Raw genomic sequence first — 56,555 nt, 5'->3', positions numbered from 1 at the left:
CCTCGCCGAGGAAAACTGGTCCAGCCTCGCCGTCTCCCCCACCGGCGCCAGCGGCTTCCTCCCCGTCGGCTCCGTCGCCGCCCGCCAGCTCGGCGCCCGCCCCCTCAAACCCGAACGCTCGACAAACTTCAGCGCCGGCTTCGTCCTCAACCCCGTGCGCGACCTGCACATCACCTTCGACGCCTACCAGATCGACCTGCGCGACCGCATCATGGTCGGCGGCGTCTATAACGGTCAGCAGGCCATCGACGCCCTGAACGCCGGCGGCTTCGGCCTCCCCTCCGACCTCGTCGCCTCCGCCGTCAAAGCCCAGTATTTCGCCAACGTCGCCAGCACCCGCACCCGCGGCATGGACATCACCGCCTCATACCGGACCGCACTCGGCAATTACGGCAGCATCGACTGGGACCTCGCCGCCAACTTCAACCAGACCAACATCCGGAAAGTCGATAAGGACTCCACCGGCAAGGACCTGATCAACGCCCAGACCCAGGGCTACATCACCTCATACACACCCCGGAACAAACTGATCTTCGGCGGCACATGGCATATGGGAAAATGGGATTTCACCGCTCACGAAATCCGTTACGGCCGCGCCACCTCGCAGCTCGAATACTACACCGGCCCCCTCGCCTACTCGAACACCCAGTTCATGCGCTTCGTCAACAGCCCGCGCTTCCAGACCAACCTGATGCTGGCCTACCAGATCAACCCGCAATGGCGCGTCGCCCTCGGCGCCAACAACATCGGAAACGAAAAACAGAAAAAGATACCAGCGGAATTCCGCTATCTCGGAACCGCGCTCTATGATTACGATATCCAGCAGATGGGCTTCAACGGCGGCTTCTATTACTTCCAGGTCAACCTGAAACTCTGATCACCGAAACCCGGAAAGCGGAACCCGGCGAACCAGGCACAAAGGATACACGATGACAGACGCCTTCGTCTCCCGCCTCGCCAGAATGGCCGTCACCCTGGCGATCGTGTCCGTCACCGGTTTCCTCCTGCTCCATCTCGCCCCCGGCGACCCGCTCGCCCAGTTCGCCCTCTCCCCCGGCATGACCGCCACCCAGCTCGGCGCCATGCGCCACCAGATGGGCCTCGACGCCGCCCTGCCACTGCAATACCTGCGCTGGCTCGGCGCGCTGCTGACCGGAGACTGGGGCCGCTCCTTCCGCGACCACCAGCCCGTGCTCACCATCATCCTCGGCCATCTCGGCGCCACCCTCGAACTCGCCGGCACCGCCGCCCTCCTCGCCATCTGGACCGGCGCCGCCGCCGGGCTGTACGGCGCCTTCCGCCAGGGATCGCGCGCAGACCACCTCATCACCGTCGCCTCGATCATCCTCCTCTCCATCCCGACATTCTGGTTCGGACTCGTCTTCATCTCCCTCTTCTCCGTCCGCCTCGGCTGGCTCCCCTCCGGAAACATCCACACCGTCGGCGCCCCCTTCTCCCCCGCCGACTACCTGAAACACCTCATCCTGCCCGCCACCGTCCTCGCCCTCGCCTCCGCCGCCACCTGGTCACGCTACACACGCAACGCCGTCGCCGACGTGCTCGGACAGGACTTCATCCGCACCGCCCGCGCCAAAGGCCTCTCCCCCCGCAAAATCCGCTCCCGCCACGTGCTGCGAAACGCCCTCCTGCCCATGATCACCCTCGCCGGCCTCCAGTTCCCCACCCTGCTCAGCGGCGCCCTCGTCACCGAAACCGTCTTCACATGGCCCGGAATCGGCAGACTCTTCCTCGATTCACTCGAATACCGGGATTACCCCGTCGCCATGGGCATCCTCATGTTCTCCGCCGTCCTCGCCACCGCCGGCAGCATCGTCACCGACGCCCTCTACACCGTCGCCGACCCCCGCCTCCGCCAAGCCCGCCCCTGACCCCTGAACCCCTGAACCCCGCGCCCCTGCCCCCCGAAGAAAAACACGCTCCGGCGACAAACACACCCGAAACGGCACGAAGAAAAAAGAACCCCGATTTGAATACAGTCCGACGCCTCCTGAAAATACGCACCGCATCGGCCGGCCTCGTCCTCGTCGCCCTGCTCGCCCTCGCCTGCGTCCTCGTCCCCCCGCTCCTGCCCCGCGGCCCCCTGCAGATCGACCTCCACCACCGCTTTCTCCCCCCGCTCTCCGGCATCCACCCCCTCGGCACCGACGAAATCGGCCGCGATATCCTCGCCCGCCTCCTCGCCGGCGCCCGGACCTCCCTGCTCATCGGCCTCTCCGCCATGGCCCTGAGCACCGTCACAGGATGCATCACCGGCGGCCTGACAGGATTCTACGGCGGCTGGACACGCATTATCCTCATGCGCCTCGTCGACGCCGTGCTCTGCTTCCCCACCATCTTCCTCCTGCTCACCCTCGCCTCCTTCGGACAGCCAGGCGCCGCAACCATCATCGGCATCGTCTCCCTCGTCGCCTGGATGGAAGTCTCCCGCGTCGTCGACGGACAGATCCGAGCCCTGCGCGACCGCGAATTCATCGTCGCCGTCGAAGCCATGGGCGCCTCCGCGACCCACATGCTCCTGCGCGAATTCCTGCCGAACATCGCCGGCGCCATCGTCGTCGTCTCAACCCTGAACGTCGCCCGCGCCATCCTGATGGAAGCCTATGTCAGCTATCTCGGAAACGGCATCCAGCCCCCGCAGCCCAGCCTCGGAAACATGCTGAACGACGCACAGGAATATCTCAGACCCGACCCCTGGCTCGCCATCCTCCCCGGCATCGTCATCGCCATCGCCGTCATCGGACTGAACTTCATCGGCGACGGCCTCCGCACCGCCCTCGACCCCCGCCAGAGCAACGCGTCAGGCAGCCGCCGATGACAAAATCCCCCACCGGACATACCGCCTTCCCTGGGGCCGTCCCCGGAGCCGCCCCTGAAGCTGTCCCCGGTCCGGCCTCCGCCCCCCTCCTCTCGGTCCGCAAACTCGCCGTCACCTTCACGCAGTCCTCCGGACCGGACATCCCCGCCGTGGAAGGCGCCTCCTTCGACGTCCGCCCGGGCGAAACCATCGCCCTCGTCGGCGAAAGCAGCTCCGGCAAAAGCGTCACCGCCATGGCCCTCATGGGCCTGCTCTCCTCCGGATCAGGATCGGGCGCCGGCCCCGTCATCACCGGCCAGGCCCTGTTCCGGACCAGCGACGAAAACACCGTCGACCTGCTCTCCCTGCCCGAACCCGCCCTGCGCGCCATCCGCGGCCGCGACATCAGCATGGTCTTCCAGGACCCGATGACCAGCCTGAATCCCGTCCTGACAATCGGTGAACAGATCAGCGAAGTTCTCATGACGCATGACGGCCTCTCCCGCCGGCAGACCCGCGCCCCCGTCATCAGCCTGCTGACCCGCGTCGGACTCCGCAACCCCGAAGACCTGATCTCGCGCTACCCCTTCCAGCTCTCCGGCGGCATGCGCCAGCGCGTCATGATCGCCATCGCCCTCGCCTGCCGCCCGCACCTCCTCATCGCCGACGAACCCACCACCGCGCTCGACGTCACCGTGCAGGCCCGCATTCTCACCCTGCTCAGACAGCTTCAGGCCGAAACCGGAATGGCCATCATCTTCATCACCCATAATATCGGCGTGGTCGCGCAGATCGCCGACCGCGTGGTCGTCATGTATTCCGGCCAGATCGTCGAAAGCGCCCCCGTCCGCGACGCCCTCGACACCCCCCTGATGCCCTACAGCCGCGTCCTGTTCCGCACCGTCCCCACATACGAGGCCGTCCTCGCCCGCCGCCGGCACCTGCCCACCATCCCCGGACACGTCCCCGACCCCCGCCACCGGCCACAGGGCTGCACCTTCCACCCGCGCTGCACCCATTTCGTCCACGGCCCCTGCGACACCTTCCGCCTCTCCCCGGAACACGCCACACCGGACCACGAAGTCCGCTGCGCCCGCTGGCGGGAGATCGCCCGTGACTGAATCCCCGCTCACTGAGTCTCCGCTTCTCGACGTCCGCAACCTGACAAAAACCTACACGCGCAGAAAAGGACTTTTCGGAAAAAAGGAAACCTTCATCGCCCTGGACGACGTCTCCTTCAGCGTCCGCGCCGGCGAGGTGCTCGGCATCGTCGGAGAATCCGGCTCCGGAAAAAGCACCGCCGGACGCGCCATCGTCAACATCCTGAAACGCACATCCGGCGATATCCGTTTCGAAGGCGCCGACCCCGCCACCATGGACAAACCCGCCCTGCGCGCCTTCCGCCGTCGCGTGCAGATGATTTTCCAGGACCCCTACGCCTCACTGAACCCGCGCATGACCGTGGAACAGCTTCTCCGCACCCCGCTCACCATCCACAACCTGACCGCCACACCAGAGGAAGACCGCAAAAAACTGGTCACCGCGCTCGATCTCGTCGGCCTCCCCGAAACCCTGCTCGGCCGCTACCCGCACGAATTCTCAGGCGGCCAGCGCCAGAGACTCAACATCGCCCGCGCCCTGATGCTGAACCCCGCCCTCGTCGTCGCCGACGAAGCCGTCTCGGCCCTCGACGTCTCCGTGCAGGCCCAGGTCGTCAACCTGTTCATGGACCTGCGCGAACGGCTCGGAATCGCCATCGTGTTCATCGCCCACGACCTCCCCGTCGTCGGCGTCATCTCCGACCGCATCGCCGTGATGTATCGCGGCCGCATCGTCGAACTCGGCGAAACCCTCGCCCTCTTCACCCGTCCCCGCCACCCCTACACCGCCATGCTCCTGAACGCCGCCCCGGCCCCCGACAGCACCGCCATCAGCGCCTCCGGCGGCATCTCCGGCAGCCGTTGCACCAGCCATCCCGGCATCAGCATCTCCGGAGACAGCACCTTCACGGGCGGCACCCCCATCGGTAGCACCCCCATGGGCAGCCACGCCCCGGGCAACCACGCCCCGCACACCGGCGCTCCCGCCACGGAACAGCCCCCGGAAGACGAACCCGCCGACGTCACCACCGGCTGCGCCTTCCGCCCCCGCTGCCCCCACGCCATCGCCGCCTGCGCCGTGGAAAAACCGCCCGTCCGCACCCTGCCCGACGGCCACATGACCGCCTGCCTGCGCGACGATCTCGTCATCGACGGCCCCCTCGCGGGGAAATCCCCCGCCCCGGAACCCTGTTATCGCGAACGGAACACATCCCATGGGACCTGAAGTCGTCACCATCGACAGCGACACCACCCTCCCCGCCTCCACCGACATCGTCGTCATCGGCGGCGGCATCGTCGGCGTCAGCGCCGCCCTCGCCCTCAGCCGCAAAGGCATCGCCGTCACCCTGTGCGAGAAAGGCCGGATCGGCGCCGAACAGTCCAGCCGCAACTGGGGCTGGGTCCGGAAAAACGGCCGCGACGCCCGCGAACTTCCCCTCATGCTCGAAAGCATGCGCCTCTGGCACGGCCTCGCCCCGCTCGAACACGCCGATACCGGCTTCAAAGTCACCGGCGTGCTCTCCGTCGCCCTCACCGACGCCGATCAGGCGCGCCACGAGCGCTGGGCCGAAAACGCCCGTATCTGGCAGACCGGATCGCGCGTGATCGGCACGGCGGAAATCGCAAAACTCCTCCCCGGCGCCACGCGCGAATTCCGCTCCGCCCTCTACAACCCCACCGACGCCCGCGCCGAGCCGCAGAAAGCCGCCCCCGCCATCGCCGCCGCCGCCCGCGCCCGCGGCGCGCACATCCTCCAGTCCACCGCCGTGCGCGGCCTCGATATCACCGGCGGCCGCGTCACCGGCGTCTTCACCGAAAAAGGCCGGATCGCCTGCAACGGCGTCATCGTCGCCGGCGGCGCCTGGTCGCGTCTGCTGCTCGGCAATCACAATCTCACCCTGCCGCAGCTCAGGGTTCTCGCTTCCGTCGCCCGCACCTCACCGATCGAAGGCCTCCCCGAGACCAGCGCCTACACAGGCTCCGTGGCATTCAGAAAACGGGATGACGGCGGCTACAATTTCGCCCAGTCCGGCACCGTCGTCGCCCCCGTCGTCCCGGACACGTTCCGCTTCCTGCCGAAATTCCTCCCCGCCCTCAAAGCCGAACGACGCTCCCTCAAACCACGTCTCGATCACCGCTTCATCGAAGCCCTCCGCCAGCCCCGTCACTGGGCCATGGACCGCCCCACCGTCTTCGAGCGCGTCCGCACCCTCGACCCCGCCCCGGTCGACTCTCTCCTGAAACAGGCCGAAGACGCCTTCCGCGCCCTCTTCCCCAGGGCCGCCGGGATGACAGTCGTGCAGAAATGGGGCGGCATGATCGACGTTCTTCCGGACGCCATCCCCACCATCAGCCCCGTCCCCGACCTCCCCGGCCTCACCGTCGCCACCGGCTTCTCCGGCCACGGCTTCGGCATCGGACCCGGCGCCGGACAACTCGCCGCCGACCTCGCAACAGGCGCCACACCCGCCGTCGACCCCACCCCCTTCCGCTGGAACCGCTTCACAGACGGATCACCCCTCCAGATCGATGTCGGATTCTGAAAGAGCGTGATGAGATGGAGGAGTGTGTGGCCGGGGGTTCTTCTTTTTCTGAAGAAAAAGAAGCAAAAAGACTTTTGTTTGTTGCGATGCCCGCTCTGCCTGGAAAGTTTATTTCAACAATGTGTTTCTGTTTCCGGACTTCGCCCGCACTCTCCGGAGCAACGCAATTCTCAAATCACCTCACAACAAGGTTTTGATAAAAACAAAAGTTTTTGGGTGCCGCCTTTTTTCAAAAAGGCGGCGTCTTCAGAAGCTTTTTGAAAAAAGCTTCACCAAAAACTTCTTTGAAATTTATCAGGATGTTTCACGAACAGGATTCTGAAACAGTCTCACGGAGAGTATGATGCCCTATATGAGCGCCGGCCATATCAGTCAGACAACCCATCCTCATCAGTCCAGCCTGCCGGGAAAGTAAAACAAATCCGGAAATTTCCATTTTATGCTCCCGCCTCACCAGCAGATGAACGACCGCAGACGGCGAAGATCCCGGTGCAGCGTGCATAACACTCTCCAGCCCTCCACCGGCCTCAGACAGAGCCCATCCCACCGTCCCCGGTCCGCTCCGACACCCTGCTGATCCGGACCGTCCCCGGATCTCCCGGCCAGAACACCAGGAAACGCCCATGCAGACTTTCCGAAACCATCCGCTCAGTCGCAGAAGCTTTACCAGCCGTCTCGCCGCCTCCCTCCTGCTCCCCGCCGGTGCGGCGGGACTGACACCCCGTCCGCTGCGCGCCGCTCCCCCGCACGAACGACGCGGCCGTGTCGTTGTCGGACTGTCGCAGGAACCCACCGTCTTCAACCCGCTCTTTCCCCATATCGAAGTCGATGACGGCGTTCACATGAACCTGTTCAGCCCGCTCTGGTCCATCGACAATACCGGCGCCTTCGTCCCCGAACTCGCCGCCGCCATCCCCACAACGGAAAACGGCGGCATCTCCGCCGACGGCACCTTCTGGCGGATCACACTCCGCCCCGACGTGTTCTGGCACGACGGCGCCCCCTTCACCGCCGAGGACGTCCGGTTCACTCTCGCCCTGCTCCACGACCCGGATTTCCCGGCCTATTCCCGCTCCGGCCACGAGCTGACAGAAGAGATAACCGTCACCAGCCCGACAGAAATCACATGGCGCATGAAGGAAAATTCCGCATCCTACATCTCCGCGCTCGCCAATATGTTCATCGTTCCGTCCCATCTGCTCGCCCATGAGCACAACTGGAACACCTCCTCCTTCTCACAGTCCCCGGTCGGAACCGGCCCCTTCCGCTGGGAAAGCCGCATCCCAGGCGATCAGATCACCCTCTCCGCCAACCCGCGTTATTACCGCCCGGACGAGCCGCATATCGAAACCCTGATCTTCAAATACATCCCCGACCAGACAGCTCTTTTCACACAGTTCGAAGTCGGCGCCATCGATTATCTCGGCATGCAGGGCATCGCCCCCGACCGGTACAGGGAAGCCCTCGCCCTGCCGCCAGGCCACCGGATCGAACTCGCCCCCGCCGCCGCCACGGGCGTCATCGCCCTCAACCTCGGACGCCCCTGTTTCCAGGACCCCGCCGTTCGCCAGGCCCTCTATCTCGCCCTGAACAAGGAAGAAATCATCGCAATCCTTCTCGAAGGGATCCCGCATGTGACGGAATCATACGTCCCCCGCGAGTCCTTCTGGTTCAGCCCGGATCTCCCCGCCCACCGCCACGACCCCGCCCAGGCCCGCGCCCTGCTCGACGCCGCCGGCTGGCGCCCCGGCCCGGACGGCGTACGCAGCCGGAACGGCGTCCGTCTCGAGTTCAGCAACTCCTCCACCTCCGGAGACCCGCTCCGCCAGCAGATCCAGCAGGTCATGCAGGCGCAATGGCAGGAAATCGGCGCCGCCATGTCCCTCCACGACGCGCCCCCCGCCATCACCTGGGGCACATCCTGGACACACTCGCAGTTCGACTCCGCCCTCGTGGAAATCGATTTCATGGTCGGCGCCGATCCGGAATGTTCCCTGCATTTCGACAGCCACCAGTCCGTCGCCAGAGGGGGCACCGGCGGCAACGTCTTCCAGTACGCCTCCCCCGAAGCCGACCGGCTCATGGCCGCAGGCATGCACGAACAGGACAGAATGAAACGCCGCGACATCTACCGGAAGATCCAGGCCCTCATCCGCCAGGACCTCCCCATCCTCCCCCTTTACCAGCGCAGCGCCATCGAAGGCATAAAATCCGCCCTCACCGGCTACGCAAACAACATCAACGTCCGCTCAAACTGCTGGAACATCCGCTCCTGGTACTGGACCTGAAACGCCACGGGGCTCTACAAAAAGCCGCAGACTCTCTGTTTCCCTTCCTGAAGAAATAACACGGCAACAAACCAGACCGCGCCCGCCAGCCGCCTTCACAGACTCTCCGGCGCAACCGCGCCGATAAGAGACTGTTTCAAAAGCCTGCTTGCGAAACTTTCCTTGAATCACAAAGAAGTTTCTATTGAAGATTTTTCCGGAAAGCTTCAGGGAACGCCGCCTTTTTGAAAAAAGACGGCACCCAAAAACTTTTATTATTTTTTTTCAAAGGCTTGTCGTGGTGCGCTTTTTTGAGGCTGACTCAAACGAGCGGATAAGTAGGACAAAAAGCATAATATTATTCATATATTATGAAAGGTTTTACCCCGGTGAGGCTTTTGAAACAGCCTCTTACGGTTTCAACAGCACGGGGAACCACCCCGGAGCCGGATAAGCGCCGCTCCCGGTCCATGAAAACACCCTGCACACTTCAGGATTTATCAAAACAGCTCTCAGAGATGCAGCATCACACCACTCACCACCGGACGGAAACACAACCCGAATTCCGGCAGCAGTTGGCCTCCCGATGAGCTGGCATCCTTTTAAACCTGAAAGCCCGATCACCCCGCCTCTCCCCTGCTTACAGGTGAAAGCCGGCACCACCATCATATACAGAAAGAAAAACGTTAAAGCCCTGCTCCGGCACAGAACTTCAACAGGCATTCCGATTCACCGCCTCACGTCCCCGCCTGCGGCACCAGTTCAGCCTGCCCCCTGGCCGACCCGACCTCATCCGGCATGGCCTCCCTGCGCCGCCCCCGGCCTTCACTCCTGTGAAAACGTTTCTTTCTTCTGCAGCTTCTCCAGTTCCGCTTCGGCCCCGGCTTTGTCCGTGAATGAACGGATCAGTTCGTCCTCATGATAGATTTCCCAGCGAACTGTCCTGCCGGACTCATCCCTGATTTCCTCAATGCGATATTCAGACATTCATCATTCCTTCCGATGACGTCCGGGCAGCAGAACAGACGGGCTGCCCGTCATCCATTTCCCGGCATCAGAGCAAGCAGAACCACAGGGGTCAACCGGGGAACAGCCAGACCAGCCCCTCACAGATCACACCACTCCCGCATCAGATTATGATACACATTCACCAGCCCCAGCACCGCCGGATCATCATCCGGCAACCGCGTGCGCAGATCCATGATCCGCTGATCCAGATCGAACAGCAGCCGCCGCCGGCTGTCCTCCCGCACCATCGACTGCGTCCAGAAAAATGAGGCCCACCGGCTCCCCCGCGTCACCGGCAGCACGGAATGCAGAACCGTCGTGTCATAAACGATCATGTCCCCCGCAGGCAGTTTCACCTCCCGCGTGCCGGACTCATCGTAAATCACCAGCTCCCCGCCGTCATACTCCTCCGGCTCCGTCAGAAACAGCGTCGAGGACACATCCGTCCTGATCCGCATCCCGCCGGACTCAGGGATGGGGCGCACCGCATTATCCACATGCGCCCGAAACTCCATGCCCACATCGTAACGATTGAACAGCGGCGGCACGACCCGCAGCGGCACCACCGCGCTGTTGAACAGCTTATTCCGCCCCAGCGCCCGCAGCACCAGCTCCGCCAGTTCCCGATGCTCCGGATGATTCAGCGGCAGCTGCAGATTGTTCTTCGCCCGCGCCGACTGCTGCCCGGCCGTCACCTTCCCGTCCCCCCAGCGCGCCGCCTCCAGAACCGCCCGGCACCGCGCCAGCTCCTCCGCCGTCAGAACATCCGGAATATGCAGCAACATCGCTTTCCCCTGGTGTTTGTCCGCTTTGCAGATGCAGACGTGGCGGCTTTTCAGGGCTTTGCCCCGAACCCCACAAAGGGGCGCAGCCCCTTTGATCCCGACCTGTTAAAATAAATGGGCTAAAGACCGTGCCCTGCTTCTGTCTGCAAAATACATAAACCCCTCTCCTCCGCGTCCTTTCATCGGAAACGATGCTCCCGGGCCGCATGAGACTCATCATCAACCACACCGGCCGCCCCTGTCCCGGTGACCGGACCGGCAGCTCTGGCGCCATCACCGTCCGCCTTACAGTCGCCCCAAGACGCATCACCAGTACCCCGTCCGGCGTCCCCCTCCCGCTCACGGCACTTTCCACAACGAAACCGAAACGAAAAAATCCATAACGTTACGGACTTTCCGTCCCCGGACCGACACGTCCCCGTATCAGTGCAAACAGTCTGACCAGACACCCGGAAAATAAAAATCCCCGCCAGACGGCAGGGACACCTTTATTCAGCCGCTTGAACCGCTCCGACACCCCGACACCGAAAAGCCGCCCCGCCATGCCGCCAGCCCAAAACCCCGCCCTCCCGCCAGAACCGCCGGAAACCAGACCGGAAAAACCGTCACCGGAATGTCACACACGCCGGAACCGCATCACCTCGCAGACCCCCCGACCCTTCTGGAAAACCAGCGAGGAGAAAAACCGGAAATCAGTCCCCCTCACCCGGCGCCAGATGCTGCACACGCTCCGGATGCCCCGACGAATCGTAATAGATCACACTGTCTCCGCGACGCTGCGCATACCCGTCGGGCTTCCCGTCTTTCGTCCAGAAGAGCAGACGGTCCATATCAGGCTGCTCCTGAACCCGGTCGCCGGCAGGCCGGCTGATATAACTGTAATCCTTCCGGACACGGGTCGAGTTGAACTTCGACGCCATCGCATGCATGTCGGGTCCGGTCTTCTCATCCCCGTCACCGCCATCACCGCCGCCGCCATCTCCCCCGCCAGGCTGCGCCAGCGCCGGAAGGCTCAGCAGGCAGGCCAGAAACGCCGCACCACACCCACGCCACAGCAATTTACGTCTCACCGTTCCATCCTTCTCAGCCGGTCGCCAGAAACCACAGATCATTCTCACCCGGTTTTCGCAGGACAGGCAACAGACCGCCACACCCCGAAGCACAGATCAGAACCGCACTCTCACAACCGGCGCAGCCCCGCCAGCAGAAACGCCGCCACGCTCAGCACCGCGATCCAGAACGAGACCGGCCAGTCTGTCCACCAGGACAACGCCAGCCCGCCCCAGGCCTCGCCCAGCGCCAGAACCGTGGCGCAGCCAATCCCCGCCAGCGGCGCCAGCCCCAGCCGCTGCGCCGCCGCGCCCGGCCCAACCATCAGTGTAAAGACCAGCAACACACCGGTAATCTGGGCGCACTCCGCCGTCGCCGCCCCCACCAGCATCAGAAACAGCGTCGAGACCAGCCGCAGACTCACGCCCCGCGCCTCCGCCAGCTCCGGCTGCAGACTCGCAAACAGCAACGGCCGCGACAGCACCCCGAGCGCCACCAGCCCGGCCACCGCCGCCCCGGCCAGCGAGACCAGCATTCCTCCGCTCACTCCCAGCACATTGCCAAACAGCAGCGCCGTAGCCGTCACCGCCGGGCGCGGCATCAGGTGCAGGAACAGCACCCCGAAACCCATGGCCAGCGACAACACCATCCCGATCGCCACATCACGCTCACCCGTGTCGCGCCCGGTGAGCCCCATCGCTCCGCCCGCCAGAACCGCCGCTCCCAGCAGCCCCGCCAGCGGCGAAATCCCGAGCAGCGCCGCCCCGGCCGCCCCGGCAAACGCAATATGAGACAGCGCATGTCCCGCGAAACTCTGCCCCCGCAGCACCAGAAACCAGCCCACCGGTCCTGCCAGAACCGCCACGCAGGCCGAAGCCGCGAAGGCCATCCGCATGAAGTCGTAAGCCAGCATCAGAGCCCGTCCGCACTCACCAGAACCCGGCCCGAAGGCGCATGACACACCTCCACCGGCACCCCGTACAGCTCCGACAGCACCGGCTCCGTCACAATCTCATCCACCGGCCCGATGCGGGCGCGTCCCCGCGCCAGACACAGCACCGTATCCATCACGCCGATCAGAGGATTGATGTCATGCGCCGAGCAGATCACCGTCATTCCCAGCCGCCGCGCCACGTCCCGCAGCAGCAGCGCCACCTCCCGCATCCGCGCCGGGTCGAGACTGGCCAGCGGCTCATCCAGAAGCAGCAAACGCGGCGAGCCAAGCAGCGCCTGCGCGATCAGCAGCCTCTGCCGCTCGCCGCCGGACAGCGCCCCGAGCCGCCGCCTGCCCAGCGCCACCGCGTCCACACCCTCCAGCGCCGCATCAATCTCCGCCATCCCGGCCCGCGACACCCATGGCAGCCCCCATTTCGCGCCGGACAGACCGGAAGCAAGCAGATCCCGGCCTGTCAGCATCGCACCACTGGGCGTCCGGCTCTGCGGCATATAGCCGATAGCAGGATTTCCGCGCGCCACCGGCTGTCCGAACAGAGTAATATCGCCGCTGACCGGCTTCACCAGCCTCAGCAACGCCCGCAGAAATGTCGTCTTTCCGGCTCCGTTCGGTCCAAAGAGCCCGACAAAGCTCCCTTCTGCAACCGAGAGACTGATATCCGACAGGACCGTCCGGTCACCCAGACGAAGCGTCACATCATGACAGGCAACAGCGCTCTCCCGCTCCATCACTTCGCCCCGGCAACCCGTTCCGGCTGCCCCAGCGTATGCTCGATGGAATCCAGAATCCGCGCCATCCAGCCCTGCCAGTGCAGTCCTGGCGGCAACGTCTCCGTCATTGCGAGACAGGGCACGCCAGCCTGGCGCGCGATTCCCAGCAGCCGCGACGCCGCCGGCGTAACCGTCTGCTCGTTATATATGAGAAGCCGCACCTGTCCGCCGCGCAGATCCGTCTCGAACCTGGCCACTTCGGCCGGCCCTGGCTCGACATCGTTCATCACCGCAAGCTGGAATGCGTCATTCTCCATTACCAGCCCAAGTTCGGCGGTCAGCTGCCCCAGCAGCGGCTCCGTCGCCGAAACCCGCATCCCGCCAAACCGACGACGCATATCCGCAATCCGACTCTTCAGCGCCGCCACATCGCGATCCAGCCCGGCAAGCCGCGCTACAGCACCATCATCCGCCCCGGCACGATGCAGCGCCGTCCCCAAGGCCACCCCAAGTTTCGCCACGTTATCAGGATCGAACCAGAGATGCTGATTCTCCCCATCATGCCAGCCGACGACATCAGCCACGCGGAGAAAGGTCACACCCAGGTCTGCACCCCGCGATGCGGCCAGACGATCCATCCAGGGATCGAACCCCGCGCCGTTAGCGATGATGACAGAAGCCCCGGCAACCATCCGCGCCGTCGCGGGGGTCGGTTCGAACAGGTGCGGATCAATCTGCGGTGCGCTGAGGATGCTGCTGACCGCCACGTCGCTGCCACCAATCTGCGCGGCAATATCGCCCCAGACGTTTTCCGCCGCGACAACAGGCACGACCTGTCCCGCCATGGCGGGAGACGCTGCCAGCAGGAGGGCGCAGACAAACAAAAACGGGAACAGGAACCGGGACAGCCGCATGGGCATGAGCCTGTAGAGAGAATGTTATATTATATCAACTCAAAACAAGGCTGCGTTGTGCGGGGATGGGCAGCGGTTCCAACATGTCTTACCATATGAGCAGCATGACAAAGACGCCCGCCCTCGCCCCGGATCGCTTTTCCGACCGCATGGAGACACTGCTCAACCGCGCCGATCGTCTGTGCGCCGCGAAAGGCGTGCGGCTGACCGCGCTTCGCCGTCAGATTCTCGGCCTGATGCTGGCCTCCGACCAGCCGCTTGGCGCGTATGAACTGCTTGAGCGGCTGCAGACCAGTCATCCGGGCGCAGCGCCGCCGACCGTCTACCGGACGCTCGATTTTCTGCTGGAAACCGGACTGATCCACAAAATCGAGCGTCTGTCGTCCTTCGTGCCCTGCACGCATACACTCGACCACGATCACAGCCATGAAGGCGAAGGGATTCACGCGACGCAGTTTCTGATCTGCAGCCAGTGCTCGCATGTCACGGAACTGGAAGAGCCGGCCATCCTGTCGGCCATTCTCGAAGCCTCACGCAATGCCGGCTTCCGGCTCCGTCAGTCCACCATCGAGATCGAAGGACTTTGCGCCGCATGTGCCGGGTCGCAGGCCGGAGCAGACAAGGATCATGGTCACAGTCATCAGGAAAGCCGGCGGACGCCCCGCTGATGGCCCGGCGTTCCAGTTCCGCCCAGGGCCGGTTCGATCTCGCTGAAACAGAATCAGGCCCCGATAAACCGTCTCCCCCTGCCCGTGTCCGCAACACCCCACCGCCGCTGCCTGAGCAGCCGGACCTGTTTTCCTTACCGGTCACGCAGGCCGGCCCGGCCCCTGACAAGCCAGCCCAGCCCGCACCGGAACGGATACCGGAACCTGTGCGTTTCATCCTCTCTCCGGTGCGGCTCAGACAGTTCATCGCCACAGCCGGCAGCAATGCCATTGATCACTGGCTGTATTACTGCACTGACGACAATGACGACGCCCGTATGGTGCAGGAACAGGGTCTTACCCCGGATCGCGAGACCCCGCCTGTCCTGCGCGAGGCCGGGGCTGTTACAGCCTGGCTGGCGCATTTCGACGAGGACGGGCAGGACGAGACGGGCACAGGGGAGCCGGTGATTTTCCGCGTGCGACGCAGTCTGGTCCGCACAGCCATAGAAACCGACCCGGATGCGTCGCAGCAGCCGGGTAAACGCCATTATCTGCTCGCAGGAGACAAACAGGATGACTGAAACCGCGGCAACCGGAGCGGATGTGCCTCTGGCTGAAGTCCTGCGTGGCGAACGGGTGGAATCGCTGCATTGCGGGTCCGTTGCCGTCGTTGACGATACGGGCGGGGTTGTTCTGGCACTCGGCGATATTGAGACGCCGGTCTATCCGCGTTCGACGACCAAGGCGTTGCAGGCGCTGCCGCTTATTGAGACCGGAGCCGCCGACCATTATGGCCTGACAGAGCCGGAACTGGCTCTGGCCTGCGCCTCTCATGGTGGCGAACCGGAGCATGTCGCGATCGCCAGACAGATGCTCGGACGCACCGGACGTGACGAAGGTTCGCTGGAATGCGGGGTTCACTGGCCGACAAACGTCGCTGCGAGCCGGGCGCTGGCGGCTTCCGGCATCGAGCCTTGCGCGCTGCACAACAACTGCTCCGGCAAACATGCCGGCTTCATCTGCACCGCCTGCGCCGAAAACATCGATCCGACCGGCTACATTGCTCCGGATCATCCCGTCATGCGGCGCGTGACGCAGACACTCGCGGAGATGACCGGGGTTCCGCACACCGATGCCAATCGCGGCCCCGACGGATGTTCCATCCCGACCTATGCGATTCCCCTACGTGCTCTGGCACTGGCTTTCGCCCGTTTCGGCACCGGCCGGACGCTCTCTGCTGACCGGGCGACAGCGGCCGGTCGCCTGCGTCAGGCTGTCGCTGCCGCACCGTTCATGGTCAGCGGGACAGGCGGTTTCGATACGCTGGTTATGCAGGAACTCGGGACAAAAGCGTTCACCAAAATCGGAGCGGAAGGAGTGCTGATCGCCAGCCTGCCCCAGGCAGGTCTGGGCATCGCCATCAAATGCCGGGATGGCGCGTTACGTGGGGCCGAAGCGGCGATGGCCAGTCTGCTGCGACGTTTCGGCGGCGCCGACTGCGCTGCGAGCCCGGTTTTGCAGTCTCTGACCCGGAAGGAACTGCGGAACTGGAACGGAATTCATGTCGGTGACATCCATGCCGCGGCCGGACTGAATGATTCGCGATAATCCCTTCTGTTTATATCTTACAAGATACAGTAATAAATTTTCTGTTTTGCCATCAAAACCTGTTGCAGGGCGCGGTAGTTATCCGGTTATGATATTTCATCGGAACGGAGAACCTTCAGGCGCGTCCCTGCCCTGGCAGAGCACGTCACGCGGTAATGCACCATGCGGGGCGGTCGTTGCCGGATTTCAGGGCGCCCCCCTTCTGAAAACAGAGAGCACTCCATGCTGACCGTCCGCATCAATGACACGGATTATCAGACGGATGTGACACCCGACACGCCTCTCCTCTGGGTGCTGCGCGATGTGCTGGGACTGACCGGCACGAAGTTCGGCTGCGGGATTGCCGAGTGTGGCGCCTGCACGGTGCATGTGGATGGAAAAGCGGTTCGCGCCTGTTCTTTACCGGTCGGGCTGCTGAACGGCAGACCGGTCACCACGATCGAAGGCATCGGAAGCGACCCGCTCGGGCAGGCCGTGCAGATGGCCTGGATGGAGATCGACGTGGTGCAGTGCGGTTACTGCCAGCCCGGTCAGATCATGAGCGCCATTGCCCTGCTGCGGGATAATCCGCATCCGACGGATGCGGACATCGATGCCGCCATGTCCGGCAATATCTGCCGTTGCGGCACTTATCTGCGTATCCGCCAAGCCATCCACAACGCGGCGGGGCTCATCACGTGAGGCTACCTGTCACCGCCCCCACCTCCCGGCGGCACTTTCTGACCGCCGCGACCGGGCTGGTAGTCGCAGGACTGCTGCCCCGACATCGTGCCTTCGGGCGACCTTCGGAGTTTTATCAGGGACCACTCGTCGGGGAAACGAAGAGTCCCTTCGCGCCCAACGCCTATATCCGCATCGCTCCGTCCAGGGTGGCTGGCGACAGCGGGATCACGCTCATTCTCCCGAATGTGGAGATGGGCCAGGGCATCTATACCGGCGCTGTCACCCTGATCGCCGAGGAGCTTGAAGTCGAGCCGGATCAGGTAAATCTGGAAGCCGCGCCGCCTGATGACGCCTATGTGGCCGCCGATATGGGCACCCAGGCGACAGGCGGTTCGACCTCCACCATTTTCGAATGGACAACCCTGCGTCAGGCCGGAGCCGCCGCGCGTCTGATGCTGGTACAGGCGGCTGCCGGCCAATGGGGTTGTCCGGTTTCGGACTGCACGACCCGTCAGGGCCAGGTGTTTCATACACCGTCCGGACGCAGCATCGCCTACGCCGACCTTGCCGCCGATGCGGCAAAGCTGTCTCCCCCGAAAGACATTCCTCTGAAGACGGCAAAAGACTGGACCCTGATCGGACGGTCGCGGCATCGACTGGACAGCCGCGCCAAGGTCGAGGGGCAGCCGCTGTTCGGGATCGACATCCGGGTCCCGGACATGAAGCACGCCACGGTGGCTGCCTGCCCGGTGATGGGCGGAACAGTTGGCGGAATAGATCGAGATGCCGCGCTTCGTACACCTGGCGTCCATGCGGTTCTGATGATCGACAATGCCGTCTGTGTCGTTGCCGATCATTACTGGGCCGCGAAGAAGGGGCTGGACGCGCTCGCCGTCACCTGGAATGAAGGGACTAATGCATCCGTTGATACGCAGCGGATATATCGTGAGCTTCACGACGGTCTGTCGGAACCGAAACCAGTTGTGGCGAAAAGCACCAGCGATGCCACTGCCGCCATGGCCCGTGCCGCCACACGATATGAAGCCACCTATCAGCAGCCGCTACTCGCGCATTCGCCGATGGAACCCGTCAACTGCGCCATCCATATCCGCCCGGATGGGGCAGATGTATGGGTGGGCACACAGGTACCGATGTGGGCCAGGGACAGTGTGGCGGACATCGCAGGACTGCCGAAGAACCGGGTTCAGCTGCACTGTCAGTATATCGGCGGCGGCTTCGGCCGGCGGCTGGAATATGAATATGTCACGCAGGCAGCGCAGTTCGCGAAACAGGTGCCTTACCCGCTGAAAATCGTCTGGAGCCGGGAAGAGGATCTGACGCTCGATCGTTTTCGCCCCGCCTATGTCGATCACGTCCGCGCCGGTCTCGATGCACGGGGACGGATCGAAAGCATGGAATTCCGCGTCATTGGTCCGGCTGTTGTCGCGCGCTGGGAGCCGGCGGGACTTTCCCCCGATGGCTTCGATGAGGATCTTGCCGCTGCGATCAGCATCACACCCTACACCTGGCCGGCATCGCGGCTGGATTATGTGCGGCGGGAAGCACCCGGCGTCGTCACGGCCTGGTGGCGCGGAGTCGGAGGAACACGAGGGCTTTTCGTTGTCGAGAGTTTCATCGACGAACTCGCTTTGCGGGCGGGCGCCGACCCGGTGGCGTATCGTCGTGAACTGATCCGCGAGCAGCCCCGCGCCCGCGTGGTGCTTGATCTGGCAGCTGAAAAATCAGGGTGGGGCACACCTCTGCCCAAAGGGCACGGGCGCGGCGTCGCGGTGCAGTTTCTGTTCGGTTCCTATCTCGGCACCGTCATCGAAGTGGATATGACAGAACCAGCCCAGGTCCGCATCGTCCATGTGACGGTCGCGGTGGATTGTGGTCAGCCAGTCAATCCGGATCAGATCCGGGCACAGATCGAGGGCGGCATGATCTTTGGTCTCGGCACGGCGCTTTTCAACGAAATCACACTCAGTAACGGGCGGGTGCAGGAAGACAACTTCAATCTGTGGCGCATCATGCGGATGAACGAAGCGCCGCCGGTCGATATCCATATCGTGGCGAGCACGGAGACACCCGGAGGCATCGGTGAGACCGGTACAGCCGCTGCCGCCCCTGCTCTGGCCAACGCGATCGCGGCAGCATCTGGCCGTCGTCTGCGCACACTTCCGCTTTTGCCAGGGCTGGAGAGCGCGTGAGAATGCGCCCCTTCCCTCTTTTTGCCGCTATGGCCTGTATGACGCTTGCTGCTGGCCAGTCGGCGCGGGCGGCAGCAGCAGACCCGACTGATCCGGGCCTTGTGACTCGTGGCCAGTATCTGGCCCGCCTGGCGGACTGTGAGGCGTGCCATACAGCGCCGGGCGGCCCATCGTTTGCTGGCGGCCGCGCTTTCGCGTTGCCTGGCATGGGCACGCTTTATGCGTCCAACATCACGCCGGATGCACAGAATGGCATTGGCGCCTGGTCAGATGAGCAGTTTGTCCGCGCGGTGCGGGAGGGTGTTTCGCCCGGCTGGAAGCATCTTTATCCCGCTATGCCGTATCAGGACTACGCGCGGATGACTCCTGACGAGGTGCGGGCAATCCGGGCATATCTTGCGACCGTAAAGCCGGTAGCCCGCAGACCACCTGAGAATAAAGTGCGTTTTCCGTTCAGCATTCGGGCTGTCATGATCGGCTGGAATCTCTTCAACGGTCCGGCCTCGTCCTATCCGGATGACCCGGCGCGAAGTGCGGCATGGAATCGTGGGCGCTGGCTGGTGGAAGGACCCGGTCACTGCGCGGAGTGCCATTCTCCCCGCAACCTCACAATGGGAGTATCACAGAGCCACACCTATGCCGGAGCCGTCACGGCGGGGTGGATGGCGTATAATCTCTCTTCCGATCTGCACGATGGTCTGGGATCGTGGTCGGATGATGCGCTGAGCGCTTATCTGACAACCGGTCATGCCGACGGGCACGGCACGGCAGCCGGACCAATGGCGGAGGTCATCAGCTACAGTCTGCGCTTCATGACTCCCTCTGATCGCATGGCGATGATCACGTATCTGCGGAGTCTGACGCCGCAGTCCTCTGCGCCGTCGCGGGATGCTTCGCGGGAACAGGCTTCAGTCACGCTGGCACAGGGAGCTGCGCTGTTCGCGGGAGCGTGCGCCGGGTGTCACCTTACGACCGGGGCCGGACGGCAGGTAGATTTTGCGACGATCACCGGGGCGCACAGTCTGAAAGATCCGGATGGGCACAATCTGATCCAGGTGATGCTGGAAGGCTCCCGGCTGGAGACAGATCAGGGGGCGATCAATATGCCTCGGTTCGGCGCGGGGTACAGCGATCAGGATCTGGCGGACATTGCGGCTTATACGCTGGTCACACTGGGAAAGACGCAGCCTGCATTCAACGAAAATGCCGTACGGGACGGAAGGCAGAGATCAGAATAAAGACCCGAAACCCGGGTTTGAGACGGATATAAATCCTTCGCAAATACATCCGTTTACGCCTTTCCGTCTGTGACTATGGAAGGCACGTTCAGTTCCGGAAAGCAGATATCAGGACGTGGTCCGATCAGTCCTCGCAACACATTCCATTCAGCAGCACGTCCAGCGCGGCCCGAACCGGCTCTGCCCCGACCTTCTCTTCAAGAAGCTGGCCATTGATGGCCAGCATGGCCAGACCATGCACCTGCGCCCAGCCCGCCGCCGCCTGCGCACTGATGGCAACCGGGCGGAAACTGCCGTCCCGCTGTCCCTTTTCCAGAAGCCGCAAAAGAATCCCGAATGTGCTTATGGCCGCGTCATGTAACTGCGGGTCTATTGTCTTGTCCGCATCGGAACTGAACATCAGGCGATAAAGACCGGGATTCCGAAGTGCGAAATCAATACAGGCCTGCGCTGCGGCCACGAATTGCGCACGCGCGGAAGGCAGGTCCAGAGACATAGCTTCCGTCATGGTCTCCCCAAGCCGGACGAAACCGGTCCTGGCCAGTTCCCGCAGCAACATCTCCCTGTCACGAAAATGCTTGTATGGGGCTGCGTGACTGACACCCGAGCGCCGCGCAACCTCCCTCAGCGTGAAGGTCCAGTTCTGGTCTGCCGCCAGCATGTCCAGCGCCGTGTCGATCAACGCACGACGCAGATCGCCGTGATGATAGGGCCGGTCCTTCGTTTCACTCATTCGTGAAGTCCATGTTTACAGAAGAAACTTTCATTGACACCGGATCGTCATACTCCATATCGTGCCCTGATAAGTTTCTCCTGTAAACATGGAGGATGCAATGTCCGATGTTACTCCCGCTGATCTGCACCGTACTCTTGACCGCCAGCGTGCCGCGTTCCTGCGTGCCGGTCCTCCCGATCTGAAACAGCGCCGGGCCGATCTGCGTCGCCTGAAAGCCGAAATCCTGAAGCGGCGCATCGAAATCGTGCGCGCCCTGAAAACTGATTTTGGCCAGCGGTCGGAGCGGGAAAGTACCATCGTGGAACTGATCCCGCTGGTCCAGTCGATCAATTACATGATCGCGCATCTGGGACACTGGATGAAACCGGAACGCCGTCATGTATCGGCCTATTTCCAGTGCGGTCGCGCCTGGGTGGTCCGGCAGCCAGTCGGGGTCGTGGGGATTATCGCACCGTGGAATTATCCGGTCTCGCTGGCTCTTGTGCCACTGGCGACAGCGATTGCCGCCGGCAACCGGACCATGCTCAAACCCTCGGAATTCACACCGGCCACATCGGGGGTGATCGGCGAGATCGTTCAGGCCGTCTTTCCGCCGGAGCAGGTTTCCGTCGTCACGGGAGACGGCGAAGTGGGCGCCGCGTTCTCGGCTCTGCCCTTTGATCATATCCTGTTCACCGGCAGCACGGCGGTCGGAAAGAAGGTGGCTGAAGCAGCGGCGCACAATCTGACCCCGGTCACGCTTGAACTGGGAGGTAAGTCTCCCGTAGTGATCGAACCCGGCTTTTCCATGAAACGGGTGGCGGACCGCGTGGCGTTCGGCAAGCTGACCAATGCCGGGCAGACCTGCATCGCGCCGGATTATGTGCTGGTTCACGAAGACGACAAGGACGTCTTTGCCACAGCCTGGCAGGACGCCGTGAAAAAGCTGCATCCAGGCGGCTATGTAGGGTCTTCGGATTACACCGCCATCCTCAACCAGCACCACTACAAGCGGCTGACCGGCCTGATCGACAATGCCGCGGCACAGGGCGCACAGGTGATCCATCTGGGGAGCGACTCAAGCGAGAATCATGTCCTCGCTCCCGTGCTGCTGCTGGATGTCACACCGCAGATGGCGATGATGCAGGAGGAGATTTTCGGACCCGTCCTGCCGGTGCTGACCTACCGCACACTGGACGAAGCAATCGCCTTCATCAATGCCCGTCCCCGGCCGCTTGCGTTGTATTACTTTGGGGAAAAGCGCGCTGAACGGGACAGGCTTCTGAAGCGCACGATTTCAGGAAATGTCACGATCAACGGCACATTGATGCACTATGTGCAGGACGATCTGCCCTTTGGCGGCGTGGGAGACAGTGGCATGGGCGCATATCACGGGAAGGAAGGCTTCATGGCGCTCACCCATCCTCGCGGCATCTACAGGCAGGGCCGTTTCAACGCGGCGACTCTTCTTAAGCCTCCTTTTGGAAAAATGACTGACATCATCACGAATTTTATTCTGCGATGAGAGACAGGCCGGTCTGACAGGATGTTCATTACGTGACGCCATGCTATACACAACGCTTCCTGCATCCTGATTTATTTAACAAAATGGTTTACAAATATCTGCGCGCTTTTCCTTGTCCGAACAGAGTCCGAATGTCCCTTCCGGTTCAGTCTTCCAGTCGCACCGAAAACTCCGTCATCGATAATGGAGGATTCCGCAATAATGTTCCCGCAAATGTAAGCGCCTCCCGCTGACGGGCAGCTTTTTCGGTCGTGTCGGACAGATGGTCGAAATCAGCGACCTGGGCGTAGCCGATCGTGCGGCGGATGATCTCCGCTGCCGCGAAACCGGTCATGTCCTGAAAGATGCCGTTGAGATAATGTTCCCTTTCCGCGTGAAGCAATGACGGGAAAGCTGCGAACGTCCCTTCTGCAAGCAGATCGCCACGCAACGCGCATGTCTGCCAGAGTGACAGGAAGTGCGTGCTGAAGCCGGACCAGAAAACCTCCATCGCCTCAGCCAGATGGGTGCGTCGTTCATCGGATCTGGCCGCAGCGCGAGCGAGTACGAGGTTGGCGAGATAGAGGCCGCAGTCAAAGCCGATCGGCCCGTAAAGTGAAAATTCTCCGTCAATGACGCGGACCTGCTCGCCGCGCACCATGACCGAGCCGCTGTGCAGATCACCGTGCAGAAGAGCCTGAGGACAGGTCAGAAAACGCTGTTGCAGGCGTATCATGGCGCGCGCGATGGCTGGATCATTCTGAAGCGCCATGACGTCCTGATCCAGTTCGCTCAGCCAGTGATTACGGGGATGGACACAGAACGGATCCGACAGAACCAGATCGAACGTAATTCGCGTCAGTGTGGTGTTATGCGCGAACAACGCCATATCCGGCATGACGTCTTCCAGTCTTCCTGCCAGAAGAGAGGACGAAAATGCTATCCGGGTGACGAATTCCGCGATGATACGCGACGGACCTGTGGCGTCGGCATCTTCGCCGAGGGCTTGGCGAAGTGTCACGAAGTCGTCGAGACATTCCATGACGAGAACGAACATATCCGGGTCGAACAATAGAAATTCCGGCACATGTCCCGGCGCGAACCGCTCTGCCCGGCGCAGCCATTCCGCCTCAAACGCCGTGCGGTCCAGAGGCATTCGCCATTCGGGATCGACGCGCACATGCGGGAGGGACTGCTTGACGCACACCGAACCGTCCGGGCCGTGCACCAGAAAGACGAGGTTCAGGTTGCCATCACTGACTTCCCGGACGTTCCACTGCGCTGGTTTACCCCCCAGACGCACAGCCAGAGTCTCATACCCAGCCAGAAACAGCCGTACTCCTTCCGGTGTCAGAGTTTCGTAATGCCGCTTCATAAACCTGTGTTCCTGTCATCGCCCTGAAGACGGTGCGCCTGGGAATAATCTTACCGCTGATGGGCTCCTGAAGCAGAACCGATCACATGTTCCGGACGCCAGTGCGTCTCGAGCCATTGCCAGATGACCAGAGAAGGCAGACCCCACGCAATTTCGCGGAGCCTTTTGATCAGTGACAGAGCAATGGAGACGGTCGGAGGCAGTCCGAACAGACTCCCTACCAGAACATATCCCCCTTCCGACACGCCCAGTCCTCCCGGCACGGCAAAGGCCGCAGATTTAGCAATCTGACCGACGCTTTCGATAACATATCCCGTCGCAAGAGACCGGTCGTGTCCCATAAAATGCAGAATAATGCAGACCTCAGCCGCACCGATCGACCATCCCGCAAACTGGGCAGCACCAGCGGCCATCGTGCGCGAGGATGTTTTGTAGAGCGCCATGATCTCCTCATGCAGCCCCCGGATTCCGTCAACACCGCTCCATCCCAGATGTCCGGCGATTCTGACCAGAAGCTTTTCGACAATGGAAATTGCCCCGAACCACTGACTGCCAAAAATCGCAATTCCGATCAGGACGACGACGATACCGCTTTCAACAAGCTCATCCGTCGTCGCAGATCGTTTGACAAGACACAAAAGCACAGCCAGTCCGGCTACTGTAAACGCGACCTGTGTAAGCAATTCCACTGTCAGATCGCAGATCGTCGCGGCCGCAGCACGCCGCATACCAAGCCCCCGGTGTGCGAGAAGACGCGCCGATACCACCTCACCACCAACCTGCGCAACAGGAAGAAGATTATTCACGCCTTCACGGACACAGCGAAGAACATAATAGTCGTACAGATGCAGTACGGTACCATCCTGCCCCTCACTGCCGCCAATCACCCGCCAGGACAAAGCTGATAACAAAACCTGCAGACTATGGAAAAGGATCGCCAGAACGACTCCCCATCCACCGGCGGCAACCAGAGCCAGGATCGACCCTGCCCCAAACCGGGCCAGCATCCACACGGTCAGACCAATGCCAAGCCCGGATGCAAGGATGGTCAGTCGTTTCATGCCCTATCAGTCTCCTCACCAGCGATTATCACATCCGAATAATCAACGGTCCATCATGTTCAGCAATCTGGTGAGAGAATGAAACACACATGCTGCCGGAAATAATACCTCAGCCTTTAACCCTGCGAAGCAATGCAATGGACTCCACGCAGGCCGCAGCGGCTTCCCGCCCCTTATTATGAACATTTTCCCGGGACCGCTCGATCGCCTGAGACTCCGTGTAAGTGGTAAGAATACCAAAAGCGACCGGTGTTTCAGTAGCCAGAGAGGCCTGCATTATTCCGACAGTCGCCCCGAGACTGATAAACTCAAAATGGGCTGTATCACCTTTGATGACACAGCCCAGACAAATGACACCTTCATACCGGCCGCTACGGGCCAGTGTCTGAGCAAGCAGAGGCAGTTCAAACGCACCGGGGGCCGGAAAAAAGTCCTCCTCTGCGACACTGATCCCATGCTCCGAGAGCCATTCAGAAGCCCCGTGACGCAGGCCACCGGTAATATCCTCATTGAACCGGCTCACAACAAGCGCAAGCCGGGGAGATGGTATAAGATGCAGATCAGGAACAGAAGATGGTGAACGGGTGCTCATAGCGATCCTTCCGGAGAAATCGGTCTCCCGGTAGCCGGTGTTAAAACTTATTTTTACTTGCCTGCGCGAACAGATTCAGCCTTCAGCGAATGACCCATCCGCCGGCGCTTTGCATCCAGATACGCCCGATTAAAAGGATTGGGCGGAATATCCAGTCCGATCCGCTGACGTACATTAAAGCCTCGCTCTTCGAGCGCACGGACTTTTTCCGGATTATTCGTCATGAGATCCAGGGTACCGACACCGAGATCCCTCAGAATCGATGCTGCGGATGACCAGTCCCGGGCATCCGCCACAAACCCCAGCCGATGATTGGCATCAATCGTATCCAGCCCCTGATCCTGTAATGCATAGGCGCGAATCTTATTGCCCAGACCAATGCCCCGTCCCTCATGACCTCGCAGATATATCAGCACACCACTGTCGGCTTCGCTGATTTTCCGCAAAGCAGTCTGGAGTTGAGCCCCGCAGTCGCACCGTAATGATCCCAGCGCATCCCCGGTCAGACACTCCGAGTGGAGACGTACAAGAGGCACATTGTCAGATTCGGAAAGATTTCCCTTTACGAGAGCAACATGCTCGATGCCCTCTCCGTCCCGGAAAGCATGGATAATGAGATCATTGCCGCCAAACACCCCAGGCAGCGCGGCTTCCGCCACTTCGGCAGTCAACGCAGGTTGTGCGCCGTTTACTGCATCCAAAAGCACCGAGGGTAAAATCGCTGCAGAGTCGATTTCACCTGTTTCGACCGGACTTTTGCCGTGCTGACCGATCCAGTCACAAAGTTCGGCAATAGACACAATGGGCAGACCATGTTCGGCCCCAAAAACTTCGAGTTCGGGCCGACGGGCCATTGTGCCGTCTGCACTCATAATCTCACAGATCACGGCAGCCGGACGACATCCGGCCAGCAAGGCAAGATCAATTGATCCTTCAGTATGTCCGTTGCGCTCAAGCACGCCCCCAGGCGCCGCACGAAGCGGAAAAATATGCCCTGGTGACACCAGATCCGATGATTTTGCTTCAGGAGCAACAGCCGTAAGAACCGTCTGCGCCCGATCATACGCCGAAATACCCGTAGTAACGCCCTCAGTCGCCTCAATCGAAACCGTAAAAGCAGTTCCTCGTGGCGCCGTATTGACCCGCGTCATCATCGGCAGTTCCAGCTGGTCAACACGTTCCGGCGTGAGCGGAAGACACACCAGACCGCGACCATATGTCACCATGAAGTTCATTGCTGCCGGTGTCATGAATTCGGCAGCCATAACCAGATCGCCTTCGTTCTCGCGATCTTCGTCATCCACCATAATAACCATCCGGCCGGCCCGGATTGCCTCAACCGCACGCGCGAGCGATGCCGGCACCGCTCGTTTCACCGATACTGACATATGCTCTCCACATATTTTGCGATTACATCGACTTCGACATTCACGGGATCACCCGGCTCAAGAGTACCAAGCGTCGTATGATCCCAGGTATGCGGGATAATCATCACCGCAATCGTGAAACACTCACCTCCCGCCAGTCCGGCCACCGGAGAGCCAACTTCGTTAAGCGTCAGGCTGATTCCATCAAGCGTAACCGAACCTTTTTCAACCATGTAGCGTCGCAATGCAGCCGGAACCGAAAACACGACCTTCCGGGCGTCACCGACGAAATCAACCGAAACGAGTTTCGCAACGCCATCGACATGTCCCTGGACCATATGACCTGACAATCGCGTTGTCGGGGTTATTGCACGCTCCAGATTAACCGTTCCACCGGGCTGAAGACGGCCGAATGCTGTCCTGTCCAGAGATTCCGCACTGACGAAAAAACGGACACGCCCGGTGTCTCCAATATCAGTGGCAGTCAGACAGACGCCATTCACAGCAATACTTTCGCCGGGAATAACATCCGTCATACCTGTATCAATTTCGAGAATACACGAGGCATTTCCGGTCTCAACCGAAGCCACTTCACCCTGATTTTCAATAATTCCTGAAAACATATTGCTTCTCATACCTGCCCGACGACACAATTACTCACATATGCCTTTGACGGCGCTGAGGTCATTAGCCCGGGAAGAAGCCACATCGGCGTTACTTTATGCCGTCTCTCTACGCTCACGCACTCTGAGCCGTCTGGATTCACTTCGATACGCAACCAGTCATCCCATAACTTTCGCTCGGCAATTGCGGAGAGGAGAGATGGACCAGCTTCAACAAGCGCCCACATCGCTCCATTTTCCGCGAGAAGACGAGGAGCATCTTCCACCTTAGAGCACCACAAAACGTCAAAACGCTTATGGGCTCCGTCAAGCCAGTCTTTCGGAACGTTCCGGCTCCGACTGCAGATCAGTAACAGGCGGCGCCGCTCTGCATGATCCTCGATGTGCCTGACATCAAGTCGCGGCAAATCAGCCAGAATAGTGCCCGGAGCCGTCACAATCGCATCAGCGGAACGACGAAGCTGATGAGCAAGTTCAAGCGCGCCTGAAGACGTAAACGTTTTTTGTCCGGGAGGTGGAATCATAGATCCATTAGCGTCGACTGCCTGTTTAATCGTGAGCCACGCCTCGCCCAATACACTTCGTTTCTGAAACGGTGCGATCAGCCCGCAACATTCTTCAGCAATCAGCATCGCCTCTGGCCGGATCCCCGAAATCTCGCTTATCCAGCGTACTTCGCGTCCGGCGGAACGCAGCCGGGCGGCGCCTCCGCCAGCAACATCCGGATTAGGATCCGAACATCCTATCCAGACAGTTTTTACCGGTGTCGCCAGTAGGGCTTCACTGCACGGAGGAGTCCTTCCCGTGTGATTACAGGGCTCAAGCGTTACAACCGCTGTGTCGATAAGGTGCGTTAAACCGAGTGCTGCGCATTGCTTCAGCGCCAGAGCCTCAGCATGCAGCTTTCCCGCACGCTGATGTGCCCCGACCGATAAAACATTTCCCCGATTATCCAGCAGCGCGCAGCCGACAGGCGGATTTGGAGCTGTCGCGCCAACAAAGCGACATGCTTCAGCGAGCGCAGCCCTGAAGGCTTCCACGATAAAGTTGTAATAAGGGCTTTCCACCATGCTGATGCTCGCCAGTCCGACACAATACGACACGTCGATTCAGGGCGACACACAGGAAACATGCCAAAAATCCTTGTACAGGACTCCTGACAGTTCCAATGTTCTCTTTCATCCGGACTATACCGTCGGCTCCGGATTTTCACCGGATCAGCTAAATTCGTCAGCTAAGACGAACCGCTCGCGGGCTTTCGGACATGAATGACCGATTTACCGCCGGTGGGGAATCTCACCCCGCCCCGAGAACGCTGAGGAACTATGAAGGATAAAATCTGATAATTGCAAGTGCCTTACGTCTTACCTGATTTTGGATTTCGGAAATCGAAACTGACGAAAAGTCAGTCAGGCCTCAAAATCTGGTAACCCCGCATAAATCTGCACAAGATGCGGTCACTGAATATTTTGAAGTATCATTTAAAATTATATACAGATGCGAAAACGATGAAGTGATCCTCGAATTGTCTATGGTTATCGTCCCGGATATGCCTGAAAGTATCATCTTCATGAGAGCTTTTCATCAAGTCTGACTTATGATGTTTTTCCAAATGCCTTCACGTCAAACGAGATGGCTATTGATATAGCTCCTTATCGCTTCCACTCAAAAATGTAGAGAGTTAATGGGCCGGCCGACACCCAATAAAATCAGAAACCAGATACCACCAGTCAAATATTTTAATATGAATTTCTGTGTTACATAGAAATATTCACAATACTTTCCAGACTAATTTTTACCTGAAAAAATTGCATTACTTATTTTTCTGAATTATAAACAATATACTCAGAAAAACAGAAGCCCCCGTAAATCCAGAGCCTTCTGTTATTACTTCTTCATATTACTCAAACGGCCGGAATAATATCGGGCAGGCGGGATTCGAACCCACGACCCCCAGTCCCCCAGACTGATGCGCTACCAGGCTGCGCTACTGCCCGTCCGTTTGCGATACTGGCGTTTAGCAGGACTTTCAGGTGGAGACAACTATCTCACGGATATTCATATTCAAAATAAGACTGTCGCTTAATCTCAGATGCCAATTTGATTGCTGAACAAAATATCGCATTTCAGATTGCTACACACCTAATTTTTATGAACACAAAAACCTGAAGCAAGCTATAAAATTAAATATGAAGTCATCCAAAAATCATTCAGATTTAATCAAAAAAACTTTAAGAGTATGAAGCTCTGTCAGTACACCTAACAGACTTTGCCGAAGTCGTTTGTTATCTTCATAAATATATTGAGGCTCAGGCAGAGACACCAAACTATCGCTGATACCTGCTTCGAAAGCTTTATATTTATAACTTTGAAGCAAATGTGAAGATGCGCCGGCTTCGTCACATAATGTTCGCACATTCTCATTATCCGCACCCGAAACCGAGTCATCCGTGTCAATCGGGCTGCTTCCTTCCTCACGCAATACCCGCTGCACACCCTTTATGGTGTAGCCTTTTATATAAAGAAGGGTTGCGATGCGTCTTAGTAATTCCACGTCTGCAGGGCGATAATACCGGCGGCCGCCACCTCTTTTAAGCGGACGGACCTGCTCAAAACGCGCTTCCCAGAATCGAAGCACATGTTGCGGAACCTTCAGTTCGTCAGCGACCTCGCTGATCGTACGAAATGCCATTGGCCCTTTATTATTCCGAGCACCGGTATCATCGTCACTCCAAGTCTGAGGAACTGACACAGACTGACTGACAGCTTCAGTGTCCGGATTTTCCCTCATTCTCGAGCGCCATTGGCGCGCGCGCGCAAAATCTGACTCGGACGAAAGACAATAACAGATCGGGGAAGGATCGGAATTTCCATCCCCGTTTTGGGATTTCTGCCACTACGACGTCCTTTACGACGAAGCATAAATGTTCCGAATCCACTTATTTTAACCGAATCCCCACTCTCCAGGGCCCTGGCCATGGTTTCCAGAACAGTCTCCAAGAAAGCCACAGATTCAATCCGCGACAACCCCACCTGAGTGTAGATTTGTTCCGCCAGACCAGCGCGCGTGACAGTGCTCATACCTCTATCGTAACACGCTGATACGGCAGGTCAATTCGTTCCGTTTCTCACATATGTTCGTCAGGTATCGGCATCACTGAGACGGTCACAGACGCGCGAGAGCGGATCCCCATGTCAACCCACCACCAAGCGCTTCCATCAGAATTAAATCGCCCGATTTAATTCTGCCATCACGCACCGCCTCATCCAAGGCAAGAGGAATTGATGCCGCAGACGTATTCGCGTGGCGGTCTACCGTTACAACCACGCGCTCCATAGGAAGAGCAAGCTTTCGGGCAACACCTTCAATAATTCGAATATTTGCCTGATGAGGTACAAGCCAGGTCACATCGGCATAAGTCAGACCTGAATCTTCAAGAGCCTCGTCCATGGATGACGAGAGTTTGGAAACAGCGTGGCGAAACACATCGCGGCCGCTCATCTTCAGAAAACCCGAGTGTTCGGGCTGCCCCAGTGCACCGTCAACATAGAGCAGATCACCTGTCGCTCCATCCGCATGAAGATGCGTTGCTATCAGGCCCCGCTGGTCATTTGAATCATCACAGGCCTTCAGCACGACAGCTCCTGCCCCGTCTCCAAAGAGAACAGCCGTTCCCCGATCAGACCAGTCAAGAATTCGCGAGTAGACCTCACTGCCAATCACAATAATACACTTCGCCTGACCAGCACGAATAAATGCATCGGCGGTCGAAAGAGCGTAAATAAACCCCGAACATGCAGCGGCAATATCAAATCCAAATCCATTTTTAACATTCAGTTCATTCAACACACGAACTGCTGTCGCCGGGAATATCTGGTCAGGAGTCGATGTCGCCACAAGGACAGCGTCAACGTCTTCAGCCGGGATTTTAGCGAATTTGAGGGCGGCCCTGGCGGCTTCGGCCGCCATACTGACTGCCGTTTCGCCCTCACTGACTATATGCCTCTGACCGATTCCTGTTCGCTCACGAATCCACTGATCAGAAGTATCAAGTTTCTGCGCAAGCTCATCGTTCGACACAACACGTCGGGGAAGATAACTGCCAAAACCGGCAAGAACAGAACGTGTCGCCATAAATTTACCCTTTAGAAGGCCAGCCCCGAAGTCCGTGCCTTCAGCACCAGAACTAAACTCGACAAACGGGCATAAAGCAGAATTCACACAGTCAGGCGACCGTCTCACGCTCTGGTTCGGCATTGGAACGATTGGCGGTTAACGAGGCCATCGGCAGAAGGCGTGAGCGAATACCGTCATTAAAATCATGCGTAACCATATCCATTGCGACATCTACAGCCGATGCAAAACCTTCTGCATCAGTACCGCCATGAGATTTTACGACGACGCCATTCAGGCCCACAAATACGGCACCATTGTAACGTCTTGGATCCAGCCAGTCTTTCATACGCTCAAGTGCAGGACGAACCAGGAAATAGGCGACACGGCCCGGAAGACTGCTCGTGAAAACTTTGCGAAACAAGCCTGAGGCCATTTTCATAGCCCCTTCTCCCGTCTTCAGCGCAACATTTCCCGTGAATCCATCGGTCACCACAACATCGGTTGTTCCGGCGGTAATATCATGCCCCTCAACAAACCCATGAAACTGCGAGGCAAGCGGGCTTTCTCTGAGAATTTCCGCCGCCTGGCGAAGCTTCTCATCCCCCTTAAGCTCTTCAGCTCCCACGTTGAGAAGGCCGATCGTCGGCGCAGGCAGCCCTAGCACAGCCTTGGCAAAAGCTTCACCCATAACAGCGAATTCCACAAGATTGCGCCAGTCACAAGCGACATTAGCCCCCAGATCAAGCATGACCACGTCGCCCTTCATACTCGGGCTGATCGCAGCCATCGCCGGACGGGAAATGCCGGGCAGCGTCTTAACAACGATCTTCGCAAGTGCCAGCATCGCACCGCTGTTGCCTGCCGAAACGACTCCTGCCGCCTCGCCTGCGGCGACAGCATCCATCACTTTCCGCAACGAAGAATCTCGAACACGCAGGGCCGCCGTTGGCTTCATATCCATACTTATGGAAGACGCTGCATGCCGCACTTCGCAGATTGCAGCGGCTTTCGGATACCGCGCAAGCAATGGGATCAGACGACTTTCATCGCCAACAAGCAGGATTCGAGCACCCGGATGGCGATCAGCGGCGATAGCCAGACCGGAAACGACGACATCCGGCCCACCATCTCCGCCCATAGCATCGACAGCCAAAGCAAATGGCTCACTGTGCAGGCCCGACATTTCGTCGTGGCGATCAATCTCGCTCATGAATGGTTTCCGCCATCCTGATTCAGGCCGGCAGCCGCCACATCAAGGTTGAAGTTATTCAAACCGACGGGCCGACTCAGGCGCGGACAGCGACTTTCAGAGCCTTACCAGCAGCAATAACCTCACGCCCATCGTAATGCCCGCAATGGCTGCATACATGATGCGGGCGCTTCAGTTCACCGCAATTACCGCATTCGGCATAGGATTCAACACGCAACGCCTCATGACTGCGACGCATACCCCGGCGAGAAGGCGAGGTTTTTCTTTTAGGTACTGCCATGGGTCCAAGCCCCTCCGAAAAGACGACATGCCCGATCAGCCCACCAGCGAGCACCGGACAAAAACTGTAATTGAGCGGGGGCCTCTACCAGACCCACTGTGTTTACGCAAGCCAGAGCACGTCGACATGTCTCCTTGAGGACGAAAACGGAAGACTATCTTTTTTTGCGCTTTATCTGTGCAAGATCAGCAAACGGCCTGCGTACAGCCTGGTCGTGTGATACCGCCCCCTCTCCGGATGATAAATCGTCATCCGTCATCACTCCAACCGGACGGTCTGCCCCCGGCCTGTGTGGGTAGGGATCCATTATCAGCGACAACTGCTCAACCGCTGCCTCACCAAGATCGATACTATCCCCTTCATAAGGAATCTCGTCCATCGAATCGATCTCACCGCCCTCATCTTCACGGAACTCGCTTTCCGGAACAAAACGCACGACAAAGCGCTCTGCAATAACGTCTTCAAAAACGTCCAAACTTAGAACACATATCTGACTAAGCCGTGCGGTCAGAGCAGCCTCCGCCAGCACCGTATCACGTGCTTCGGCAGTCAATCTGTAACGACAGGAAAGTCCTGCAACTGATGGAAGGCCCAGTCTTTTTGCTACGAGATTACATTCTGCGTCAGTTGCTTCGATCATCACTTCGCGCGGCGCCTTGGATCTGGCGCCCCGAAGCGACCTCAACAGGATCGGACGGGAAAATTCAGGAGACCGGGCATCTGTCACAACATCTCTCTTTCAAGGCTGTCAGCCTGACAACAGATCACCTGCCCCGTTTAATGCAATTACGACGCTGAACCAATTGACAGAACGCATTGTATGAGGCACCGGACACAAATGCCTTAAACTATCAAGCGGCATATGTCTGAATAAGGATAGCAGATCAGCCTGATGTCAAATCGCGATATTCCCATTCGGACCTTGGCCACACCGGCAGCCAGATATCGTAGTGTAGCGACTTCGCTGGCTCTTCTTGGTGGAGTCGTTTTAATGTCTGGCTGCTCAGTCTTTCAGTCCACCCCAATGCCGCGGGGCTCCCTGATCGAAGCTGATGATTATAAACAGCTGAAACCCGGCAGCAGTAATCGTGCTGATGCACTGGATCTGCTCGGTTCGCCTACGGCGAGGGCGACATTTGACGACAATACATGGATCTACATCTCTATGATGACGGTTCCCCAGCCTGCGAATTTCCCGAAAATCACGAAACAGCAGATCGTGGTTCTGAATTTCGACCCGGCAGGGAAACTACGTACTGTCCGCACCCTGAATCTTAAAGACGCCAAACACCCTGGAATGATACAGGATACAACACCGACACCTGGAACAAAAATTAATGTTATTCAGGAAATCCTCGGAAATGTTGGTCGATATAATCCTATGTCGGGTATGATGGGCGGCAGTTCCTTTGGTGGAGGCGGAGCGACAGGTCCTATGGGTAGTAATAGTGGCCCAGGTCACGCTGGCGCGGGTAATACGCTGCCCTGATTATCGGTTTTATCTGATCTGAATCGTAGACAAACCTCTTATCAGCTTGCAATATTTTCTGGATTGCATTTTCAGTTAGTTCTGTTTGACGTGAGTACGTCGTATATTAAATTCATAGTTCTATCGTGGCAGAATAATTTTTACAGCTAATCCTCCCATTCTGCTAGTCGCAAGCCTGACGTCACCACCATGGGCCCGCACAATATCGCGAACAATGGTCAGACCGAGCCCGGTCCCTCCCTGCGCACCACTCGTGAACGCTCTGAATACATCTTCGCGTCTGGCTGCCGGAATGCCAGGTCCATCGTCGTCAACTTCGATAATGACCGTCTCTCCCTCCGCGTAACCTGAGAGCCATACACCCGCATTATGCCGGCGAACATTTTCAACCAGATTTGTCAGCATGCGTCGCATCGCATCAGGTCGCGCTTCCAGACGAAGACCAGAATCACAATTTACAGACCGGACTATCGTCCCGGCACGAGAAGCTGAAGCAGCGACATCCTCAAGTAGCGCTCCGACATCAAGCATAACCGGCACCTCCGCGCCTTCTCCTCTGGCAAATGACAGATAGCCCTCGATCATACGCTCCATTTCAGCCACATCTGCAATCATGTCATTAAAGTCTTCACTCAGAAGTCGGGCATCAACGACTCCTGACCGGGGAAGCATCGCCAGGGAAAGTCGTAGTCTTGTAAGAGGCGTTCGCAGATCATGTGATACGCCTGCGAGAACTGCTGTACGTTGCGATACAAACCTGAAAATCCGGTTTTGCATACGATTGAATGCTACAGCTGCCTGCCTGACTTCGCGTGCTCCCTCAGGTTTGATTGGCCCTATATCTCGTCCAAGCCCAAATTGCTCCGCCGCATTGGCCAGCCGACGAATTGCCCGGACCTGATTGCGCATAAAAATTGCCGCAATAACAAAGAGAAGCAATGAACTTCCAAGCGCCCACAATACGAACAGCCATAACTGCCCGACATCAAGCCGCTTTCTCGGTGTATCAACACTCAGAACGCCATCCGGAAGTTGAATCGAAATAAAAACTGTATGCGGGTCTTTCAGCCAGTCGATAAAAAATGGATAAGCAATTGCACTCTGAAGTTCATGGACAAGATCTTCATCCATCGGACCGACAACATGGGTAGAGCCAGTTGTTGCCAAATGATCCCCCGGATGCCAGTCCATCACGAGCTGTGTCCGGATACGCGCCTGCCTGATCAGCCAGAAACGATCGCCGTGCCCATGATACCGCTCAAGCAAATCAAGAGAAAATGCGATCTCGGATGCGATACCTTCGGAAAGACGGCGAGACATCACACGCAGATAATTCCCGTAGAACAGTTCGAGCGCGATGCCCTGCGTTACCAGCATCGGGATGAGAACAATAAGAAGAGAACGTACCAGAAAAGACCGGGGCAGAACCCGGCGCATTGAGCGATCAAACCGCTCATCACTCCAGAACTGCCACCATCGTTTCATCAGACTGTCCGTTCTGACAGCAATAAAACCCACACTCTAGACGCCCGGCTTCAGCACGTAGCCCTTACCTCGAATTGTATGCAGATAGCGAGGTTCACGCGGATCCGGTTCAATCCGGCGCCTTAATCGTGTCACCTGCACGTCAACAGCCCGCTCTCCAATCTCTGTCATATCCAGTTCCTCCGCAATTTCCTCACGGGACAGAACTTCGTTGGGACGTCGCGATAAGGCTGCCAGCAAAGCTGATTCGCCGCCGGTCAGATGCACCGTGCCGTTTTCACCCGCGAGAAGGCCCCGTGCCGGATCAAATTCCAGCAATCCAAGTCTCACGACGCGCAAATTTTCCGAAGGTACCGCCGGGGTGAGACGACGCAGATGCGCCTTCAGACGTAACAGTAACTCTCGTGGCTCGAACGGCTTCCCCAGATAATCGTCCGCGCCGGCCTCCAGGCCGGTAATCCGGTCTTCCGCTTCTCCGCGTGCCGTCAGAAGAAGAATCGGGATATCCAGCCCCTGCCCACGCAAAGCCCGTGTAAGCTGAAGTCCATCCTCCCCTGGCATCGTGACATCCAGAACTACGGCGTCAGGCAACATGAATCCAAGTGCCTGTCGTGCCTCCGCCGCCGAAGCAGCCGCAGTTACGCGAAAACCATTTTCTACCAGGTAGCGACGCAACAGGCGGCGTAAACGAACGTCGTCGTCTACTACAAGAATATGGGCATCACTGATACCATCGTCACGCATGTCGGGCATCACATCCCGACCAGAAACCATAGGATCTATATTCTCACCGACCATCTCGCGTCTTCCCCTTTATCGGATCCACCTGCCTGAAGTCACTGGCAAGAAAGATCCGACTCTCCTCCGACAGCATTCCGCGCAAAACCTGCCGAAAACCAGTTACGGCATTTCCTCCGGCCTCCCGATAGGCAGAAACGAGCCGCTCCCGCTGGGCTGCAAAGAGACGAGCCTCAGATGCGCGCCCTACCTCTGTCAATCTGAGAAAACGCTGACGTCGATCCTGACGCCCCGGCAGCGAAGTAACCAGTTGTTTTTCCTGCAGTTCTGCAAGTGTCCGGGCAAGGCTTTGCTTTGTAACGCCGAGCACATCCTGAAGCGCACCCACGGTGAGTCCCGGATGCAGCGCCAGAATCTGAAGTGCTCTGCAATGGGCATTACCCAGCCCGAGTTCGTCAAGAACAGGTGCGAGCACGCGCCCCAGGTCACGCCAGACAAGAAGCATGAGTTCCTGAGCGAGACGGATTTGCTGCTCGCGTAAAAAGAGAACACCGTCTCCGGCAGCTTCTTCACATCCGCCTTGATGCGGCCAGAATTCACTCACGCTGCATACATTTTCTGACGAGAAGAAAGTTCCTTCTTCAGATTGCCAATACAGCGTGTCCGGATCAGGCCTGAATCTACAATTCTTTCGACTGTCACGCTGCTGGAATTGCCCAGCCAGCTTAGAAATGCCGGTATATATATCCCGGCGAGACTAACACGCCGGGTCATCCACATAATACCTTGTGCCTCGCCATTATCTGCAGCAGCCCAGATCATATTAAGGCTGCGCGCCATGACTCTTCCGAAAGTACCGGCAGCGCCAGAAGATAGCAGATATCCCACTGCCCTTCGTTCTGCCTCCTTATAAGGCTTCAGCACTTCAAAACGAATGAGTATAGCATTTCGCACGCGTTTACTGACTCGCCTTTCTTCATTATGTACTTCTTTCATACGACGCAGCACTTCGCGATCAATGAGATCACTCCAAGCTTCAACGAGTTCGGACTGACCTCCGGGGAAGAGCAGATCAACATTCTGTCCACCTACCTCGCGAAGAGCTGATAATGTCCAGCCTGTCTTTCCGGCGATCGCAGCAAGGGAGTGCAATGCGGCATCCCGTTCAGGGCTTGTTACAACGATATCCGGCGTCATAGCCAGCGTGAACCAGACTGAGGCTTCAGCTATAAGTTGCCTGGGACTCATAATGAATTTCACAGCGTTACCTCCAACCCCGTCAGGCTAAAATGCATCACTCCACCCAATTCTACGAAATATTTATGAAATCCATCGGTAATTCACAAAACTATTCCGCATTTACATTTGGATTCCTTATGGTTTACCGATAAATATCAAATCTCCTTTTCGGTCACAAAATCTATCTGCCCCGTGCGGTACTGATTGTAGGATTGATCAAAGTATAATTAAGTATCTTGGGCATGACCCGACTGTGGCTGACAGAGTCTCGAAGATAATTAGGTAAAATTCTTTTTAAAACATACATCTGCGACTCGGTCAGCCCAATGCTGCTCACATCATCGACAAGCATATGTATGAGCGTCTATCTCTCCGACGCTTTCAATGGAATCTGCCTTCGCAAGCAGAGCCCGGATGACCTGGCCCCGACAATCGTCTTCCGGCAATCTTCAGCAGAAACGTTAACGACCTCCTTTTCTGCGATACAGCGCATATCGGCTTATTCTGCTAACCTTAGAACATCCGCAGATTCGAATTGTCTTCCCTTTGTAATCCGTGCTAAGCACCCGCCACTTCGATTGCGTGATCCCGATAACGGACACCATGCATCTTCAGTCAGATATGAATCCGGATGACAGACGTCAGCAGATTCTTATGGGAGAAAACTAACCAGTGCAGGTTCTCGTTCGCGACAATAATGTCGACCAGGCTCTTAAGGCGCTCAAGAAAAAAATGCAGCGTGAAGGATTGTTTCGTGAAATGAAACTTCGTCGCCACTATGAGAAGCCTTCGGAGCGCCGTGCCCGTGAGGCTGCAGAAGCTGTGCGTCGTGCCCGAAAAATGGAACGTAAACGTCTTGAACGTGAAGGCTTCTGATTAGAAATTATATTCCTAAAATACTCTAACGAAAAATTTTACTCAGGCATGTCATCAGTTAGCACCGGATGCTAACGAGGCTTGTAATCCCGTTTGATCTGTGATGCGTTTTTCCCTGTTTTTCGGGGAAAGATGTGAATGCGTCGGTATTGTCTGAGCGACAGTCAGCGGGAGCGGATAAAGGCTTTTTTGCCGGGTCGTGAAGGCTATGTCGGCGGCCCAGCCGCAGATAACCGTATGTTTGTGGAAGCTGTGCTGTATCGTTATCGCGCAGGCATTCTTTGGCATGACCTGTCTGTCTGCTTTGGTGACTGGAAGAACGTCCACCGGTGATTGCGTCGCTGGTGCAAAGGCGGCGTGATCGAACGGATTTTCCGGCATCTGGCCACCGGTCATGACAACGAACACATGATGATAGACAGCACGATTGTCCCTACTCACCAGCATAGTGCAGGAGCCCGTAAAAAAGGGGCACGGATCAGGCCATCGGACGGTCCCGGGGCGGGATCCACGCTATCGTTGATGCCGCGGGAAAGGCCGAGGCGCTTTCCCGACACCCGGGACAAAGGGCCGACATTACTGAAGCAGAGCCATTGCTCGATGAAGTCGATCCCGAGACCTTCATCGCCGACAAGGCTTATGACGCCGATCTGTTCATCGAAAAGCTTAGGGAACGACAGACTACACCGGTTATTCCATCAAGAAAAAACCGCTGTAATCCACGGGAAATCAGCTTCTAACTTTACAAAAAGAGAAACGAAATCGAACGGCTCTTCGCCAGCGAGCGCGCCTCCAATCTGTAAGCATGCACCAGTCGCATGATAGCCGGCAGCGGCGCATAATTGTTCTTTCCATCGCCCCGCATTCAAGGGCAATCAATCGCGGCCGCGCAGACTCCCGGCTCCTATTCGCTTACCGGGACCAACTGCAGCGGCGCTACGCCGATAACAGGTGCAAGCTTCTGCTGGATGGCGACGATATTGGCGAGCGGCCGCCACTGGACTGACATGCGGGTGATGAGGCCTTCCTCATTGATCGACATGTCGTCCACGCCGGTGACCTCGACGTCACCGACACGGATACGGAGTATCACCGCGGCTCGTTGGTCGCCGCTGATGACCGCTGTGGTCGCAAACTCGTCTACGTTGGTTAGCAGCAACCGAAGCACGTTGACCACGGCATCCTTGCCGACAAACGGCTCGGCGACGAACGGGCTCAGCAGTACGACTTCGTCCGAGAGATGCTCGGCAAGTCCGTCAGCCTGTCTCGCGTCCATGGCGGCGAGGTAAGGGTTTACATGGGCGGTGTTCATACGATGTCTCCTTCGAGGCGCAACATCGCACCGAGGCGTCTCCCCTTGTAGTTCGCCATCGGGTCAAGCAGTGTTGACACAATGTCCACAAAGTCCGCCCTTACGCTTGCTCAGCTGCAATGCTTCGTGTGCGTCGTTGATGTTGGTTCCTTCGTGGAGGCCGGGCGCCGCCTGGGCATGACCACGTCGGGCGTATCGAAGACGCTCGCGCGGCTGGAAGCGGCGTGCGGCGTGCGGTTACTGAACAGATCGACCCATGCCCTCTCGCTTACGCCGGAGGGCGAGCGCCTCATCTGCGTCGCGCGCGATGCGCTGCAAGCTGTCAGTGAAGTTGATTTAACGCTGCGATCTGCAGCCTCGTACACAGGTGGCGGAAGGGTCAGGGTCAGCGTACCCACCGCGATCCTGAGATCATGCCTGGTTCCGCTTCTGCAGGCATTCCGTACCGAGCATCCCGACATACTCCTCGATCTTCGCGGCAGCGACCAGATGATGGACCTCGCGGATGGGGCTTTTGATCTGGTGCTGCGGACCGGAGGCCTCGAGACCGTCCCTGGTCACCGCCGCCAGTTACTCGCCCGCTTCTCATGGCTGGTTTGCGGCTCCCCGGACTATCTGGGACGTCGCGGGGCGCCGAAGACGCCGCTCGATTTGCGAGCACATGACGTAATCGCTTTTAGAAACCAACAAACCGGGCTGGTGGACGCGTGGCGCTTCACGGACAGGGAAAATGGCATCACGCGCTGGCAGCCGGATCCTGCCCTGGTGCTCGACGACGCGAACGCTATCGCAGCGGCAGCCGTCGCCGGTGTCGGACTGGTATGGACGCCGAGTTGGCTCGTTAGGGAGGCGATCAGTTCCGGAAGTCTTGTGCCCGTGCTGAGCGACTGGTCCTGCGAACCGATGGATATTTCCATTGTTCGTCGGCCGCAGGAGCAGAACCCGGAGAGAATCCGTAAGGTCATCGCCTTTCTGATCGCCCATGCCCAGGTTTTTGCGTAGGTCGTGGAAGATCCTGTGACGATCAGAACAACCTCGTCGGCGAGTTACAGCCTCGGAGCGGCGCGATCTGCGTTATTTATTTCCGCAAAAGAGTGCCATCGCGGAATGCCGGTCCGCGCCAAACGCTCGTTCGGCCGGGTTCACCGGCGGTTGGCGGTCTGAAGCCTTACCGATCAGGATGTCGCCTGACTGGGCGACACCCACTAAACGCATCGAGTCCAGAAATAGCCCTTTCTTATGGCTACGTTCCGCATGCAGGCGCCAAACATCCGGAACGGCTCGACATAGGTGTTGTCTGATTACTCGATGACAGTAACGAAATCGGCGCTGTAACGGCGGACTTTTGGCAAATTCACAAGCCGGTCGCTTCGGGCGCACGATAGCCAAGCGAGAGCAGAACGATGCTGCGCAAACCTTTGGATCGTAGGTTCAGAATGTCATCGACCGATGACGGATCGAAGCCTTCCATCAGTATCGAGTCAACCTGTTCAAAGGCGGCCGCGAGTATGTTCGCCGCAGCCGTGGCAAAGTGAGTACATCGAGACGTCCGCATGCACGCCTAAGCACGCTGAGACCGCACCTGGCTTTCGCTAGATTGCTTACATTTTTGAGCCAATGCCCGTGTAAGCAGCGAAACGGCCTCAAGCGACCGTTCTAAGCCATTTATTTTTCTATGGAAATTTGGAGCGGGCGATGGGATTCGAACCCACGACCCCAACCTTGGCAAGGTTGCATATACTCTACCATCCCACACTCTACCTTTCGCTTCCATACGATAATATCGTTTTATAACAGAGTATTATTTGGCGGCGCTTTGTAAGGCGTTCGCTCCAATTTGCCAGAGTTTCTCTCTACGGTGGACACCATGTGGACACCATTTTATGGTGGTGTCCACCCGAGAACTCAATACGAGGCGTGCGATGAAACGATCGTCCAGCGTACGTTTGACCAAGCCCGTCGTCGACAAGGCCGAGGTCCGAGATAGTCGATATGACTTGTGGGATCTCGATCTCGCTGGCTTTGGACTACGCATCGAGAAAAGCGGCACGAAAACTTTCATCATACGCTATCGCATTGAGGGCGGTGGCCGATCGGCACCAAGGCGATTCCTGGCGCTTGGACGATTCGGAGCACTTACCGTCGAACAGGCGAGAAGGAAGGCTAGGGGCCTGCTGGGCGCGGTCGCACACGGCGAAGACCCAGCGGGTGACGTGCAGGAGAAGCGGCGCGAAAAAACGATTCGGGACTTACTCGACTTCTACGAGGAGCATGGATGCATCGTGCAAAGGGGTATTCATAAGGGCAAGCCCATGAAACCTCTCACCAAGCAATACACCATGTCACGGCTTCGTCACCATGTTGAACCACTTCTAGGGGGACGTCGTGCGAGCGAGATCACTTCGGGCGATGTCGAGCGATTTGTGGCCGACGTAACAACTGGCAAGACCGCGAAAGACATAAAGATTGGGCCGCGCAAACGTCTTATCGTTCGGGGCGGTGAGGGCGCAGCACGGAAGGTCGTTCGTGATCTTTCGGCCGTATTCAGTTTCGGCAGGCGGCACGGCTTTATCGCCCAAAATCCCGTCGAAGGGGCTTCCGTCAGAAAGACGGATAATCGTCGCATGCGCTTTTTGACGTTGGAGGAAGTAGCCCGACTAGGCGACGCGTTCAACAAGGTCGAGACACGAGGGGCAAATCCTAAAGGGGTCGCAATCGCCCGGCTTTGGGCGCTTACCGGATGTCGTCGAAACGAAATTGCGGCGCTCAAGGTTGAGGAAGTCAATCTAGAGGATAACCTCTTCGAGTTCGAGGATAGCAAGACTGGGAGATCGATTCGCCCCATCGGCCCCACGGCGAGAGCAATGCTCGAGAATCTCCTGAAGGACCGCAAGAAAGGCTATCTTTTTCCGGCGGAGAGAGGCGAGGAAGGACATTACCAAGGCACGCGCAATATCTGGTCGGAAGTTATCAAACTTGCCGATCTACCGGGCGTAACGCCTCACACCCTTCGGCACACTCTTGGCTCTACTGCGACGTCAAGCGGCGAAGCATTGGCCCTGACCGGTGCTCTTTTAGGACACGCCAACCTCAAATCGACCGCCATTTACGCCCATGTCCAACGCGATACTTCGCTCGAGGCTGCCAAGCGTGTAGAAAAATTACTTGCAATGGCACTAGAGGGAAATGTTATTGGGGAAACAAATTCCGCGCAGGAGATAAAACCTAAAGAATTGGATGCAGATTTGATCCGAGAGCTATCTAAAAGGTTGTCAAAAGAAAATGCAGATACAGCAAGACTTCTAGGAATTATAGCTGACAGCATTTCTAGTACTCTATGAATCTCCGAGTTATTTTGCTCTTTAATCTCCGTACACTAGTTCCACATACCGATGATGCCGCACCGTATTCTCTTCGCGTCTGTCAGACTGGGATCAAGATGAAGTTCCTCCAGATAACGGCCGCCTCGCAGATCGCGGCGAGGTCGTTCAGTTCCAGAACGGGAACGGTGCAGGCTGGATTAAAGGCACAGAACGCAGGCGCATACACGCGCGACATTAGGAGCGGTCGGACAATCATAAAGCTTCATGGCAATGCTGGGCGCGGGTGGTGAGAGGGCGGAGACTCCGACTGTTCCCGGATAGCCGTGAGCATGCGACGGCGGATCAGGCCGCTGACCGGGCGGATCAGATACCAATAGGGGGCGAAGCGACGCCTGGCCCGGTCCGTGACGCAAAACACGCGGGTTTCCGTCACCAGCCGCTGGGTGCCGTGTGGTCCCCGCTGGATGGAGAAGCCCAGAGCGAGCTTGCAGACGTCATCTTGGCGAGGGATGAGAAAAGCGCCGGTCGTAGGAATGTCGCACAATCCGTAATCCGTCCGCCAGAACGCGCCGATGAGGCCATAGACCAGGGCGGCATCGCCCCGCCGTTCCAGCACCGTGAAGTCGGTGAGGTCCAGATGCCGTTGCCGCGCATGGCCTAACAGCCGGGCGGGCATTTCGCGCAGGCAGATGGCGGCACGAACCAGCGGATCGTCCTGATTCCGCCATGCAGCCACCGCGTTCATGATGCGACTGGCCGGGGCGGAGATATCGACACTGTGTCGCTCGCTGAAATCGAAGCGCGGGATGAATTCGTCCAATAGGTTCATCATGCTTCCATTTCTCTCCGGCGAGGTGGTACATTAGCGCACTATGCCACAAGAGCATTTCGCACCGTAGTGCGGATACTGCGATGGCTTCATGGCGAAGCCAGACAGTAATTCCATAATATATTGTGAACGAAATATGATTGCAGACTTGAAAGCACGATGACTGGATTTTGGCACGTCATGCCGAAGGTCTTCAAAAAATCGGGATAGACAGAAAATGTCGGTTCGGCGACCACCTCTCGATCTGCGGGAATTGCTGTTCGTGCGTGTCATCGCGAGGGAGGGAAGTATCCACGGAGCCGCACGGGCGTTGGGAGGCAAACAATCTGCCGTAAGCCGGTCTTTGCGATTACTGGAAGAGCGACTTGGCGTCTCCCTCTTTCGACGCACGTCGAGCGGTGCCAGACTGACCCCGGCGGGAGTTGCCTTTCTGCGAGAGGCTGAGAAGCTGCTCGATGGAACTGTCGGACTGTACGAGCGCACGCGGCGTTGGAGCCGGGGCGAGACCGGCGTCATCTCCGTGGGCGTCCAGGGCAGCATCCCACCCGGCCGGATCTCGGCGATACTGGAGTCGTACAGCCGTGCGCAACCCGGTATCTCCTTCATTTATCGGGATAATGCGAAAAAAGAACTGCTCCAGGCCCTGGAACAGGAAGAGATCGACCTCGCGATAATGACGCTGCCCTTGCCCGGCAGCATGGCGGCCACGATCCCGCTCTGGAGCGATCGTGTCGTTGCGATCATGCCGGTCGAACATCCGATCGCACAGGTCGGAACCGCGTCATGGGCCGAGTTGCACGACGGAATCTTTCTGATCGGGAAGGATGATACCGGCGACGAACTGCTCGCGCTCCTGATGCGCAAGATGCGGCAGGCGGGATTTGTTCCTGTGACACGTCAGGAGGCGGTCAGAAGCCTGCGGGTCGTCGCATTGGCAGCAAATGGAAGTGGCATTGCCCTATTGCCGGATGCCTGGCTGGGCTTTCTGCCCGCTGCCATCCGGGAGCGGATCGCTGTAGTGGAAGTCATCGACGGGGACGGGTTTTCCCACTTCGCGTATGGCGCGGCCTGGCACCGTGAGCGCTGCCCACCGGCCGCGAGAACAGTCATTCGTTTTCTGGAGCAGCAGGCGGCTGCGTTTTAACGGCTGCCCGCCGTGGCCCCTGCCGGAGCTTTCGGAACGCGCGGTCGGATGTGATAAAGCCACGGATCATGTGCGGCACGAGACGGGCAGGCTCGACGGGCTGGCCGTTCTGGCTGACCAGGGCAGCATAAGTGACGAGATCGCGATGAAGGTCCGCAGGCAGGTCCACGGTGACGCGGACCGGCTTTTCGTCGGGAATTTCGGTGATGCGCAGCTTCGTCATGGAGCCGGTTCCTTTGGGTGCCAGGGGTTCAAGATCAGGTCGCGATTCAGGATAAGCATGAACGGCAGGCCCGGCCGGTCTGTCAGCGTCGGCTGAATATTCAGGCTGCGATCAATCAGCCGGTTGCCGACCATGGAAAACCCGTTGCTCGCGCCGGAGCGGATGGCCTGCATCAGGTTGTTCTCGTTCCATGACGTGCCCGCTTCGGAGCCCACGCTGAGGAGGGTCGTGACGAGCGCCGCCCTGAAGAGCTGGCCCCAATGATTGTTCACCTCGTCGGACAGGCCGGACTGGCCGATGGCGTCGCCGCCGGGCAGCTTTTCCAGGACGAGGCTTTCGCCGTTCGGATAGATCAGCCGGGTCCAGATGATCTGGGTGCGCTGCTGCCCGAAGGAAATGCCGCTGTTATAGGCCCCGAACAGGGTGCTTCCCTGCGGGATAAGCAAGGACCGTCCGGTCGGGCTGTCATAGACGTTCTGGGTGACATGCCCTACGATCTGTCCGGGCAGATCGGAACTGATCTTCGTATTGAGTGCGCCGGCAATGACGGTCCCAGCCTGGAGGATATAAGGCGAGGCGGGAGATACGATCCGATCCGGGCTGACGGTCATGCGGTCCGGCTGACCCGCCAGGAAGGCGCGATTGCCGGTCTGCTGGTCGGGGCCGGTCGGTGATGCCTGTGCTCCGGGAGCGGTGGCCATGACCGGAATCGTCTGCGCAGTCTGGCCGTCCCGCGCCTCGATCTGGGCGAAGAGCCTGCTGGTGCGGGCCGCCTCGATTTCCTGATCGCCACGGCGGTCTCCCATGCCCGAGACCGGTCCCGCGCGACCGTTCCGCTGTGCGTCGAGGATCGGCTTGCCGAGATCGCCGGGCAAAGGCGGCCCGAGTTTTGGAGTGGCGGTATAATCACTGGGGAGAGCGGCCAGCCCGTCGGCCGAAGGACGGGTGTCGGTGTCCTGTGCCCCCTGGACCGACCCCTTCTGTGTACCATTTTGCAGCGCGTAGCCCAGCGCAAGACCGATCGCGAGCATCCCCGCACCACCCAGCGTCCAGATGACGGGGCGCGAGAGCCGGACCACCGGCGGACGCTGCACGCGCAGCCGCAAATCGGGAGAGGGCGGCGGGGATGATGGTCCTGTTCCGCTTCCGCTTGTGGTGGCTCCCGTATTCCCTTCCGGGCGCTCTTCCGCGCCGCTCATGACTTCCTGCCATCCGTGCGGACGATCCGTACTCGCTGCTCGGAATGTTTATCCCCAAGCCGCAATTCGGCCGCCGCAAACAGGCGATCGACGATCATCCAGTTCTGCCTCACCCGGTAGTTCACCAGTTCCGGGCCGCCATCGGCCCCCAGCACGAACAGCGGCGGCAGTTCGCCCTGCCCGATACCGGACGGAAACGCGAGATAGACTTTGTGGCCATCGTCGAACGCCCGGCTGGGCAGCCAGGGCGGTGTTCCGCCTTTCACACTCTCGATCGCGTATCGGAAATTCAGCGCGTCGAGATTCAGCCCCGCATCCACGGGCGCCGCTTCGTCGGCGTTACTGTCCTGCCGATGCAGGGCAATCAGCTCATCCTCGGGATAGTCCCAGGAGACGGACGCCATATAGGTCGCGGGTGTCGCCCGCAGTTCGGCAAGGTAGGTCCGCCGGTCGGTATTGACGATCAGATTGGTGGTCAGGTCCGGTCGCGTCGGCTTGACCAGGATATGCACCCTTCTGGTCGTACCCGCGCCACTGGTGGTATCGCCGACAATCCAGCGCACGGTGTCCCCCACCGCGACCGGGCCAGTACCGACCAGCTTCTCGCCCTGCTGGAGCATGATGTCGGTGATCTCGCCGGGCGCGGCATAGACCTGATAGAGCGCGCCCGCGCTGTAGGGATAGACCTGCACCGCATTCACATAACCGGCCCGCGTCGGCTGGATGCGGGCGGCAAGATTGGCCTGGGTCACGCGCACGGTAGGGTCAGCCGCCTCGGGCACGACATGGGCACGCCGCAAGGGTGGAAGCGGCTTGAGTTGACCCGGCAGGGGAAGCAGCCGCGGGACTTCCACCACCCGCACAGGCTTCGGCGGATCAGGCAGGAGCATGGCCTGGGCCGCGTCGTCATATCGTATGACGGGTGGATGGTACTGTTGCGCGCAACCCGCCAGGGGCAGGGTCAGCAACGGCAAAGCACGAAGAGCACGACGGATCATTGGCCAAGCTCCTTCGACCAGTTAATGGCGGAGACGTAGATTCCGAGCGGGTTTTTCCGCAGATGATCCGCGTCGCGCGGGGTGCGCAGAACAACCGAGACGATGGCGGTCCAGCGTTCGGTGCCGGTGAACGCGCCGTCACGGTAATGGCGCTCCGTCCAGGCCACCCGGAAACTTCCGGGAGAGGCCCGGATCACCGAGGCGATGTCCACCTCGACCTGCTCGTGCCCGATCCGCGAAAACGGATCATTCAGGCGGGCATAATCATTGAGGGCCACAGCGCCGGACGTGGTGGTGAAATCATAGGCGCGCAGCCAGTTCTGCCGGACAACCACGGCATCCGAAGACAGGGACCGCACGTCATGGACGAACTGCGCCAGATACCAGGCGATCTGCGGATCGGCGGGCATGTAGCCGGACGTGGCCGGGGCAACGACCTGCGCCTGCCCCAGCCGGTCCACCTGCACGACCCACGGCGTGATGGTGCCGCGCGCGGACTGCCAGACCAGCCCGCCCCCGAGACCGGCGGACAGGAACAGGGAGCCAAAGGCCATGAGACGCCAGTTGCGGGCTTGCACGCGGGCCGAGCCGATGCGCTCATCCCAGATCTGCGCTGCCTTCTGGTATGGGGTGACGGGCTCGGGCGTGGTCCCGTAGCGTGTTGTGGAGCGACGGAACATCATTCTTTCTCCGAGAGATCGATGGACGTGGACCCGCCCCCGCCATCGGCGGAGCGGATGATATGGGCGGCCTCGGCGGCATGGGTGGCGGCGTTGCGGCGCTTCATGTTCCGCGCCCAGCGGGGCGGCTTGCCGTCGGAGCCGTCGCCGCTATCGGGGTCGCCTCCCGAGGGGCCGCCACCAGGGTTACCGCTACCGGCAGGCCCGGTACCGGGATCACCTCCGCCGCCGGACGGGCCTGAAGACCCACCGTCACCCGATGGCCTATCGCCTTCTCCGGCGCCGCCCATCGCACCGGCGGCCCAGCGTCCGCCAGCAGAGTAGCTTTCCTTCAACGAGGATGTTGCCGCGCCGACCTTGCTCTTCACGGCGTTCATCGCAGCACCCCCAGCGGCGCGACCGACATTGCCAGCCGCCGATGCCATGCCCGCCGCACCAGTCTGTCCGGCCGCCCCCATGGAGTAGGCTGTCGTGGCGGCACCTGCGACGGCAGCCCCTCCGCGCGCTGCCGCTGCCGTCGCACCGAGGGCCGCCGCTCCGCCAGACGCCACGGCGGCGGGCGCGGCAACAGCCGCAGCCCCCATCGCGCCCACCGCCATCGCGGTTCCCGCTGCTGCCCCGGCACCAAGCTGCGGGGCACCGGAAATCAGCCCATTGGCGAGCGAGCCGCCGAAAATGGCGAGACCCACGATGCAGAGTGACGCCAGCACGACGGACAGCGCCTGGCCGATGGTGGGCGCACTATCACCGTAGGACGTCGTGAACTGCCTGAAGAGCACGGAAGCTATGGCGGAAATAACCGCCAGCACCATGATCTTCACGCCGGACGACACGACATTGCCCAGTACCTTCTCGGCGAGGAACGCCGTGCGGTTGAACAGGGCAAACGGGATCAGCACGAAGCCCGCGAGTGAGGTCAGCTTGAACTCGACGATCGCCACGAAGAGCTGCACCGCGAGGATGAAGAAGGCCGCCAGCACGATGAACCAGCACAGGAGCAGGACGAGGATCTGCACGATGCTGGCCAGCGCACCGAAGGAAAACGCCAGTTTACTCGCCGCATCCAGCAGCGGCTGCGCGGCATCGAGCCCGGTCGCCGCCAGTCGGCCGGGATGCATGAAATCCCCAAGCGCCAGCGTGCCGCCCCCGGCTTTGAGCCCGAGGGCCGCGAAACTGTTGAAAACGATCCCCGACAGGCCGCTGAAATGGTCAATGACGAAGGCAAAGAAGCCGATATACAGCGTCCTCTTCACCAGACGCTGGATGATGTCCTCATCGGCGGCCCAAGCCCAGAACAGGCCGGCCAGCACGATGTCCAGCACCGAGAGCGAGCCGGCCAGCGACACCACACTTCCCTTCACCAGACCGAAACCGCTGTCGATCGTAGTCTCGAAGGTATTCAGGAAACCGTCGATGATGCCGACATTGTCGCTCGCCATTGCTCAATATCCAGAACTTGGGATGGCGACGGCCTGGGGAACATAGGCGTCATACTGCGAAAAATGCTGATATTGGGCTTCCGCCCCTGCCTCGTTCGCCGCCTGTCGCGCCCGTTCGAGGTCCGCAGCCCGGCCATTGGCGGCCAGTTCCGCCTGGATGTCGAACAGTTGCCGGGATTGCAGGGCCATAAGCTGGTTGCCGGCCTGCGCGGCCTGCAACGCCCCGGTTGACGTCTGGCTGGCCGAAACCAGTTGCGTCATGGCCGAACTGTCGCTCGGGATGTTTCCTACCACCCGCGCCTGAAGCTTCAGGGCGTCCTCGAACCCACCCACAGAATTCTGCCAGCGTGTCTGTGCCTGGCTGAACAGGGCACCGTCGGACATGCCAGAGGACACGGACGTGTACGCCTGCTGGTACTGCTGCTCGACGGACTGGACGCTGTAGGCAATATTCTGCGCCTGCGCGAGCAACGCTGTGGTTTGGGAAATCGTCGATTGCAGCGTCGACAGTGTCGAAAGTGGTAGGCTCGCCAGATTGCGACCTTGGTTGACCAGCATCTGCGCCTGATTGGCCAGTGACGTGATCTGGTTGTCGATCTGCTGGAGCGTGCGGGCCGCGATCAGCACGTTCTGGACGTGGTTGGCGCCGTCATAGACCGCCCATTGGGCATGGGCTGACACGACTGGCATGACAAAAGCCAGAGCAGCGCCGAAGACCACGGCACATCCGGGGCGGAAATCTTTTGCCCGAATACGGAAAGGTTCTTCCGTCATGGCATCGCTCCTTCCCGAAGAAGATCGGCCGCCCACATGACGCCACGCGCCTCGAACCAGGCTGGGAGAAAGCCGGCCCGCCCATGTTCCACCAGCATCGCGTCGATCAGCCGGTGGTCGTCCTTGCCGGAGGCGGCGCACAGGGCGAGTGCCACCGGCCCGAGCCCCAGTTCGAAGAGGCGATTTCCCCGCTGGGTCTGGCAGTAATATTCCCGCTTCGACGCCGCGCGGGCGATAATGGCGATCTGTCGGTCGTTCAGCCCAAAATCGCGGTAGATGGCCGCGATCTGCGGCTCAATGGCCCGTTCATTGGGCAGGAAGATCCGCGTCGGGCAACTTTCCACCACAGCCGGGGCAATGCGGGAATTGGCGATGTCCGACAGGGACTGGGTGGCGAAAATCACCGACGCATTCTTCTTGCGCAGGGTTTTCAGCCACTCCCGAAGCTGGCCAGCAAAGTCCCCGTCATCCAGAACCAGCCAGCCCTCATCAATGACCAGCAGGGTCGGACGGCCATCCAGCCGTCCTTCGATCCGATGAAACAGGTAGGACAACACGGACGATGCCGCCCCGGACCCGATCAGCCCTTCCGTTTCAAACACCACGACATCGGCGTCACCCAGCCGCTCGGTGTCCGCATCCAGCAGGCGGCCATAGGGACCACCCAGGCAATATGCCGCCATTGCCTGCTTCAGGGCGTTGGACTGGAGAAGTGCTACCATACCTGACAGGGTCCGCTCCTGAACGGGCGACGACGCCAGGGAGTTCAGCGCCGACCAGAGGTGAGACTTCACCTCGGGGGTCAGCGTTACCCCTTCACCGACAAGGATCTGCCCCAGCCATTCCGTGGCCCATTTGCGCTCGTCGGGATCGTCAATCCTTGCCAGCGGCTGAAGGGAGACGGCGGAATGCCCATCGCCCTCGTCCGTCAGCCCGCCTCCAAGATCGTGCCAGTCCCCGTCCATCGCCATCGTCGCCGCACGCATGGACCCGCCGAAATCGAAGGCGAAAATCTGCGATCCCGCATAACGCCGAAACTGGAGCGCCATCAGCGCCAGCAGCACGGATTTGCCCGCCCCTGTTGGTCCTGCGATCAGCGTGTGGCCAACATCGCCGACATGAAGGCTGAACCGGAATGGTGTGGCGCCCGCCGTCCTGCCGTAGAACAGCGGTGCTGCCTTGAAATGCCCGTCCTGCTCCGGCCCTGCCCAGACGGCCGACAGCGGAATCATATGCGCCAGATTCAGCGTCGAGACCGGGGGCTGACGAACATTGGCGTAGACATGGCCGGGCAGCGAACCCAGCCATGCCTCCACCGCGTTGAGGCTTTCCGTCATGCAGGTGAAATCGCGGCCCTGGATGATCTTCTCAACCAGCCGAAGCTTTTCGGCCGCGATGGAGGCGGAACCGTCCCAGACCGTGATGGTCGCGGTAAGATACGCCTGTCCGACATCGTCGGCACCGAGGGACTGCAAGGCCAAGTCAGCATCGGCAGCCTTATTGGCAGCGTCGTTGTCCACGAGAACGGATGCCTCGTTGGTCATCACCTCCCGGACAATGGCTGCGATGCTCTTACGCTTTGCAAACCACTGCCGGCGGATCTTCGTCAGCACCTTGGTGGCGTCGGTCTTGTCGAGCAGGATGGCACGGGTTGACCAGCGATAGGGCATCGCCAGCCGGTTCAGGTCATCCAGGATTCCGGGAAAGGTCCGCGACGGGAAACCGGTGATCGTCAGCGTTTTCAGGAAGGCATCGCCGAGTTTCGGCTCCAACCCGCCCGAAAGCGGCTGATCGACCAGCAGCGCGTCAAGATGCATCGGGATTTCCGGCACCCGGACACGCTGGTTCCGCGTCGAAATGGTCGAATGTAAATAGGTCAGCGTTTCACCGTCATTGAGCCAGGTGGCCTCGGGCATGAAACCGTCCAGCAACGCCAGCATCCGGTCGGAGCGATCCACGAACGCATGGAGTATGCCGTGTGGGTCCGGCCCTTCGCGCTCCCTGCCCTCGAACAGGAACCGGGCAGCCCGGTCGGACGATTCCGCCGGTGGCAGCCAGACCAGGGTCAGGAAATACCGGCTCTCGAAATGCGCGCCCTCATCCTCGAACTGCTCACGCCGTTCCAGATCGACCATGTGCGAGGCGGCATCCGGGAAATCGCTCTCGGGATAGAGTGTGGCCGGGACGCGCTGCGCCTCGACGAACACCGCCCATCCGGAGCCCAGACGGCGGAGATTACTGTTGAGCCGTGCGGTGACACCGACCAGTTCGGCAGGCGTGGCGCTATCCATATCGGGACCACGGATGCGCGCCGTGCGCTGGAAGCTGCCGTCCTTGTTCAGGACGACGCCTTTCTCCACGAGCGCGGCCCATGGGAGAAAATCCGACAGGAGGGCGGCGCGATTGCGATATTCGCCAAGGGACATCATCGCCCTGCCCTCCCTACGCCCGCAGCCAGGCGGGGTAACGGAGATGTCGCCGCCCGACCTCGATGAACAGCGGATCACGCTTCGCCCCCCAGACCGCGAGCCCGTGGCCCACGATCCAGAATGCGGCTCCGATCAGCCAGAGCCGCAGGCCCAGCGCGATCGCGGCGGCCAGCGTGCCATTGGCGATGGCGACGGCACGGGGCGCACCACCCAGCAGGATGGGATCGGTCAGCGAGCGATGCACCGGGACATGGAACCCCGGCAACGCGTCATCGTCATATCCCGCCATCAGATCAGTGCTCCGCCGGAGAACGAGAAGAACGACAGGAAGAACGAGCTGGCGGCGAAAGCGATGGACAGGCCGAAGACGATCTGGATCAGGCGGCGGAACCCACCCGATGTTTCCCCGAACGCCAGGGTCAGACCCGTGACCGTGATGATGATCACCGAGATGATCTTGGCGACCGGTCCCTGCACGGATTCCAGAATCTGGTTGAGCGGCTCCTCCCACGGCATGTCGGAGCCCGACGCCAGGGCCGAGGAGCACCATGCGATGGACAGCAGCAGCATGGTGGAGAGGACAGGCGCGTGCCGACGCACACGGAACAGCGTGAGGTTCATTTCTAATCTCCATCGGTATCGATTGAATGAATGCGATAGGCACCAGTGCCGGGATCAATCCCGTCCACGGTGGCGAGTTCGGACAGGCGACGGGCCGTCCCGCGTCCAGACAGGACAGCGATCACGTCAATGGTTTCCGCGATCATGGCGCGTGGCACCGTGACCACCGCTTCCTGGATCAGTTGTTCCAGACGATACAGGGCAGCCAGCACCGATCCGGCGTGCAGCGTGCCGATACCGCCCGGATGGCCAGTACCCCATGCCTTGACCAGATCAAGGGCCTCGGCCCCACGTACCTCACCGATGGGGATACGGTCGGGACGCAGGCGGAGACCGGACCGGACGAGATCCGACAGGGTGATGACGCCCTCACGGGTGCGCAGGGCGATGAGATTGGGCGCCGTGCATTGCAGTTCGCGCGTGTCCTCGATCAGCACGATGCGATCGCCGGTTTTCGCAACCTCGGCCAGGAGGGCATTGACCAGCGTGGTCTTGCCCGTCGATGTGCCGCCCGCGACCAGAATGTTCCTCCGTTCCGTGACAGCGCGGCGCAGGAATGCCGCCTCGTCCGTTGTCATGATCGCGGCCTCGACATAGTCGTCGAGGGTGAACACGGCGACAGCGGGCTTGCGGATCGCGAAACTTGGGGCGGTCACAACGGGCGGCAGCAATCCCTCAAACCGTTCGCCAGTCGGCAATTCCGCCGATACGCGCGGGGCTGCCTCATGCACCTCCGCCCCGACATGGTGTGCGACCAGGCGGACGATGCGCTCGGCATCGGCTGGTGCAATCACATCACCCGTATCAGCCAGCCCCTCAGACAGACGGTCGACCCACAGCCGCCCATCGGGGTTGAGCATCAGCTCGACCACAGCCGCATCGGCAAGGTGCCCGGCGATCGCAGGCCCCATCGCCGTACGCAGCATGGAAATGCTCCGTACCCTTGCCCCTTGGTTGATGGCGGAAACCGACATGATCTTCCCCGGTATAAGCCGAGCGCGATGGGCGCACGGCGACGGGGATCATTAGGAAAGGCAGGAAACGGGGCGGTTCAACAAGAATTCAGGCGTCGTAGAAACGCAGCGAGACGGAGGGCAAAAATACTTGCGGGGTGCGAAAATTACGACTCCGGATCATCCTGTGCGGCGGGGTCCGAAACGTCCTCCGGAATTTCCTGCTGGAGTCGTGGTCCCTGAGCCAGCCTGCGGCCGAGGGCCGCGACGAAATTATCGTAGCGCGCTCCGGCTTGTGCCCGCGCTGCCTTGGCGGCCGGTTCGGGAAGTGGCGGGGTCGTGGTCAGCCAAAAGCGGATGAACAGCGCCAGGGTCTCCACCGTGATGCCAATATCACGCTCCAGCCGCGCGAGGCGCCGGTCCTGCCGGTCGAGACGCTTCGATGTGGCAGCCTCGCGGCGCTCCTCGCCATCGGGCGAAAGGAAGGAGGCGACAGCGGCCTCGACGATCAGCGACATCGGCTGCGCGCGTCGCGCGGCATAGGCGGACAGAGTCTTCATCACCTCGGGATCGAGATAGACGGAGATCTGGGCCTTCTTTTTCGGCATTGCCATTGCGGCCTCACAACTCAAGCTCATCGCCACGGTCGAGCGACGCCTGCCGGGCGACACCGCGCATGAGATCATTCATCCGGTTGTTGCGGGGCGCGATGTCGTCGAATTCATCGACCGGATCGGGCGTGAACTCGTTCTCCATCGGCTCCTTTTTCTCGACAGTGCCTTCGTCCAGTTCGGGCTGATGGCGCCGGGCGGACTGCTTCGGGTCTTCTTCCTCGTCCTCCACTGTCCGCGTTTCGGCCGCCGCATCGGGTGCCGGCGGCCTGGGTGGGAGGGGGCGGCGGCTCCAGTCGTCCGGGCACCCGTCCTTCGGGGGCGTAGGCTTTGGCGGTGGCAGAATGCGTTCCTGGAAGCGCGCATCCTCGAAGTAACGGGCCTTCTTCGCACGGATCGGATACAGCCCGGAGACCATGACGATCTCGTCCGCTGGCGGGAGCTGCATGACTTCTCCCGCCGTCAGCAGCGGGCGTGCCGTCTCCGAGCGCGAAACCATCAGATGGCCCAGCCAAGGCGAAAGACGGTGGCCCGCGTAGTTCTTCATCGCCTTCATCTCGGTGGCGGTTCCGAGCGCGTCGGAGACACGTTTGGCCGTCCGTTCGTCGTTGGTGGCGAAGCTCACGCGGACATGGCAGTTGTCGAGGATCGAATTGTTCGGCCCGTAGGCCCGCTCGATCTGGTTGAGGGACTGGGCGATCAGGAAGCTCTTGATCCGGTAGCCCGCCATGAAGGCCAGCGCCGATTCAAAGAAATCCAGACGCCCGAGGGCCGGGAATTCGTCGAGCATCAGCAGCACACGCCGCCGCCGCGCCGCAGCATCAAGATCTTCT

Annotated in this window: 56 protein-coding genes, 1 tRNA gene, 2 pseudogenes and 1 riboswitch (2 of these 60 only partly in view); of the genes and pseudogenes, 21 read left to right on the top strand and 38 right to left on the bottom strand. The window is 59.7% G+C overall.

All coding sequences use genetic code 11. From position 1 onward, the window contains the following. The 8 genes from GOB93_RS22100 to GOB93_RS01035 form a co-directional block, all read left to right on the top strand. Positions 1–877, top strand: the 3' end of a protein-coding gene (locus tag GOB93_RS22100; protein ID WP_338422257.1) for a TonB-dependent receptor plug domain-containing protein. It extends 1,502 nt beyond the left edge of the window; the window shows 877 of its 2,379 coding nt (coding positions 1,503–2,379); its start codon lies beyond the left edge, outside the window; it ends in the stop codon at positions 875–877. A gap of 52 nt (positions 878–929) precedes the next feature. After that, complete coding sequence (locus GOB93_RS01065) at positions 930–1,889, top strand: ABC transporter permease (protein WP_173581671.1); 960 nt, start codon at positions 930–932, stop codon at positions 1,887–1,889. A 98-nt stretch (positions 1,890–1,987) separates the two neighbouring features. Then, positions 1,988–2,836: an ABC transporter permease gene (locus GOB93_RS01060; protein WP_173581670.1), complete on the top strand. Its 849-nt coding sequence runs from the start codon at positions 1,988–1,990 to the stop codon at positions 2,834–2,836. Beyond that, on the top strand, positions 2,833–3,936 hold the full coding sequence (locus GOB93_RS01055) for an ABC transporter ATP-binding protein (RefSeq protein ID WP_173581669.1): 1,104 nt from the start codon (positions 2,833–2,835) through the stop codon (positions 3,934–3,936). Before GOB93_RS01060 ends, GOB93_RS01055 begins: the two co-directional genes overlap by 4 nt. Then, complete coding sequence (locus GOB93_RS01050) at positions 3,929–5,140, top strand: ATP-binding cassette domain-containing protein (protein ID WP_173581668.1); 1,212 nt, start codon at positions 3,929–3,931, stop codon at positions 5,138–5,140. Before GOB93_RS01055 ends, GOB93_RS01050 begins: the two co-directional genes overlap by 8 nt. Then, positions 5,130–6,458, top strand: a complete 1,329-nt coding sequence (locus GOB93_RS01045) for an NAD(P)/FAD-dependent oxidoreductase (protein WP_173581667.1) — start codon at positions 5,130–5,132, stop codon at positions 6,456–6,458. The genes GOB93_RS01050 and GOB93_RS01045 overlap by 11 nt, the downstream gene beginning before the upstream one ends. Positions 6,459–6,482: 24 nt before the next feature. Next, positions 6,483–6,719, top strand: a complete 237-nt coding sequence (locus GOB93_RS01040) for a hypothetical protein (protein WP_173581666.1) — start codon at positions 6,483–6,485, stop codon at positions 6,717–6,719. A gap of 362 nt (positions 6,720–7,081) precedes the next feature. Next, positions 7,082–8,746 (top strand): peptide ABC transporter substrate-binding protein, encoded by a 1,665-nt coding sequence (locus GOB93_RS01035; protein ID WP_173581665.1) that lies wholly within the window; start codon positions 7,082–7,084, stop codon positions 8,744–8,746. Positions 8,747–9,550: 804 nt separating this feature from the next. Here GOB93_RS01035 and GOB93_RS01030 read toward each other — a convergent pair. The 6 genes from GOB93_RS01030 to GOB93_RS01005 form a co-directional block, all read right to left on the bottom strand. Next, positions 9,551–9,712 carry a hypothetical protein gene (locus GOB93_RS01030; RefSeq protein ID WP_173581664.1) on the bottom strand — a complete coding sequence of 54 codons (162 nt, stop codon included), beginning with the start codon at positions 9,710–9,712 and terminating at the stop codon, positions 9,551–9,553. A 119-nt stretch (positions 9,713–9,831) separates the two neighbouring features. After that, the gene (locus tag GOB93_RS01025) at positions 9,832–10,518 is read right to left on the bottom strand and encodes a Fe2+-dependent dioxygenase (protein ID WP_173581663.1); all 687 of its coding nucleotides are present in this window, start codon (positions 10,516–10,518) and stop codon (positions 9,832–9,834) included. Positions 10,519–11,210: 692 nt separating this feature from the next. Further along, on the bottom strand, positions 11,211–11,588 hold the full coding sequence (locus GOB93_RS01020) for a hypothetical protein (RefSeq protein ID WP_338422255.1): 378 nt from the start codon (positions 11,586–11,588) through the stop codon (positions 11,211–11,213). Between the two features lie 110 nt (positions 11,589–11,698). Then, on the bottom strand, positions 11,699–12,481 hold the full coding sequence (locus GOB93_RS01015; RefSeq protein ID WP_173581662.1) for a metal ABC transporter permease: 783 nt from the start codon (positions 12,479–12,481) through the stop codon (positions 11,699–11,701). Next, positions 12,481–13,251, bottom strand: a complete 771-nt coding sequence (locus GOB93_RS01010) for a metal ABC transporter ATP-binding protein (protein WP_173581661.1) — start codon at positions 13,249–13,251, stop codon at positions 12,481–12,483. Before GOB93_RS01010 ends, GOB93_RS01015 begins: the two co-directional genes overlap by 1 nt. Next, on the bottom strand, positions 13,251–14,147 hold the full coding sequence (locus tag GOB93_RS01005; protein ID WP_173581660.1) for a metal ABC transporter solute-binding protein, Zn/Mn family: 897 nt from the start codon (positions 14,145–14,147) through the stop codon (positions 13,251–13,253). The genes GOB93_RS01010 and GOB93_RS01005 overlap by 1 nt, the downstream gene beginning before the upstream one ends. Positions 14,148–14,251: 104 nt before the next feature. Here GOB93_RS01005 and GOB93_RS01000 point away from each other — a divergent pair, with 104 nt between their 5' ends. From GOB93_RS01000 to GOB93_RS00975, 6 genes are all read left to right on the top strand, one after another. Then, positions 14,252–14,815, top strand: coding sequence for a transcriptional repressor (locus tag GOB93_RS01000; protein ID WP_242010451.1), 564 nt, complete (start codon positions 14,252–14,254; stop codon positions 14,813–14,815). Further along, positions 14,815–15,378, top strand: a complete 564-nt coding sequence (locus tag GOB93_RS00995; protein ID WP_173581658.1) for a hypothetical protein — start codon at positions 14,815–14,817, stop codon at positions 15,376–15,378. Before GOB93_RS01000 ends, GOB93_RS00995 begins: the two co-directional genes overlap by 1 nt. Next, positions 15,371–16,405, top strand: a complete 1,035-nt coding sequence (locus GOB93_RS00990; RefSeq protein WP_173581657.1) for an asparaginase — start codon at positions 15,371–15,373, stop codon at positions 16,403–16,405. The genes GOB93_RS00995 and GOB93_RS00990 overlap by 8 nt, the downstream gene beginning before the upstream one ends. A 222-nt stretch (positions 16,406–16,627) precedes the next feature. Continuing rightward, positions 16,628–17,086, top strand: coding sequence for a (2Fe-2S)-binding protein (locus GOB93_RS00985; RefSeq protein WP_173581656.1), 459 nt, complete (start codon positions 16,628–16,630; stop codon positions 17,084–17,086). Further along, the gene (locus GOB93_RS00980; RefSeq protein WP_173581655.1) at positions 17,083–19,278 is read left to right on the top strand and encodes a molybdopterin cofactor-binding domain-containing protein; all 2,196 of its coding nucleotides are present in this window, start codon (positions 17,083–17,085) and stop codon (positions 19,276–19,278) included. Before GOB93_RS00985 ends, GOB93_RS00980 begins: the two co-directional genes overlap by 4 nt. Before the next feature lie 2 nt (positions 19,279–19,280). Continuing rightward, positions 19,281–20,516, top strand: coding sequence for a c-type cytochrome (locus GOB93_RS00975; RefSeq protein WP_242010450.1), 1,236 nt, complete (start codon positions 19,281–19,283; stop codon positions 20,514–20,516). A gap of 124 nt (positions 20,517–20,640) precedes the next feature. Here the strand turns inward: GOB93_RS00975 and GOB93_RS00970 are convergent, their stop codons facing one another. Next, positions 20,641–21,249 (bottom strand): TetR/AcrR family transcriptional regulator, encoded by a 609-nt coding sequence (locus GOB93_RS00970; RefSeq protein ID WP_173581654.1) that lies wholly within the window; start codon positions 21,247–21,249, stop codon positions 20,641–20,643. A 100-nt stretch (positions 21,250–21,349) separates the two neighbouring features. Here GOB93_RS00970 and GOB93_RS00965 point away from each other — a divergent pair, with 100 nt between their 5' ends. Next, a complete protein-coding gene (locus GOB93_RS00965) occupies positions 21,350–22,756 on the top strand; it encodes a coniferyl aldehyde dehydrogenase (protein ID WP_242010449.1) in 1,407 nt (468 codons plus the stop codon). A gap of 145 nt (positions 22,757–22,901) precedes the next feature. Here the strand turns inward: GOB93_RS00965 and mtnK are convergent, their stop codons facing one another. From mtnK to GOB93_RS00900, 13 genes and pseudogenes are all read right to left on the bottom strand, one after another. Next, positions 22,902–24,110 carry an S-methyl-5-thioribose kinase gene (mtnK, locus tag GOB93_RS00960; RefSeq protein ID WP_173581652.1) on the bottom strand — a complete coding sequence of 403 codons (1,209 nt, stop codon included), beginning with the start codon at positions 24,108–24,110 and terminating at the stop codon, positions 22,902–22,904. Between the two features lie 50 nt (positions 24,111–24,160). Then, positions 24,161–25,171, bottom strand: coding sequence for a flippase-like domain-containing protein (locus tag GOB93_RS00955; RefSeq protein WP_173581651.1), 1,011 nt, complete (start codon positions 25,169–25,171; stop codon positions 24,161–24,163). 109 nt (positions 25,172–25,280) lie between these two features. Continuing rightward, on the bottom strand, positions 25,281–25,763 hold the full coding sequence (gene ribH / locus GOB93_RS00950) for a 6,7-dimethyl-8-ribityllumazine synthase (RefSeq protein WP_173581650.1): 483 nt from the start codon (positions 25,761–25,763) through the stop codon (positions 25,281–25,283). Between the two features lie 53 nt (positions 25,764–25,816). Continuing rightward, positions 25,817–27,151, bottom strand: coding sequence for a 3,4-dihydroxy-2-butanone-4-phosphate synthase (gene ribB / locus GOB93_RS00945; RefSeq protein ID WP_173581649.1), 1,335 nt, complete (start codon positions 27,149–27,151; stop codon positions 25,817–25,819). Continuing rightward, positions 27,136–27,753, bottom strand: a complete 618-nt coding sequence (locus GOB93_RS00940) for a riboflavin synthase (protein WP_173581648.1) — start codon at positions 27,751–27,753, stop codon at positions 27,136–27,138. Before GOB93_RS00940 ends, ribB begins: the two co-directional genes overlap by 16 nt. A gap of 8 nt (positions 27,754–27,761) precedes the next feature. Beyond that, on the bottom strand, positions 27,762–28,823 hold the full coding sequence (gene ribD, locus GOB93_RS00935; protein ID WP_173581738.1) for a bifunctional diaminohydroxyphosphoribosylaminopyrimidine deaminase/5-amino-6-(5-phosphoribosylamino)uracil reductase RibD: 1,062 nt from the start codon (positions 28,821–28,823) through the stop codon (positions 27,762–27,764). Between the two features lie 96 nt (positions 28,824–28,919). Then, a riboswitch (FMN riboswitch) is annotated at positions 28,920–29,071 on the bottom strand. A 605-nt stretch (positions 29,072–29,676) separates the two neighbouring features. Next, positions 29,677–29,750: transfer RNA gene (locus tag GOB93_RS00930), tRNA-Pro, on the bottom strand. 452 nt (positions 29,751–30,202) lie between these two features. Beyond that, positions 30,203–30,460 (bottom strand): annotated as a pseudogene (locus GOB93_RS22095) (MerR family transcriptional regulator); the annotation flags it as partial. An 80-nt stretch (positions 30,461–30,540) separates the two neighbouring features. Continuing rightward, a complete protein-coding gene (locus GOB93_RS00920) occupies positions 30,541–30,834 on the bottom strand; it encodes an integration host factor subunit alpha (RefSeq protein ID WP_173581647.1) in 294 nt (97 codons plus the stop codon). An 85-nt stretch (positions 30,835–30,919) separates the two neighbouring features. Continuing rightward, the gene (locus GOB93_RS00915; RefSeq protein WP_173581646.1) at positions 30,920–31,888 is read right to left on the bottom strand and encodes a beta-ketoacyl-ACP synthase III; all 969 of its coding nucleotides are present in this window, start codon (positions 31,886–31,888) and stop codon (positions 30,920–30,922) included. Between the two features lie 91 nt (positions 31,889–31,979). Next, positions 31,980–33,080 carry a phosphate acyltransferase PlsX gene (plsX, locus tag GOB93_RS00910; RefSeq protein WP_173581645.1) on the bottom strand — a complete coding sequence of 367 codons (1,101 nt, stop codon included), beginning with the start codon at positions 33,078–33,080 and terminating at the stop codon, positions 31,980–31,982. Positions 33,081–33,156: 76 nt separating this feature from the next. After that, positions 33,157–33,360 (bottom strand): 50S ribosomal protein L32, encoded by a 204-nt coding sequence (gene rpmF / locus GOB93_RS00905; protein WP_173578615.1) that lies wholly within the window; start codon positions 33,358–33,360, stop codon positions 33,157–33,159. Positions 33,361–33,514: 154 nt separating this feature from the next. After that, complete coding sequence (locus tag GOB93_RS00900) at positions 33,515–34,000, bottom strand: YceD family protein (protein WP_173581644.1); 486 nt, start codon at positions 33,998–34,000, stop codon at positions 33,515–33,517. A 252-nt stretch (positions 34,001–34,252) separates the two neighbouring features. Between GOB93_RS00900 and GOB93_RS00895 the strand changes: the two genes are divergently transcribed. Continuing rightward, positions 34,253–34,849 carry an outer membrane protein assembly factor BamE gene (locus GOB93_RS00895; RefSeq protein ID WP_173581643.1) on the top strand — a complete coding sequence of 199 codons (597 nt, stop codon included), beginning with the start codon at positions 34,253–34,255 and terminating at the stop codon, positions 34,847–34,849. A gap of 120 nt (positions 34,850–34,969) precedes the next feature. Here GOB93_RS00895 and GOB93_RS00890 read toward each other — a convergent pair whose 3' ends face one another. Genes GOB93_RS00890 through GOB93_RS22090 form a run of 4 tightly spaced genes read right to left on the bottom strand, consistent with a single transcriptional unit; the run spans position 34,970 to position 38,332 of the window. Then, positions 34,970–36,334 carry an ATP-binding protein gene (locus GOB93_RS00890; RefSeq protein ID WP_173581642.1) on the bottom strand — a complete coding sequence of 455 codons (1,365 nt, stop codon included), beginning with the start codon at positions 36,332–36,334 and terminating at the stop codon, positions 34,970–34,972. 36 nt (positions 36,335–36,370) lie between these two features. Next, positions 36,371–37,087, bottom strand: coding sequence for a response regulator (locus GOB93_RS00885; RefSeq protein ID WP_173581737.1), 717 nt, complete (start codon positions 37,085–37,087; stop codon positions 36,371–36,373). A gap of 34 nt (positions 37,088–37,121) precedes the next feature. Further along, entirely contained in the window at positions 37,122–37,676 is a 555-nt protein-coding gene (locus GOB93_RS00880) for a MarR family winged helix-turn-helix transcriptional regulator (RefSeq protein ID WP_338422254.1), read from the bottom strand. Then, a complete protein-coding gene (locus tag GOB93_RS22090; RefSeq protein ID WP_173581641.1) occupies positions 37,673–38,332 on the bottom strand; it encodes a hypothetical protein in 660 nt (219 codons plus the stop codon). The genes GOB93_RS00880 and GOB93_RS22090 overlap by 4 nt, the downstream gene beginning before the upstream one ends. 651 nt (positions 38,333–38,983) lie before the next feature. On the opposite strand from GOB93_RS22090, the gene rpsU reads away from it, so the two are divergent. Together rpsU and GOB93_RS21330 are read left to right on the top strand one after the other, a co-directional pair. Continuing rightward, positions 38,984–39,187, top strand: coding sequence for a 30S ribosomal protein S21 (gene rpsU, locus GOB93_RS00870; RefSeq protein ID WP_146887076.1), 204 nt, complete (start codon positions 38,984–38,986; stop codon positions 39,185–39,187). A 138-nt stretch (positions 39,188–39,325) separates the two neighbouring features. Further along, positions 39,326–39,924, top strand: a pseudogene (locus GOB93_RS21330) (IS5 family transposase); the annotation flags it as partial. Between the two features lie 167 nt (positions 39,925–40,091). Here GOB93_RS21330 and GOB93_RS00855 read toward each other — a convergent pair. After that, positions 40,092–40,499, bottom strand: a complete 408-nt coding sequence (locus tag GOB93_RS00855; RefSeq protein WP_173581640.1) for a nuclear transport factor 2 family protein — start codon at positions 40,497–40,499, stop codon at positions 40,092–40,094. An 81-nt stretch (positions 40,500–40,580) separates the two neighbouring features. On the opposite strand from GOB93_RS00855, the gene GOB93_RS00850 reads away from it, so the two are divergent. Continuing rightward, positions 40,581–41,501, top strand: coding sequence for a LysR family transcriptional regulator (locus GOB93_RS00850; RefSeq protein ID WP_173581639.1), 921 nt, complete (start codon positions 40,581–40,583; stop codon positions 41,499–41,501). A gap of 881 nt (positions 41,502–42,382) precedes the next feature. Beyond that, a complete protein-coding gene (locus tag GOB93_RS00845) occupies positions 42,383–43,840 on the top strand; it encodes a site-specific integrase (RefSeq protein ID WP_018308104.1) in 1,458 nt (485 codons plus the stop codon). 244 nt (positions 43,841–44,084) lie between these two features. Here the strand turns inward: GOB93_RS00845 and GOB93_RS00840 are convergent, their stop codons facing one another. Then, entirely contained in the window at positions 44,085–44,654 is a 570-nt protein-coding gene (locus GOB93_RS00840; RefSeq protein WP_010667187.1) for a hypothetical protein, read from the bottom strand. 214 nt (positions 44,655–44,868) lie between these two features. On the opposite strand from GOB93_RS00840, the gene GOB93_RS00835 reads away from it, so the two are divergent. Continuing rightward, on the top strand, positions 44,869–45,795 hold the full coding sequence (locus GOB93_RS00835) for a LysR family transcriptional regulator (RefSeq protein ID WP_010667186.1): 927 nt from the start codon (positions 44,869–44,871) through the stop codon (positions 45,793–45,795). Here the strand turns inward: GOB93_RS00835 and GOB93_RS00830 are convergent. The 12 genes from GOB93_RS00830 to GOB93_RS00775 form a co-directional block, all read right to left on the bottom strand. Then, a complete protein-coding gene (locus GOB93_RS00830) occupies positions 45,758–46,018 on the bottom strand; it encodes a DUF2274 domain-containing protein (protein WP_010667185.1) in 261 nt (86 codons plus the stop codon). The two genes, GOB93_RS00835 and GOB93_RS00830, sit on opposite strands and share 38 nt — an antisense overlap. Beyond that, positions 46,015–47,217: a TrbI/VirB10 family protein gene (locus GOB93_RS00825; RefSeq protein WP_010667184.1), complete on the bottom strand. Its 1,203-nt coding sequence runs from the start codon at positions 47,215–47,217 to the stop codon at positions 46,015–46,017. The genes GOB93_RS00830 and GOB93_RS00825 overlap by 4 nt, the downstream gene beginning before the upstream one ends. Beyond that, a complete protein-coding gene (gene trbG, locus GOB93_RS00820) occupies positions 47,214–48,215 on the bottom strand; it encodes a P-type conjugative transfer protein TrbG (protein ID WP_018308105.1) in 1,002 nt (333 codons plus the stop codon). Before trbG ends, GOB93_RS00825 begins: the two co-directional genes overlap by 4 nt. Then, complete coding sequence (gene trbF / locus GOB93_RS00815; protein ID WP_018308106.1) at positions 48,212–48,895, bottom strand: conjugal transfer protein TrbF; 684 nt, start codon at positions 48,893–48,895, stop codon at positions 48,212–48,214. The genes trbG and trbF overlap by 4 nt, the downstream gene beginning before the upstream one ends. Further along, positions 48,895–50,334 (bottom strand): P-type conjugative transfer protein TrbL, encoded by a 1,440-nt coding sequence (trbL, locus tag GOB93_RS00810; protein ID WP_018308107.1) that lies wholly within the window; start codon positions 50,332–50,334, stop codon positions 48,895–48,897. The genes trbF and trbL overlap by 1 nt, the downstream gene beginning before the upstream one ends. Positions 50,335–50,337: 3 nt before the next feature. Continuing rightward, entirely contained in the window at positions 50,338–51,108 is a 771-nt protein-coding gene (trbJ, locus tag GOB93_RS00805; RefSeq protein ID WP_010667262.1) for a P-type conjugative transfer protein TrbJ, read from the bottom strand. After that, positions 51,105–53,537 (bottom strand): conjugal transfer protein TrbE, encoded by a 2,433-nt coding sequence (gene trbE, locus GOB93_RS00800; protein WP_010667263.1) that lies wholly within the window; start codon positions 53,535–53,537, stop codon positions 51,105–51,107. The genes trbJ and trbE overlap by 4 nt, the downstream gene beginning before the upstream one ends. Positions 53,538–53,550: 13 nt before the next feature. Next, positions 53,551–53,826, bottom strand: a complete 276-nt coding sequence (locus tag GOB93_RS00795; RefSeq protein WP_010667264.1) for a VirB3 family type IV secretion system protein — start codon at positions 53,824–53,826, stop codon at positions 53,551–53,553. Beyond that, a complete protein-coding gene (locus GOB93_RS00790) occupies positions 53,826–54,158 on the bottom strand; it encodes a TrbC/VirB2 family protein (protein ID WP_018308108.1) in 333 nt (110 codons plus the stop codon). The genes GOB93_RS00795 and GOB93_RS00790 overlap by 1 nt, the downstream gene beginning before the upstream one ends. Positions 54,159–54,160: 2 nt before the next feature. Next, positions 54,161–55,084 (bottom strand): P-type conjugative transfer ATPase TrbB, encoded by a 924-nt coding sequence (trbB, locus tag GOB93_RS00785; RefSeq protein WP_018308109.1) that lies wholly within the window; start codon positions 55,082–55,084, stop codon positions 54,161–54,163. A 194-nt stretch (positions 55,085–55,278) separates the two neighbouring features. Next, positions 55,279–55,725, bottom strand: a complete 447-nt coding sequence (locus GOB93_RS00780) for a hypothetical protein (protein ID WP_026200111.1) — start codon at positions 55,723–55,725, stop codon at positions 55,279–55,281. A 7-nt stretch (positions 55,726–55,732) separates the two neighbouring features. Beyond that, positions 55,733–56,555 carry the end of a conjugal transfer protein TraG gene (locus GOB93_RS00775; protein WP_010666656.1) on the bottom strand. It continues 1,169 nt past the right edge of the window, so the window shows 823 of its 1,992 coding nt (coding positions 1,170–1,992); its start codon lies beyond the right edge, outside the window; it ends in the stop codon at positions 55,733–55,735.

The sequence above is a fragment of the Acetobacter musti genome (assembly GCF_011516835.1).
Classification (GTDB): Bacteria; Pseudomonadota; Alphaproteobacteria; order Acetobacterales; family Acetobacteraceae; genus Acetobacter; species Acetobacter musti.
The sequence above is the reverse complement of the archived record's forward strand: the minus strand, read 5'-3'. Positions and strand labels throughout refer to the sequence as shown.

What these genes read in the sequence shown, in the direction of transcription:
- trbL (WP_018308107.1), bottom strand. Translation starts at nt 50,334, where the DNA reads ATGGCGAGCGACAATGTCGGCATCATCGACGGTTTCCTGAATACCTTC.
- GOB93_RS00855 (WP_173581640.1), bottom strand. Translation starts at nt 40,499, where the DNA reads ATGAACACCGCCCATGTAAACCCTTACCTCGCCGCCATGGACGCGAGA.
- GOB93_RS01035 (WP_173581665.1), top strand. Translation starts at nt 7,082, where the DNA reads ATGCAGACTTTCCGAAACCATCCGCTCAGTCGCAGAAGCTTTACCAGC.
- ribD (WP_173581738.1), bottom strand. Translation starts at nt 28,823, where the DNA reads ATGGTGGAAAGCCCTTATTACAACTTTATCGTGGAAGCCTTCAGGGCT.
- GOB93_RS00915 (WP_173581646.1), bottom strand. Translation starts at nt 31,888, where the DNA reads ATGGCGACACGTTCTGTTCTTGCCGGTTTTGGCAGTTATCTTCCCCGA.
- GOB93_RS00830 (WP_010667185.1), bottom strand. Translation starts at nt 46,018, where the DNA reads ATGACGAAGCTGCGCATCACCGAAATTCCCGACGAAAAGCCGGTCCGC.
- GOB93_RS00895 (WP_173581643.1), top strand. Translation starts at nt 34,253, where the DNA reads ATGTCAAATCGCGATATTCCCATTCGGACCTTGGCCACACCGGCAGCC.
- mtnK (WP_173581652.1), bottom strand. Translation starts at nt 24,110, where the DNA reads ATGAAGCGGCATTACGAAACTCTGACACCGGAAGGAGTACGGCTGTTT.
- GOB93_RS00835 (WP_010667186.1), top strand. Translation starts at nt 44,869, where the DNA reads ATGTCGGTTCGGCGACCACCTCTCGATCTGCGGGAATTGCTGTTCGTG.
- GOB93_RS00795 (WP_010667264.1), bottom strand. Translation starts at nt 53,826, where the DNA reads ATGGCGGGATATGACGATGACGCGTTGCCGGGGTTCCATGTCCCGGTG.
- trbB (WP_018308109.1), bottom strand. Translation starts at nt 55,084, where the DNA reads ATGCTGCGTACGGCGATGGGGCCTGCGATCGCCGGGCACCTTGCCGAT.
- trbG (WP_018308105.1), bottom strand. Translation starts at nt 48,215, where the DNA reads ATGATCCGTCGTGCTCTTCGTGCTTTGCCGTTGCTGACCCTGCCCCTG.
- GOB93_RS00780 (WP_026200111.1), bottom strand. Translation starts at nt 55,725, where the DNA reads ATGGCAATGCCGAAAAAGAAGGCCCAGATCTCCGTCTATCTCGATCCC.
- GOB93_RS00890 (WP_173581642.1), bottom strand. Translation starts at nt 36,334, where the DNA reads ATGAAACGATGGTGGCAGTTCTGGAGTGATGAGCGGTTTGATCGCTCA.
- GOB93_RS00920 (WP_173581647.1), bottom strand. Translation starts at nt 30,834, where the DNA reads ATGAGCACTGTCACGCGCGCTGGTCTGGCGGAACAAATCTACACTCAG.
- GOB93_RS00965 (WP_242010449.1), top strand. Translation starts at nt 21,350, where the DNA reads ATGTCCGATGTTACTCCCGCTGATCTGCACCGTACTCTTGACCGCCAG.
- GOB93_RS00955 (WP_173581651.1), bottom strand. Translation starts at nt 25,171, where the DNA reads ATGAAACGACTGACCATCCTTGCATCCGGGCTTGGCATTGGTCTGACC.
- GOB93_RS00985 (WP_173581656.1), top strand. Translation starts at nt 16,628, where the DNA reads ATGCTGACCGTCCGCATCAATGACACGGATTATCAGACGGATGTGACA.
- GOB93_RS00990 (WP_173581657.1), top strand. Translation starts at nt 15,371, where the DNA reads ATGACTGAAACCGCGGCAACCGGAGCGGATGTGCCTCTGGCTGAAGTC.
- GOB93_RS00790 (WP_018308108.1), bottom strand. Translation starts at nt 54,158, where the DNA reads ATGAACCTCACGCTGTTCCGTGTGCGTCGGCACGCGCCTGTCCTCTCC.
- GOB93_RS00845 (WP_018308104.1), top strand. Translation starts at nt 42,383, where the DNA reads ATGGTGGTGTCCACCCGAGAACTCAATACGAGGCGTGCGATGAAACGA.
- GOB93_RS00825 (WP_010667184.1), bottom strand. Translation starts at nt 47,217, where the DNA reads ATGAGCGGCGCGGAAGAGCGCCCGGAAGGGAATACGGGAGCCACCACA.
- ribB (WP_173581649.1), bottom strand. Translation starts at nt 27,151, where the DNA reads ATGTCAGTATCGGTGAAACGAGCGGTGCCGGCATCGCTCGCGCGTGCG.
- rpmF (WP_173578615.1), bottom strand. Translation starts at nt 33,360, where the DNA reads ATGGCAGTACCTAAAAGAAAAACCTCGCCTTCTCGCCGGGGTATGCGT.
- GOB93_RS00900 (WP_173581644.1), bottom strand. Translation starts at nt 34,000, where the DNA reads ATGATCGAAGCAACTGACGCAGAATGTAATCTCGTAGCAAAAAGACTG.
- GOB93_RS01010 (WP_173581661.1), bottom strand. Translation starts at nt 13,251, where the DNA reads ATGGAGCGGGAGAGCGCTGTTGCCTGTCATGATGTGACGCTTCGTCTG.
- GOB93_RS01045 (WP_173581667.1), top strand. Translation starts at nt 5,130, where the DNA reads ATGGGACCTGAAGTCGTCACCATCGACAGCGACACCACCCTCCCCGCC.
- GOB93_RS01015 (WP_173581662.1), bottom strand. Translation starts at nt 12,481, where the DNA reads ATGCTGGCTTACGACTTCATGCGGATGGCCTTCGCGGCTTCGGCCTGC.
- GOB93_RS01055 (WP_173581669.1), top strand. Translation starts at nt 2,833, where the DNA reads ATGACAAAATCCCCCACCGGACATACCGCCTTCCCTGGGGCCGTCCCC.
- trbE (WP_010667263.1), bottom strand. Translation starts at nt 53,537, where the DNA reads ATGATGTCCCTTGGCGAATATCGCAATCGCGCCGCCCTCCTGTCGGAT.
- GOB93_RS01025 (WP_173581663.1), bottom strand. Translation starts at nt 10,518, where the DNA reads ATGTTGCTGCATATTCCGGATGTTCTGACGGCGGAGGAGCTGGCGCGG.
- GOB93_RS01030 (WP_173581664.1), bottom strand. Translation starts at nt 9,712, where the DNA reads ATGTCTGAATATCGCATTGAGGAAATCAGGGATGAGTCCGGCAGGACA.
- GOB93_RS00940 (WP_173581648.1), bottom strand. Translation starts at nt 27,753, where the DNA reads ATGTTTTCAGGAATTATTGAAAATCAGGGTGAAGTGGCTTCGGTTGAG.
- trbJ (WP_010667262.1), bottom strand. Translation starts at nt 51,108, where the DNA reads ATGACGGAAGAACCTTTCCGTATTCGGGCAAAAGATTTCCGCCCCGGA.
- GOB93_RS00850 (WP_173581639.1), top strand. Translation starts at nt 40,581, where the DNA reads ATGTCCACAAAGTCCGCCCTTACGCTTGCTCAGCTGCAATGCTTCGTG.
- GOB93_RS01065 (WP_173581671.1), top strand. Translation starts at nt 930, where the DNA reads ATGACAGACGCCTTCGTCTCCCGCCTCGCCAGAATGGCCGTCACCCTG.
- plsX (WP_173581645.1), bottom strand. Translation starts at nt 33,080, where the DNA reads ATGAGCGAGATTGATCGCCACGACGAAATGTCGGGCCTGCACAGTGAG.
- GOB93_RS00970 (WP_173581654.1), bottom strand. Translation starts at nt 21,249, where the DNA reads ATGAGTGAAACGAAGGACCGGCCCTATCATCACGGCGATCTGCGTCGT.
- GOB93_RS00840 (WP_010667187.1), bottom strand. Translation starts at nt 44,654, where the DNA reads ATGATGAACCTATTGGACGAATTCATCCCGCGCTTCGATTTCAGCGAG.
- ribH (WP_173581650.1), bottom strand. Translation starts at nt 25,763, where the DNA reads ATGAGCACCCGTTCACCATCTTCTGTTCCTGATCTGCATCTTATACCA.
- GOB93_RS01000 (WP_242010451.1), top strand. Translation starts at nt 14,252, where the DNA reads ATGACAAAGACGCCCGCCCTCGCCCCGGATCGCTTTTCCGACCGCATG.
- GOB93_RS01005 (WP_173581660.1), bottom strand. Translation starts at nt 14,147, where the DNA reads ATGCGGCTGTCCCGGTTCCTGTTCCCGTTTTTGTTTGTCTGCGCCCTC.
- GOB93_RS00885 (WP_173581737.1), bottom strand. Translation starts at nt 37,087, where the DNA reads ATGCCCGACATGCGTGACGATGGTATCAGTGATGCCCATATTCTTGTA.
- GOB93_RS00975 (WP_242010450.1), top strand. Translation starts at nt 19,281, where the DNA reads ATGCGCCCCTTCCCTCTTTTTGCCGCTATGGCCTGTATGACGCTTGCT.
- trbF (WP_018308106.1), bottom strand. Translation starts at nt 48,895, where the DNA reads ATGTTCCGTCGCTCCACAACACGCTACGGGACCACGCCCGAGCCCGTC.
- GOB93_RS00995 (WP_173581658.1), top strand. Translation starts at nt 14,815, where the DNA reads ATGGCCCGGCGTTCCAGTTCCGCCCAGGGCCGGTTCGATCTCGCTGAA.